Source organism: Methylophilus sp. QUAN (genome assembly GCF_015354445.1).
In the GTDB taxonomy this organism is placed as follows: Bacteria; Pseudomonadota; Gammaproteobacteria; order Burkholderiales; family Methylophilaceae; genus Methylophilus.
Genome location: NZ_JADKYT010000001.1, coordinates 1201238 through 1255720 on the forward strand (window position 1 = coordinate 1201238; position 54483 = coordinate 1255720).

The following is a 54483-nucleotide window of genomic DNA, read 5'->3' on the forward strand; positions in this document are numbered from 1 at the left end:
ACCTCGCGCAAGCGCGTGAGGCCAGCGGCTTTGCCATGGCCATTCTCGACCTGGGTTTGCCAGACGGGCAGGGCGAGCAGTTTATCCCGCAGCTGCGTGCTTATTCGGATGTGCCTATCCTGGTGTTATCTGCCCGCCAGGATGAACTGGATAAAGTGCATTGCCTGAACCTGGGCGCAGATGACTACCTGATGAAACCATTTGGCTTGCAGGAGCTGTTGGCGAGGATACAGGTGGCCTTGCGGCGCACGGCCATGATGCAGATGCGTGATCACGTTTATCAGCATCAGTCATTAGTGATTAACCGTGCCAGCGGCCTGGTGACCAAACATGGAGAGCAGTTGCATTTGAGCCCCATAGAGCATGCCTTGCTGATGTTGCTGGCCAGCAAACCCGGCACCATTTTTACCCATAGCCAATTGCTGGCCCAAGTGTGGGGGCCGGATTATATCGACGACACACATTACCTGCGTATCCATATTGGCCGTTTACGCGCCAAGCTGGAAGATCAGCCCTCTGCACCGCAAACCTTACTCACCGAACTCGGCATCGGCTACCGCCTCGCCTAGCCCTTAAATATTTGTTTATGCGATTGATATATCCTTAGCCGCACACTGCCTCCATCAATCAACCACAAGGGGATGTGATGGACAATCTTTCCATACGAAAAAGCAGTTTGGCAGCACTGGCACTGGGGGCGATAGGCGTCGTTTACGGCGATATCGGCACCAGCCCGCTCTATACCGTACAAGTCATTTTCAGCGAGAGCACCGGCGTGCCGCTCAACCAGGCCAATATTCTGGGCGCGATCTCGTCTATTTTCTGGCTGCTGATGTTTGTGGTGACGTTTAAATATGTGCTGCTGGTGTTACGCGCGCACAACAAAGGCGAAGGCGGTGTGATGGCCTTGCTGTCACTGGCGGTGTCCAGTTTGCGGCCGCAAGATAAGCGCACTGGTGGTTTGTTATTACTGGGCGTGCTCGGCGCTGCCTTGTTTTATGGTGATAGCGTGCTCACGCCCGCCATTTCCGTGCTGTCCGCGGTCGAAGGCCTACAAGTGGCTTCTCCTGCACTGGCCGCGCAGATTCTGCCGATTACGATCGGTATCCTGATCAGCCTGTTCTGGTTTCAGCGGCATGGCACACATGCCGTTGGCCGATTTTTTGGCCCGATTGTGATCGTCTGGTTTCTGGCGCTGGCGGCGATAGGCGTGTGGCAAATTGCACAAGCGCCACAAGTGTTGCAGGCACTCAATCCGCAATACGCCTGGCAGTTCTTACAGGCGCGTGGTGCTGGTGTATTTATCGCCATCGGTGCGATATTGCTGGCGGTGACCGGCGCCGAGGCGCTGTATGCCGACATGGGCCACTTTGGCCGCCGCGCGATACAGCTGGCCTGGCTGGGGCTGGTATTCCCCTGTTTGGCATTAAATTACCTGGGGCAGGGCGCGTTGCTGCTGCAACATCCTGAGGCGGTCAGCAATCCGTTCTATTTATCGTTCCCGCAACCTTTGCTCATCCCTGCCGTGATTCTGGCCACACTGGCGACCATTATTGCTTCGCAAGCGGTGATTTCCGGCGCATTCTCCATGACGCGCCAGGCAATTCAATTAGGCTTTTTGCCGCGCATGCGCATTATCCATACCTCTGCCAGCGAGTCCGGCCAGATTTATATCCCAGCTGTGAATTGGGCGTTGTTGCTGGCAGTGATCATCGTCTGTCTGGCGTTCCAAAGCTCGTCGGCGCTGGCGTCTGCCTATGGGATTGCCGTCACCGGCACCATGTTCATCACGACTGTTTTGCTGTTTGTTGTCATGCGTCATCGCTGGCAGTTTCCGGCCTGGTTGGCCTGGCTGGTGACCGGCGCCTTGGGCGTGGTGGATGCCGTATTATTTAGCTCAGCCTCCATGAAGTTTTTGCAGGGTGGCTGGTTTCCGATTGCGTTGAGCATACTGCTGATTGTGCTGATGACCACCTGGAAAAAAGGCCGCTATACACTGCTGAATAGCATGGCTGAGACAGATCCCAAACTGGCGCCATTGCTCGCTACGCTTGCCAGCAGCACACTGCCACAGGTGCAGAGAACGGCGGTCTATATGGTATCTAACCTCGACACAGTGCCACAGGCCTTGATGCATAACCTCAAGCATAACCAGGTGCTACATCAGCGTAACTTATTTGTGAATGTGTCGTTTGAAGACGTGCCATTTATGAATACCGCTGAACGTGTCACTACCAAACGCCTGGCCGATGGTTTTTGGCAAGTGCAATTGCGCTACGGTTTTATGCAGCATGCCGATATTCCGCAAGCCTTGTTGCAACTGGATTTGGATGGGCAAAAACTGGATCCGTTTACCAACTCCTACTTCCTGAGCCGCGATATCATCGTGCCAGATGTCGGTGGCGCCATGCCACGCTGGCGTGATCAGTTGTTTTCCGTGATGTCACGCAATGCCAGCAGTGCGGTAGAGTACTTTAATATTCCGGCTAATAGCGTCATTGAACTGGGCAGCCGGGTGCAACTATAACCCTGTCTTCGCTGCAAAATAAAACCCGCCTATATGCGGGTTTTATTTTTGGATAAGGTTTTATGATCGGTCTAGGTTTTTTAATCAAGCCCAGTTTTCTAACCAGGCATGATGACTAGTAGTCGTGTGTACCAGTTCTGGCCGGTTGATAGCTTGCCGTGCCGTATGATGAGCCGCCTGCCGTATCAAGCAAACGATACTGGCTGACAGTGCTTTGCAACGTTTCTGCCTGGTTCAGCAGCGACATCGCCGCAGCGGCCGCTTCTTCAACCAGCGCTGCATTCTGTTGCGTCACTTCGTCCATCTGTGACACTGCCAGGTTGATTTGCTCAATGCCGCTACTTTGTTCAACAGAGGCGACGGTAATTTCACCAATCAGTTGTGAAAACTTGCTGATCACGCTGACAAGTTCTTCCATTGTGCCACTGGCCTGCTCCACAAACTGTGAGCCGTTGGCCACTTTTTCGGCAGAGTCGTTAATCAACACCTTGATTTCCTTGGCCGCGCTGGCAGAGCGTTGTGCTAGGTTGCGCACTTCGCTAGCAACCACGGCAAAGCCACGGCCTTGTTCACCAGCACGTGCCGCTTCCACCGCAGCATTCAATGCCAGAATGTTAGTCTGGAAGGCAATACCGTCAATCACCGAAATAATCTCTTCAATACGTGCCGAGCTTTCAGTAATTTCACTCATGGTCGCCACTACTTTGCCAAACACTTCACCGCCTTTGGTGGCAATGTCGTTGGCCTGGTCGGTCATGCCATGCGCCAGTTTGGCATTTTCGGCATTGTTTTTCACATTGGTCGCAATTTGCTCCATGCTGGAAGCGGTTTCTTCCAGTGAGCTGGCCTGCTCTTCGGTACGCTCAGACAAGTGGTTATTGCCCAGTGATATTTCTGAAGCGGCCGAATTAATCGTTTCGCCAGCGACTTGTATCGCCGACAAAATGCCGTTCATGGTATCGACAATTTCGTTAACACCTTCACACAGCTGCTTGATTTCGCCTTGCTTGTTATTGGTGGCTATGCGCTGAGTCAGGTCATGTGCCTTGGTGGCGGCAACCACATCTGCCGTCTCGTGCACCGCCTGCTTCATGGCCAGTGCTTCAGCCACTTTAGCGCTGATGTCTGTGGCATATTTCACCACTTTAAACGGCTTGCCTTCGTCATTAAAAATCGGGTTGTAGCTAGCTTGCAGCCAGATTTCCTTGCCGCCTTTGCCAACGCGCTGGTATTGACCTTCATCTGCGTCGCCACGGCCTAATTTATCCCAAAACTGTTTGTATTCGGCACTACTCTTATAAGCGCTTTCTACAAACATTGAGTGATGTTGGCCGATGATTTCCTGCTTGCTGTAACCAGTGACCGCCGCAAAGTTATCGTTGACGGCAGTGACTTTGCCGGTGAGGTCAAATTCAATCACGCCCATCACTTTGCTAATGGCGCTGATCTGGCCTGCAAAGTCAGCGTTCCTGAGTTTTTCGGCGGTGATGTCGGTAGCATATTTCACTACTTTGAACGGTTTGCCTTCGTCATCAAAAATAGGGTTATAGCTGGCTTGCAACCAGATTTCCTTGCTCGCCTTGCCTACGCGCTTGTACTGACCTTCGTCAGGTTCACCACGGCCCAATTTATCCCAAAATTTCTTGTAGTCAGGGCTGTTTTTATAAGCGGTTTCGACAAACATTGAGTGGTGTTGGCCGATGATTTCCTGCTTGCTATAACCAGTGACCGCCGCAAAGTTATCATTGACGTCGGTGATCTTGCCCGTGAGGTCAAATTCAATCACGCCCATCACTTTGCTAATGGCGCTGATCTGCCCTGCAAAATCCGCATTTCTGCGCTTTTCAGAGGTAATGTCGGTGGCATATTTGACGATTTTGAACGGTTTGCCCTCATCATCAAAAATAGGGTTGTAGCTGGCTTGTAACCAGATTTCCCGGCCACCTTTACCGACACGTTTATACTGTCCTTCATCCGCGATGCCCTGGCCCAGTTTCTCCCAAAACTGTTTATAGGCCGGGCTGTTCTTATAAGAGGCTTCGACAAACATCTGGTGATGCTGGCCGATGATTTCCTGCTTGCTGTAACCAGTGACCGCCGCAAAGTTGTCATTGACGTCGGTGATCTTGCCCGTGAGGTCAAATTCAATCACGCCCATCACTTTGCTAATGGCGCTGATTTGCCCGGCAGAGTCTGCATTTCTGCGTTTGTCAGCCGTGATATCGGTCGCATATTTCACAATTTTGAATGCTTTACCGTTGGCATCAAAAATCGGGTTGTAGCTGGCTTGTAGCCAGATTTCCTTGCCGCCTTTGCCTACGCGTTTGTATTGGCCTTCGTCAGGTTCGCCGCGGCCCAGTTTGGCCCAAAAGTCTTTGTATGCTGCGCTTTGCTTATGTGCCGCATCGACAAACATGCTGTGGTGCTGGCCAACGATTTCCTGTTTGCTATAACCGGTGACAGCTGCGAAGTTGTCATTGACTGAAATAATCTTGCCCGTGAGGTCAAACTCAATCACGCCCATGACTTTGCTAATGGCCTGTATTTGCCCAAGCAGGTCGGTTTGAGGCTGAGATTGTGCTGGTGAAGCGGTTTTCTTGAATGTATTCAGTAGTGCCAGGCGCATGGTTTTTCTCCGGGTACTGCAACAATTAAATAGGTATCGCGACAATGATATTCCTGCATTAAACCAACATTGTCGCCAATATAATTGATGAAAGAAAACAGTGTTTTAGGGCCATTTCTTGAATAAGCGACCTTGATCAACCTTTTATTACGAAGATGGTTGATTACAACCAGTGCATCGGCAATAAAAAACCCGCCAATGGCGGGTTTTTTATAAATGAGATGACCTAGTGGTCGCTGCCATGCCCGGCAATTTTATCCATCCAGGCAAACAACACACCGGTGATGATAAACGTCAGGTGGATACCCACCAGCCACGCCATTTGCTCGGTGCTGAACGAAGCCGTGCCTGAGCTCTGGTGCACAAAGGCTTTCAGCAGGTCGATGGCAGAAATCGCGACGATAGAACCAATCAGCTTGAGCTTCAGGCCAGAGTAATCCACTTTACCCATCCACTCCGGGCGGTCTTCGCTATCCGCCGTGTCGATGCGCGACACAAAGTTTTCATAGCCACTGAAAATCACCATAATCAGCAAATTACCAACCAGGGTGATATCTACCAGCGCGAGCAATGAAAGCACGGTTTCCTGCTCTGAGAAACTCGCCAAATGCGCAGCAATATGAATAAACTCCTGACCAAATTTCACCAGCAGAATCACCAGTCCGCCAACCAGCCCTAGATACATAGGTGCCATTAGCCAACGGCTTTTAAAAATTAAACCTTCTAAAATTTTTTCTAAATAATGACCCATATCAATTCCCATTTAATACAACTTTTATTGCCTATACCAAACCCAAATAAATATTCGAGCGGGATGAAGTGCAAGGCACCCGGAGCGCAGAAACCGCAATGTACACAAAGTACATGAGGATTTAGAGCACCGCGTAACGCCGCAATTCGCCCGCGCAGTTATTTATTTTTAGAACTGTGTGAGCATGTCGCGCACAGCTTGCTCATCAATCCCTTTGCCAATAATCACAATCCGGCTAATCGGTTCTTCTTCGTCCCACCCCTCAAGCAGCGTAGGCGGGTAGGGTGTGAAATGCACCGCGTGTATCGCCAGTGGCGCAGGCGCGTCTTCCACGTGCAAAATACCTTTTAAACGCAGCAATTTTTCACCGTGCGTCTGGCACAGTTTAAGAATCACACCTTTAAAGTCCGACCACGTCATCGGCTTGGGCAAGTAGACGGTAAATGTGTTCACATCATCATGCGCAGGCGCTTTGGGCAAAGTGCCTTTCTTGCCCGCGCTAAAACCGCTGGCAGGCGCTCGCAACCAGCGCTGCGGATTAGCCTGCTTGCTGGCAAAGTCAAACAGCCCGACGTCAATAATCTGCATCGGGTCGATGTCGCCATGCGACACAAACTGCTGCGTTGCATTCGGGTTAATCTCACTCAGCTTGGCCTGCAATGCTTCAATTTGCTCAGGTGTGGCCGTGTCAGACTTGGTAATCAGCAACACATCTGCGACGGCAGCTTGCTTAAGCGCCTCTTTCTGCTCTGCAATCTGATGCAAGCCGTAAGCCGCATCAATCGTCACTACCACCGCATCTAGGCGATACACCGATTCAATCACCGGCTCATTCATCAGGTTGGCTAAAATCGGGCCAGGGTCGGCCATGCCGGTGGTTTCAATCACCAGGCGGTTAAACTCAGGCACTGCCTGCAAACTGCGCTTAAAAAACAAATCGCGCATGGTGTCTGCCAGCTCATTTTTGAGCGAGCAGCACAAACAGCCAGAGCTCAACAACACCGTGTTGTCGGCAATATGCTCGCTCTCAATCGTTTGCGAAATCTGGCTATTAGCAAAAATCTGGTCCAAGCCTGCTTCACCGAGTTCGTTAATGATCACGGCAGTGTCTTTCATTGCCGGGTTATGTAGCAGCTTGTTGAGCAGGGTAGTTTTGCCGCTGCCCAAAAAACCTGTGAGCAGCGTGACGGGGATACGTTTATCCATAACAATTCTAATAAAACGAGTGTGGCGGTATTTTAACGCGGATGATTGTAGGGAGTGCTAAGTGTTTCGACTTATATGGAGGTGCAGGAGCAAATCGCAAGGGATTGGGAAATTATTGTCTTCTATTAGATTGGTACTCGACGAATGGCGCGAGCTCTGGCTTTGACGTCTTGCAGCATTTTTTTGCGCCATTCAATATCGGCAAGAAGTAAAGATACCTTCTCATCTGTTAATAATCTTCTGTAGTTATTTAATGTCGTTATCTTCGTCAGTTCTTTACGTATTGCTTTTAAATGTCTGATCCGAATTCCATGAGGGTCATTTGAGAACGACTCCAATGCTTTTTCGATAAGATCGGCAGGAATCTCTCGGCATGCAAGGATTTCCAAAGCAACGTCAGCTAGTGGGGCAGGTGGAAACAATCTCTCTCCTCCAGAAAACATCTCAAGAAAGTATTCGCCGATATGTCTTTCATGATTAAACTGCATCAGTTTGACATCGGGCCAACCATCAAAAGCATGGCACAACGGAAGCTCAGTAACCCAAGCACATTGTTCTGTTGGCCTTGGTAAAGCCTGAGGGCCTAATGGAAAGTAATTACTAATTTCTAAGGGGTGTACTCGATAGATGATTCCCGTTCCTGAGGTGACTGGTTGCCAGCCACTCTTAGTTTCGTAGCAAGTAGCGAAAAATGCGCTTACATTGAAGTCATCTGTAAGATCAAGATATCCAGTTGGTATGCCATAGTGCTGTGCAAGTGCAATTCGATCAAGTTCTAGTTTTTGATTGGCAGCATGGGGTGTAATTGGGTGATGATCAAGCTCTCGGGAGAACCACCGCGACTGAGCAAGTCTAAGTACAATTTTAGCTTGATCAGAAATAGTATATTTCCATAATTCCCCTGTATCTTGAGAGCTCATTCCCCTAGAGATAGAAGGCAACATCGGCACGTAGCGTTTATTTTGCCCACGATACAAACTTTGAACAGCAAACGGGATTGCTCCTCCGTAATCTCCTTCGGAATACCAATACCAGCTTTCTTCTCGTCTAGACCGATGATCAACAAAGTCTTTCGAAATTTGAAGAAGTATTGATGCAGGTACTATTTGCATAGATGTTTTGGTGATGTTTTGGGGTCAGAGTAAAAGTTAAATCCCTCTATCTCTCCAGCCAATTTTCAACCTTAAGGCTGCGAATACGACTAAATTCCCGCAGATTGTCCGATACCAGCGTTAGGTTCAAAGTATGAGCCTGTGCGGCGATCAATAAGTCATTCATACCTATCGTTTGACCTGCGGCTTCCAGTTCGGCTCGGATGCTTCCATACTCGGCATCCGCTGGGATTTCTAGCGGTAGTACCGGGATGGTTGCAAGGAGGTTCTCGACTTTTTGTGTGAGTTTGGGTGATTGTTTTTTTGTACAACCATAGCGCAACTCTGCGGCGACGATGATGCTGGTAAATATATCCTTGGTGTCGATTTGCTCAATATGACGGGCGGCTGCTCCTGAGGGGTTGCGGATCAGGTCACTGATGATGTTGGTGTCCAGCAGGTAGCCACTCAAAATATGTCCTCTGGCTTGGTATGCATATCGTCAATAGTTGGGAATTGATCTTCTGGTGCTAGTGGTGGTTCTTTACGCCATTCGGCCAGTAGATCGGCGAGGTTGGTGGGTCGCAGTACCGGTTCAATAATCAGCTTGTCGCCTTCACGGTGAATCAGAACGCGATCACCCGGTAGCTCAAACTCAACCGGAATGCGCACAGCCTGGCTGCGGTTGTTACGAAACAGCTTTACTTCTTTATGAGGTGAGGTTTTGGATAAACTAGGCATGGCATAGGCTCCTTTTGCATATACAAGTAGTATATGCAAAATTATGAGCGCGTCAATCTTTTCAACTTTCCTGTTTTATTGATTAGGTTGTGGGCCTATCAATCCCCACGTCGAGTACTGATAGCAGCATCACCAAGTGTTTATCTAATTGTTTACGCGATTCAGCAGGTAATAAATCGAGTATGGCTTGCTCATTGGCAATATGGGCTTCCACGGCTTGATTGATCAGGTTTAGCCCCGCGTCGGTCAGTTGCACCAGCATGCTGCGCAGGTCTTCATTACTTTGCACGCGCTCTACCAGCCCCACCTTTTCCAGCCGTTGTAGCCTGTGCGTCATGGTGCCTGAAGTGACCATTAAAGAAGAATAGAGCGCAGTAGGGGCCAGGCTGTAAGGGTGGCCCGCTCGCCTTAAGGTCGCTAGCACATCAAATTCCCAACTGGTCATGCCAAAGCGTTCAAAGGTCTCATCTAGCTTGCGCCTGAGCAGCATTTCGCAGCGCGCGAGGCGGCCAATCAAGCCCATGGGGCTTGGGTCGAGGTCGGGGCGTTCGCGTCGCCATTGGTTCATGATGTGGTCGACGGCATCTTCTTTTTTGCTCATGTTTGCTCCTGCATTTATCTTGACTTCAAGATAAATTAACCGTAGTCTGAATATATCTTGAACTCAAGATATATGTGATATTAACCTACTGTGGGAGACGTGTGTGATGAAAGCAGGGCGATGGTGGCTGATGGTTGCAATTCTGTTAGTCGCCGTCAATTTACGCCCGGCGATGGCGGCACTTGGCCCGTTGCTGGATTTGATTCAGCAAGGCACTGGCCTGGGTGCGACAGGCGCCGGTTTGCTGACCACATTGCCTGTATTTTTGATGGGCGTGGGCGCGTTGTTGTCGCAGTCTTTACGTCAAAAACTGGGTGAGGTGAACGGTATTACCTTAGGGGTAATATTGATTATGCTGGCTTGTGCCGCTCGCGGTTATTGGGATTCTGCGTTGGCGATGTTAGCCAGTGCTGCAGTGGTTGGGGTGGGGGTTGCGCTGGTGCAGGCATTATTGCCCGGCTTGATCAAAGGGCACTTTGGGGCGTCCACGGGCCGTATGATGGGTTTGTATACTACCGGCATTATGGGCGGGGCTGCTGTGGCCGCCGCAAGTGCCGCCCGGCTGAATGAAACACTGGGTTGGCAGCACACATTGGCCTGGTGGGCGTTGCCAGCAGTGTTGGCATTGATTGTCTGGATCACTGCTACGGCACCGCGTAAACGGCCAGCAGTCATTCAAACGCAGCAGGCACACATGCAGTTTTGGCGCTATAGCAGGGCCTGGGCGCTGATGCTGTTTTTCGGCATTGGTACCGGCGTATATACACTGATTCTTGCCTGGTTGCCACCGTTCTATGTAGAGCTCGGCCAGAGCCGCCAGTTAGCCGGAGATATATTGGCGGGTTTGACATTAACCGAGGTGATTGCGGGAGTGATTGTTTCAGCCATGGTGAGTAAATATCATGATCGCCGCCCATTGCTCTTTACCGCCTTGGGTTGCACGCTGGCCGGGTTGGCGGTGATGATAGTGGCACCTATCAGCATGGCATTCGCGGCCATGGTGTTGCTAGGCTTGGGTGTTGGGGCGTTATTTCCGCTGTCATTGATTTTGGCGATGGATCATTTGGATGATCCCAGGTTTTCTGGCGACCTGGCGGCTTTTGTGCAAGGTGGCGGTTATATGATCGCCAGTTTAATGCCATTTTTGGCGGGTTGGGTGAAGCGCGAATTTACGCACTTGTCGTGGGCATGGATGGGCGTATTTTTGGCCGTGTTTCTTATCACTTTGCTTGCTGCACGATTCTCCCCGGCAAGTTATCACAAGGCATTTGCTGGCTAATGCGTTGCGGCTCACACTGGATTAGCGGCTGTTTATAAATGCTTCAAACGCGTGTGCAGGCAGCGGCTTAGAGAACAAATATCCTTGTACTTCATCACAGCCGGATTCACGCAAATGCTTGAGCATGGCTTCATCTTCTACGCCTTCGGCGATCACTTCTAAATTCAAGGTATGTGCCATCTGCACAATGGCGCGCACAATGGCGGCGTCGTTGGGGTCGGTGTTGATATCACGCACAAACGATTGGTCGATTTTGAGGCGGTCGATATTGAATCGTTTGAGGTAGGCGAGGCTGGAGTAGCCGGTGCCAAAGTCGTCGATGGCGAGTTTCACACCTAGTTGTTTCAGCACATCGAGTTGGGCAAGCAGGTGGTCTATGTCTTCGAGCAAAATAGACTCAGTGAGTTCGAGTTCTAGCAGGCGTGGTTCAAGGCCGGTTCTTTCCAGGGCTTTGATAATCACTTTATCAAGGTTGCCGCGGCGGAATTGCACGGCCGAGACGTTGACGGCAATGCTGAGCGGTGGCAGGCCGTTCTTTTGCCATTCCATGGCCTGGCGGCAGGCTTCTTCTATCACCCACTCACCAATCTCGACAATCAGGCCGGTCTGCTCGGCAATGGCGATAAATTGTGCCGGGGGTTGCATGCCGTTGTGCGGATGACGCCAGCGGATCAGCGCTTCGGCGCCAATGACTTGCGCGCTGCTGAGGTTGATTTGCGGCTGGTAATGTAGCTCAAACTGGTGGTGGGCGAGGGCTTCGCGCAGGCCGTAGGCGATGTTGAGGTAGTGCAGGCTGTCAGTATTCAGTTTCTCAGTAAAGAAACGGGCCGTGTTACGGCCTTCTTCTTTGGCTTGCGACATGGCTTTACGCGCGCGGCCAAACAGCTTTTCAAAGTCGTTGCCATCGGTGGGGTAGACGGCGACACCGACTGAGCAGGAGGTGGAAATATTGTTACCGGCAAAGGCAAATGGTGATGAGATTTCGTTGAGCAGCGTATCTACAATATAGCTGATGGACTCATCATCGTGCATATGATTGAGCAGGATGATGAATTCATCGCCGCCGTGGCGGCAGATGCTGTCAGTCTCGCGCAAACAGGCTTTAAGGCGCTCGGCAAAAAGTCTCAGCAGCTTATCGCCCGAGGCATAGCCCAGTGAGTCATTGAGAAACTTGAAGTTATCCAGGTTGAGCGCGAGTACGCCAATGTTGCTATTGGCCGTAGCCGCCATGGAAATGGCGTTTTCCAGCCTGTCGCGGAACAGGGTAATGTCTGGCAGGCCGGTCAGGGCGTCATGTGAGGATAAATACTGAATCTCTTTTTGTGCCGACTTAAGGTCACTGATATCACTGAAGGTGCCTACGTAATGCGTGACTTCTCCGGCGGTATTTTTGACTTCAGTGATCGAGAGCCACTCGGGGAACACTTCGCCGTTTTTGCGCCGGTTCCAGATTTCACCGCGCCAATGGCCAAAGTTGGTGACGCTCTCCCACAGGTTGCGGTAGAAACCTGCATCGTGCAGGCCGGAGGAAAGGACTTTAGGCGTTTTGCCCTTAATGTCATCCAGGGTAAAGCCTTGCATCTTGGTAAATGCCGGATTCACAGACAAAATCACCTGGCGTACATCGGTCACCATAATGCCTTGCTCGCTGCCTTCGAACACTTTTTCGAATTGACGCAGGCTCTCTTGTGATTTATTGCGGTTGAGCACGATCCCTATGATGGCTGAGCCGATTTCTAGCAGCATGCGGTGAAACTGGCCGGGCTCACGGTGCTCAAAGCTGGAGAGGGCGAAGGTACCAATGACCTTGTTTTCGGCGGAGAAAATCGGGATAGACCAGCAGGACCTGACGTCAAACTCATAGGCCAGGTGGCGGATATCTTGCCAGCGTTCGTCGGTAAAGGTATTGCTGACATATTGCACTTTTTGCTGGTAAATCACGTTGCCGCAAGAGCCGCCCCCTGGGCTGGGGCGCAAACCGTTAATTTTGTGGATTTGTGCCAGGGTAAGGCTGGGTGCGGCGTAGACGTTGAGAAATTCGTTATTGTCATCCATCAGCATGACAGAGCTGAAGGCATTGGTGAGCAGGTTTTCGGCCAGGCGGCAGATTTGGTTGATCACTTCCATGTGATCTGCGCCGCGTGCGACTGACTCCAGGATGGCGCGTTGTAAGGTGAGCAGCTGGTTTTGCTCCGCAATAGACAGCGGCCCGCTGTCTATTGGGTTGACATGTTGAACCGATGAAGCATTAGGGTGTGCGCTCAAAGGAGTATCCAGTCTTTTATAGAATGGTTTGTTTGCTAATTAGTGTTCCCTTTTTGTCAATTGATGTCAATAGGTTTGATGTTAGCGGGTCTGGTTTTCCAGTTGCGGCATCACCCATTTGCGGAACATCAGTGGCGTAATCATAGTGGTCACCACGCCCATCAGCACCAGCACCGAGAACAGATCCTGGCCAATAAAGCCGCGGTCGTAGGCGATGCTGGCAATAACCAGTTCCATGACGCCACGGCCATTGAGGATAAAGCCTATGCCCAGTGAGTCGCTTTTAGAGAGGCCGATGAGGCGGCCACCCAGCCAGCCAGCGAGGATTTTGGTCACGATAGACACGGCGAGCACGACCGCGACAAACCAGAATGAGTCGATGACTTGCATTTTGAACTCCAGGCCAAGGTAGGCAAAAAATACCGGTGCCAAAAATCCACCTGTAATTGAGCTCAGGGTTAACTCGAGCTCTTTGTAGCGAGCGGGCAGGAAGAACTTGCGGTCTATGAGCAAGGCCCCAAAAAAAGCGCCAATGACAAAGTGGAAGCCCAGCGCCGCACTGACCGAGCCGAATATCAGTACCAGCAGCAATAGCAGGCCGAAGAGGGCTTCGTTGCCTATCAATTCCACCAGTTTTTCTGACCACTGGTCTATGCTGATGCCTTTTTCAATGACTTTTTTAATCAGCAAGCTGACGCTGACAATGAGTACAATCAGCAGGATCAGCTTCCAGCTGGCATGGAAAATAGCACCGCCCACGGCCTGGTAGGATTTTTGTTCTGGCAGGTTAAGAATCACGCCCAACACCAGCAGGGCAGCAATATCATTAAAAATAGCGGTAGCGACCGAGTAGCGCGCGATGTTGGAGTCCAGTAATTTAAAGCTCTGCAAGATGCTGACGGTGACTGGCAGTGCCGTAATCGACACGCACAAGCCGAGAAAAATCGTGCGGCTGACATCGAGGCCAAAGCCTATGCCCACCAGGATGCCACCGGTGAGTGGTAGTAAAAATCCTAGCAGGGCAATGACCACGCCTTTGCCGCGCATGGAATCGATCACTTCCTTGAAGTTCATCTCCAGACCTGCAGAAAGCACGATCAAAAACACGGCGAACTCAGAGATGCCTGATAGCGCCGGGGTTGGCGCAATCAGGTTGAGAATGCTGGGGCCCAGAATCACCCCGGCCAGCATTTCACCAATAATCGCCGGTTGGTTAAAGCGGCTGAATACCTGGCCTAGCAGGCGGGCGGTGACGATGAGGATAAGCAGGGTAGTCAATAAAGGCATGATTCTCTCTTTGTTTTGTTACCAGACAGCCGCCAGCGTTGGATGGTTCTGCATGTGGGGACGCACAATAAAAATACATTCATGAATGTATAATTATTTAGAGTGTAAATCATTTATACAGGCAATGGCACGCCTGGTTTGTAAAAAAAACAGGTGATTCAACGCTGAGGAAGGTAAAGTAGAGTGGCGCTGTCAGCCTTAGTTGGCGAGCACTTGTATCATTTCTTTGCGGTTTTTGCGCGAACGTTTGTTGGCGTACATGCGTTTGTCGGCAATGCGCATCAGTTCTTCGGTATTGCTGGCTTCATGGGCAAAGACGACGCCCATGCTGGCGCCAGCGCTGACAAACCCTTCTTTCTGCATTTGCAGATGTGTGTATTCAAGCTGATGCTGGCACCACTCCACATCATCCTCATGGCACACGATGGCAAATTCATCGCCACCCAGGCGATATAACTGGCCGTGGATATCCAGTTTTTTGGAGAGGATCTGGCTGAAGCTTTTTAATAAATGATCGCCGGCCTCGTGGCCGAAATGGTCGTTCACATACTTAAGGTTATCCATGTCTAGAAACATCAAGCAACCATGCTCTGGAAACTGTAGCATTTGGTTCTCAAGCGCGTGCCGGTTCGGCATCTCCGTGAGCCTGTCTGTCATGGCTAATGAGCGTGTGCTTTGCAGTTCAGCCAGCATGTGCTCTTTTTCTTTATGCAACCGGTTAATCTGGAAAGCAACCAGTAGTGAGAGCATGATGGCTTCCACCGCAACGGCGATCAGGCCGAGTTGTTCTATAGTCCAGGCGTTGGAAGTCAGGCGTTCTGCCGTGATGGATAATCCCCCCAGTACACCAAAAACGGTGATGGCAATCAGGTAGAGTTGGGCAATGCGGTGTTTTTTCAAACTGAGCCTGATGCCACAGATCAGGCCAAATGTCAGGAAAATGGCCACGCCAAATCTATCCATTTCCAGCATCCAGTTAGGGAAGATCATGGCTGTGACCAGCAGGGCCAGCAGTGCGGTGCGGGCTAGCAGGGACAGATGGTAAAGCTTGGGATGGTGCAACGGGTTGATGCCCAGCAAGTGGCAGACAAAGCTGACATAAGCCAGGTTGGAGAACAGAATAGGCAAGCTGGTGAGGTAGAACCAATGCCATTCAAACAACTGTTTAAAGGCACCCAGCGCCGCACTTTGGAAAACCAGGTTGCCGAGGATAAACAGGGCGTACATACGCTCGGTCGCATGGCCGGGGGCGGCGCCTATTGCTGCATAATAGGTGAAGATACCTAATAGCACACCGAGCAGCAACAGGCTGGTCGCGCTGGTGAAGTTGACCTGCTGCTGGTAGCTGGCCAGTTCAGAGACAAACACTTCAGGTTGTGCCAGATAATAAGGAGATTGCAGCCAGGTGATCAACCGGTAAGTACCAGGCGTCAGGTGAATAATACGGCCATGCCTGAGCATGAAAGGATCGCTTTCCGGACTGCTTAAACCACCTTTGATAATGCTGGTTTGTTGGTTGCTGTCGGTGATTTCATGTTGAAAATGCGCGATGGTCGAGGTGTTTTTGAAGTCAATCACATACTGGTTTGCATGTGAAATCCTCAACACGCTTTGGCAGACGAATTTACCGCCTTGCAGCGGAATGCTGGCAACAATCACCCCTTTGCTGTTCATGCAGGTCGTGCCAAGCAGGGTCGGCGCGGCTGCTGAGGCCTGCGGCATCAGGGAAACCCATAACGCAATCAGCATCCAGAATAAGAAACGTTGCAAGCCTATTGTCCAGTAAAGTATCAAATCTCGACGCAGTGTACATGAAACATTCCGTAGGGCGGACGTGAGTAAGCATTAAATAAGGCAAAGAATTACTAACTAACGTGTGGCAAATAGCCAATAAAAAACCCGCATAAATGCGGGTTGCAGGCAGGCTAAAAATGCTTATTTATCTTCGACAGCGGCTTTCGCTGCGTCTGCCGTTTCTGCGGCTTGCTGCTCAGCGGCAGCCGCTGCTTCCTTCGCTGCCTTGACTGCGTCGGCTGCGGCATCTTTGGCTTCGCTGGCCGCTGTGTCGGCATGTTCTTGTGCAGATTCAATGGCTTGTTCAATCTGTGGCTCTTTGTCACTGCAAGCCACCAACAGCGTGCTGCTCAAGGTAGCAATCAGTAATAAACGAATGAATGATGACATAGTCGTGTCCTTTATAAGATGAGTGGTTGGCTATTGTGATGTGAGATGTTTAATCTGGGATACGCAAGACCTGGCCAGGATAGATTTTGTCTGGATGGTTGAGCATAGGGCGATTGGCCTCAAAAATTTTCATATAGCTATTGGCATTACCATACATTTCTTTGGCGACTTTAGACAAGGTATCCCCTTTCACCACCGTGTAAAACCTGGCTTCAGGTGCTGGGCTAGGCACATGCAGCTGGTCTTGCACCGCTTCAACGCCTGCGACATTGCCGCAGCACAGCAGGATTTTTTCTTTATTTTCTTGCGTATCAATATTGCCTTGTACGATCACGGTGCCACTGGCGCCATCAAACTTCACATCATAGCCGGTGGTCGGTAAATTGTTTTTGGCAATATAGCTTTGAATGGCTTTGGCCGCGGCCGCGTTAGCCGCGTCAACGTTTACCGGGGTAGGTGCCTTGCTTGCTGTTTCCTGCGCAGCTTTGGCTTCTCCGGCGCCAAACAGTTTTTCACCTGCTTCTTTGATAAAAGAAAATAATCCCATCACTTGCTCCTGACTTGTTATTTTATGAAAAGAAATTTCATCATAGCAAATTGGCGCCGCGGTCACTACCCGTTGAGCTTAAAAATGTCGTTGCTAGGGCAAAGTTTGTAACTGGCTGGCAATTTGGTCACTCAGCAGGTCCAGATCCTGGCCCAAGGCACGTACCAAGGCTGGATAACCGTTTTCAGCCAACGGTGTGCTGAACTTGAATGCCCGGCTGGGGCCTGCCACCTGATTGGCGCTGATAAGTTGCCATTGCCCGCTGAGGACTGCATAACCGCGCATCTGCCCGTGAAACTGCTCTATGGTCAGGTGCAGGGTGTTGGCGGCGGGCAAGCCAGGTTGCGGGTCAACCACAAGGGTATTTCCTAATCGGCTGGCGAGGCGTGCGCGCAGGCCGCGTCGTAACTCCTGCGACAGGTTGTCTACCCAAAGATGGTCACGTGCTGGCTGCATGGTGATATCGTCGGTCTGGATGATGATGCGGTCTGTATCCAGGTAATCGGCCAACTGGAGACGGCCAAGTGCGAGGGTGCGCGTCAGTGTGGGCGTTTGCGTGGTGGCAGGCTGCGGCGTTGTTACTTCCGGCAGGCTGTAACGTTCGGTTTTCACTGGCGGGTTTGATTTGAAGCAGCCGCTTAAGCTGAGTCCCAGCAATACCGCCAGCCCCAATCGTAATTGTATTTTTTTTGTCATCAGTCGCGTTCCTTACGGGGCTGCCGGCGCCATTGGCACTGGGTCGTTAGCTGGTTTGCGGTCAAACAGGATGGCATTTGGCTGCTCATTCAAGGTGCGCGCCAGCGGCTGGATATCACGCAAGGCTTTATCCAGGCGTTGCAGGGTGGTGGTGAGTTCCTGATACGCAGGCGATTCTGGCGACAAGCCTTTCAATGTCGTGCGCAGGTCCTGCATGGTCTGGTTGATATTGGCAGGCATCTGCTGCAAGTCAGGCTGGCTGAGCAGTTGGTTCACTTGCTGGCTCAGGGCACGGATTTCCTGCATGGTTTTTTCAGACTGCTGCAGGTTTTTATCCAGGCCGGACAAGACCGGTTCGACTTTCAAACCATTGAGTTTATCCAGCAGGTCAGACAGTTTTTGTTCAATCTGGGCCAGGTTAGTCGAGGTGGTTGGCATCACTGGCAAGCCTTCAAAGCGCTCGCGCTTGTAAGCCTTAGGGCCGTGTCCGTCCATATTGAGGTCAACAAATACCGAGCCCGTAATCAGGTTGCCGGATTTAAGGGTGGCATGCAGGCCACGCTGCAACATCTGCGCGATGCGGGTTTTCCATTCTTCCAGGTCAGCCTTGTCATTATCGGCCAGGCGGCCAGGTTCCAGGTGGATCAACACCGGGATGGCGTAACGGAAGTCTTTTTTACGTTCTGGCGAGTTAAATTTCCACGGCACATTCATCACCGTGCCCACACGCAAGCCGCGGAATTCTACCGGCGCGCCTTTGGATAGGCCGCGTACGGTGTCATCTACCAGTAGTACATATTCCAGGTATTGGTCGTAGGTTTGCTGGCGTGCCGCCTCTTCATTGGCAAACAGTTCAAAGGTGGCCTCGGAGCGCACCGGTTTGCCCATCGGCCTGTCATCGATATGGCCGAAACTGACGCCACCTGCGATGAGGGACTCCACGGTTGGAATATTGGCCTTAAAGCCTTCGGAATCCAGTTTGACATCAATGCCCACGGTGGTCCAAAAGCGTGTGTTGTCGGTGACCAGCACATCGTAAGGATGTTCGACAAAGAGTTCATGTTGCATCTGGCGTTGCTTGGGGTCAAACGTGGCACTGACCACACGGCCTACGCGCAAGCCCTGATAACTCACCGGATCACCTACGCGCAAAGAGTTTCCGACTTTGCCGATCAGGTTGACGTGCACACCCTGGGCACCATTGAGTGAAATCGGCGGTTGATCCAGCACGGTGAACTGGTCGGTCTCTTCCTGGCTTTTGCCCGGTTGGAGTTGAATATAAGACCCGGAAATCACCGTATTCAGGCCGCTGATGCCTTCTAGCCCGATGCGTGGTTTGACCACCCACAACTGGGTGTCTTTGACCAGCATGGGCTGTGCTTTAGGCGTAATGCGCGCCAGCACTTCAATATGGGTGAGGTCTTCTGACAGCGTGACTTGTTCGACCAGGCCGATATCTACGCTATGCACCTTGATTTTGGTTTTGCCTGCCTCTATGCCCTCGGCATTGGTGAGTGACAGGGTGATTTGCTTGCCCGCCTTGGTGTAGTTGTCGTAAATGAGCCACAAGCCGATGAGCAGGGCGACGATAGGGACGATCCAGATGGGTGACAGCCGTGCCTGTTTGCTGACTTTGGCCAGCAGCTGGGTATTTTCTTGGGAATTCTCTTGATTATTCTCGGTCATGCGTGTTTCCTTGGGTGTCCCAGAGCAGGCGCGGGTCAAACGCCATGGCAGCCAGCATGGTGGTAATCACCACCGCGCAAAAAGCGAGTGCGGCCGGGCCAGGCAATACTGACATCAGGTTGCCTGATTGTATCAAGGCCACCATGATGGCGACGACAAATACATCGACCATGGACCAGCGGCCTATGAGTTCTGTCAGGCGGTAAAGCCTGGTTTTTTGCTGTGCACTGAGTGGGCCTGGATGTTGTGCCAGGCAGGTGAGTAAGACCAGTATGAGCATTTTAATAATCGGCACCAGTACGCTGGCGACAAAAATGACCACCGCAATCGGCTCTGAGCCATGTTGCCATAGCTCCAGCATGCCGCCAATAATGGTGGACGAGTGTGTCTGTCCCAATGAAGTGGTGATCATCATCGGGTAAGCATTGGCGGGGATGTAGAGCACTGCGGCGGTGATTAATAATGCCCAGGTAAACTCCAGGCTGTTGGGCTTGCGCATATGCAGGGTGCTGCCACAGCGGTTACATGCATAAGTCGTTGCTGTCGTAGAGGCGGGGAGGGTGTTGATTAAGCCGCAAGTAGTGCAACCGGTGGCATGTTGCTGTGCCGCATTGCTGCCGCAATGAATGCTGGTATCCGGCGGCGGCTCACCAGCCAGCCGGTACCATAACCAGTCAATATCGACTGAGCGCGTGGTCATCAGCAACAGCAGCGCAAACACGCAATAGGCCCAGAACGAAGCGCCAAGCTGCACTTCGCCAATGTCGGTCAACTTCACAAGGCTGACCAGCGCGGCCACCATAAACACATCGGCCATCATCCATGGGTGCAGGCGCGAAAACAGGCGCGCAATGACATCGCTGTAAGCGCGTGGCACCCTGCGCAGGACATTGGCCTGCATGAGGATCACCCCAATCAAATATAAGGCTGGCAAGACAAACGCAGTACAACTGACAATGAGTGCCACCAGCGGTTGATGCACATCAACCAAGGTGACGGCGGTCTGCGGCAGTTCAATCTGCGTATCCAGCCCGTTGGTGTCCATGCTGATAAATGGGAAGGCCACGGCGATGAGTAAAGTTAGTAATGCGCTTATGGCCAGCGCAATACTACGCTGTACCGGATGCAAATGGCGCCTGGCCAACACATGCCCGCAGCGTGGGCAACTGGCGTGCTCACCCGGGCGCAGCACGGGGATCGCACTCACCATGTCGCAGGCGCGACAGGCGCGTAATCTGCGCCATTTTGTATGTTGCTGGGTTGTCATGCCGATGGTCAAAGGTCGTTAATGATGGCTGCCTAGGTTAACGGGAGTCACTGTCATGGTAAACGGATTAGATTTGAACGAGCAAGAAAAATTCCGGCTTGCTGATGGCTGAGCTATCTGATTATTCGGCCGTACGCCTGTCAGGCATGAAAGCCTGCCATATACATCAATGCCTTAATCAACAGGCTGGCTAGGGCCAAGGCTGCGATGCTGACCAGCCAGATCCCGAAAAACCAACCCAGGCGTTTAAGCGCATGTTTTTGAGCGTGCGTCATTAATGGTAAGCCTCACCTTTATGCACTTTGCCGCGAAATACATAATAGCCCCAGGCGGTGTAGGCCAGAATAATCGGAATAATGATCACGGCGCCAATCAGCGCAAATTGCTGGCTTTGCGGCGGTGCGGCCGCGGCCTGTATGCTCATTTCTGGCGGGATAATATTCGGCCAGATGCTGATGCCTAGACCCGCATAACCGAGTAAAACCAGGCCTAGTGTATAAAGAAACGGGCTGGTTTCGGCCTTGGCCTTGAGTGCGCTTTGCAATTTGTAAAAGAAAAATATCACCAGCAATGGCACGGGCGATAGCCATAGCAGGTTGGGCATGGTAAACCAGCGCTCAGCGATGCGGCTATCCATCCATGGTGTCCACAGGCTGATGACGCCAATAATCACCAGCAATAGCAAAGAGATACGCTGGGATAACCTGATGCAAACCGCCTGCAGCTCGCCTGTGGTTTTAAAAATCAGCCAGGTGCTGCCCAGCAAAGCATACGTTACCAATAAGCCCAGGCCGGTAAAAACCGAAAACGGTGAAATCCAGTCCAGTGCACCGCCTGCGTAGGTCTGATTGACCATTTTAATGCCTTGCAAGTAAGCGCCCAGCGTCATGCCCTGGAAAAAAGTCGCTGCGATTGAGCCGCATAAGAACGCTTTGTCCCAAAAGTGTCTTTCCGTGTCTTTGGCTCTAAACCTGAACTCGAAGGCCACGCCGCGAAAAATCAATGCCATCAGCATCAACAGCAAGGGTAAGGAGAGGGCGCTTAAAATCACCGCATAAGCCAGTGGGAAAGCGGCCAGCAAGCCTGCACCGCCCAGCACCAGCCAGGTTTCGTTGCCGTCCCATACCGGGGCGACGGTATTCATCATCAGGTCACGGTCGTCTTTTTCTTTAAAGAAAAGATAGAGGATACCTATGCCCAGATCAAAGCCATCCATGATGATGTACATCATGATGCCGAACAGGATAATGATGGCCCACACCAGTGATAAGTCCATTTACTTTTCCTTTCCGGTCGCGGGGGATTGGGCATCAGGATGAAACTCTGGCGCCAGCGCAAAGGCATTCACGTCGTCCGGGTTCACCGAGATGGCATCCCCTTGCAGCGCTTCATCCGTTTTTGGCCCGATATTCACCAGCCGCAAGACATACAGCGTGCCCATGCCAAACACGGCCAGGTAAATAATGACGAACAAAGCCAAGGTCAGCCCGACTTCACTGGCGGTATGCGGTGTCACGGCATCTGCCGTGCGTAACACGCCATACACCACCCAGGGCTGGCGGCCGATTTCTGTGGTAAACCAGCCCGCCAGAATCGCAATCACCCCGGCAGGGCCCATGGCGGTGGCAAATGTGAGGAAAGGCTTATGTTGGTATAGCTGTTTTTTGTAACGTAACCATAATGAGGTGGCGGCCAGCAACATCATCAGCATGCCCAAACCAACCATGATGCGGAAGGTCCAGAAAATAATGGTGGCGTTAGGCCTGTCTTGCGGCGAAAAGTCTTTGAGTGCCGGGATCTGCGCAGTGAGCGAGTGGCGTAAAATCAAACTGCCTAACACGGGGATTTCTAAGGCAAAGTGATTCTTTTCCTGCGCCATGTCCGGCCAGGCTAATAGTATTAACGGTGTGGCTTCATCGCCTTTATTCTCCCAGTGCGCTTCAATGGCAGCAATTTTTGCTGGCTGGTGTTTCAGGGTGTTTAAACCATGCATGTCGCCCACCACCACTTGCAATGGCGCCAGCAGCAAAATCAACCATAATCCCATAGAGAGCATTTTGCGGACGCTGGCATTGTCTTTGCCACGCAGTAATTGCCAGGCGCCAGAGGCAACCACAAACAATGCCGTTGCCAGGTAAGCACCTATGACCATATGCACCAGCCGGTAGGGGAAAGAAGGGTTAAAGATGATCTTGAACCAGTCAACAGGAATCACTTTGCCATCGACCAATGTGAAGCCCTGTGGCGTATGCATCCAGCTGTTCGAGGCCAATATCCAGGTTGCCGAGACCAGCGTACCAATGGCCACCATCACGGTGGCTGCAAAGTGCAATGTGGGGCCAACCTTGTTCCAGCCAAACAACATCACGCCCAGAAATCCTGCTTCAAGAAAAAAGGCCGTCAGCACTTCATAAGCCAGCAATGGCCCGGTGACGCTGCCCGCGACGCTTGAAAACCCTGACCAGTTGGTGCCGAACTGATAGGCCATGACCAGGCCAGACACCACGCCCATGCCAAAACAGAGAGAAAATAGCTTCACCCAAAAATGATATAAGTCGAGATAAACCGTATTTTTGGTTTTTAACCAGCTTGCCTCCAGCACCGCCAGGTAACTGGCCAGGCCGATGGTGATCGCCGGAAACACAATATGAAACGAAATGGTGAACCCAAACTGGATTCTGGCCAAGGTCAATGCCAAATCAGACATACATATCCTTTTACATCACTGGCAATATTCGCATAGGCGTGACGTCACGTGCTTGCACTCACTTGCGTGGAAATTACTCGCCAGGAAATATTAACTCGCCGAGGAATATTATCAGCGTTGACTCGTATTGCTGGCAATAAGTTTTACGGGCGAGCTGGCTATTCCTGTGAATGATGCAAAATGCGGCCTAATCACGCTGCTTAAAAATGAATTGATTTCGTATAAAAACGCAATATAATGAACTTTAAGTCTATTAAATATTAATTTATTGATGTCTAAAAAAACAAATTCACTAGCGAGTGCTAACCCGGATGTGCTAAAGGCATTAGAAACGCTAGGCTTGCGCCTGCGTGCCAACCGCGTGGCTTTGGGCTGGACAGTGAAGGAGATGTCAACCCGCTTGCTCTGTTCACAGAATACTTACCGGGCGATTGAGACTGGCAAGCCTAGCGCGAGTGTGGGCATTATTGCCAATGCACTGTGGCTGTTTGGCCAATTGGACAGTCTGGAGGCTGTTGCGCCTGTCTCCGTGAGTGCTAGTGCGTCTATTCGCGCCAGAAAAAAACCTGGCGTAACCGATGCCGCATTCATTTCAGAGGACGAGCGTGATTTCTAATCGCACCATTTATATAGGCCTGGCTGCCAGGTTCGATACCGATGTCAGGCCCGCGGCGATTTTGAAACTGGCGCGCAGAGGCGTGATTGAGTCCAGCCAATTGGCTTATGGCACCGGATTTTTGGCGGCGCCTGATGCCTTTGCACTAAATCCACTACATCTACCGCTTAAAAATGAAGTCGTCAGCGTAGCCGAGCGTCGCGTGCGTGACGGTGGCGCGTTACCTTTGACTTTGTCTGACGCGTTGCCGGATGCCTGGGGGCGCAAAGTGCTGGAGTCCCAGCAGGGCCGTACCTTGGATGATATTGATGTATTGCTACTCACCAACGCCAATCGCGTTGGCGCAATGACTTTCGCCGAGACCTTGCCAATTCAACTGCAAGCAGCCGACAGTGAACTGTTTTCACTTGATGAAATGGCTGAGGCGGTCAAGCGACTAGAGGTCGCCATGGAGATACCGTTGCACCTGCGTCGACTGCTCAATAAAGGTGGCAGCCTGGGTGGGGCCAGGCCCAAAGCGGATTTCATTCACGATAATAAAAGGTGGATTGCGAAATTCCCGGCAAGCAGCGATGACCACGATGTAGAGTTGCTTGAGGCCGCCGTGCTAGCGTTAGCCGGACTGTGTGGCATAGACGTCTCACCGCACACACTGGCGTCCATACATCGCGGGCATGCCTTGTTGGTGCAGCGTTTTGACCGGGCTGGCACGGTGGATGACGAAACACGCATACATTACCTTTCGGCATCTGCGTTACTTAATGTCCCCTACAATTCAAATGGCGGCAGTTATATTGAATTCGCGCAGGTGATCAGGCAGATTTCGGCCAACCCCGAGCACGATTTAAATCAGTTGTACCGCAGAATGGTATTCAACCTCATCATCGACAATACCGATGATCACGTCAAAAATCATGGCATGCTGCATGTCAAAGGCAATCAATATCAACTATCACCCGCGTTTGACGTCGTCATGCAACTGACGAACGTGCATTACCAGGCGCTGGCTATTTTTCCCGGCAACAATCTTTCCAAGCTCAGCTTGGCCATACGTGCGGCTTCACATTTCGGTATTAACGAAAATATTGCCAAAGCAATCATTGACGATATTGAAGATAAAACGCGTCAACAGTTATTGCCTATTGTTGAAAGGTTAGGCGGCAGTGATATGCTGATGAAAAGAGTGCAGCAGTGTTTGGATCGGCAGATGGCTTTTATTCACGCGGAGTAGCTTGCGTGAAGCTGGGGTAAAGGTGGTCTTTTTAGAAAACCATTATTCAGTACGGCGAATAAAGCAAAAGGCCTTGCATTTCTGCAAGGCCTTTTTAATTTGGCTCCTCAACCTGGGCTCGAACCAGGGACCTACGGATTAACAGTCCGCACCGAGAATCCTTGTTATATATAGCTTTGATTACCTTTTTTGCTTCGCAATTATGACAAATAAGGCCAATTAAAACCGCTTAGACACTGGCTCTGCGAAGCAATTGCGAAGCAAAAAAGAGCCACAGGACGCTTTAAAAATAGTCCGGTGGCAAGATGGTATTACCTAAGGTGTTTTAAGAGGCGCGGGATATGATTGCGCTGCGGATTTTAGTGCTTGGAAGGGTGGGGGATACCTGTTGCCCACTTACTGACCTGACATATATCTCTGTTGTTTCAGGATCTGTATGCCCCAGTAGAGCCTGTGCGCGTTTGATATCCTCTTTCTCAAAGATATCGGTGGCTGATTTGGCCCGAAGGTCCCGGAACTGAAAGTTACGCAACACGGTCGCCATTTTTGGGTATTTGGTGATTACCTTTTTCCGAATCTTCCTGAAGCGCTGCGCGATTGCATCCTGTGTAATGCGTTTCCCTTTTTCATCACAAATCAAAGCCAGGCTGTAGACTGGATTTTTTCTTTTTCTTTCCAGTATCCGATCAATCACAATTTTTAAATCAGCCTCAACTCGCAAACGTAGTTTAGCCTTGGTCTTATTCTGCACAATATTCAAAAAACCGTCTTTTATGGCGGTTTCATCCATTTTGAAAACATCGGCAGGCCGTTGCCCTGATAAATATGCGATATCCATGGCGTCCCTCACTGGGTCGCATGCCATTTCGTATACGGCCAGATAGACATCATCATCGACGTAAACATCCCTGGCTTTCAGTTCAAACTTAGGTACACCCTCGCAAGGGTTGGGCTTATTGGTCAGACCTTTGCGCCTGGCATAATTCCAGGCGATAGATATCACCGAATGCTCATAATTTGCCCGGCGTTTTGATTCAGCGCCTCGCCATTCCATAAACTCTTGTATATGGCTGGCTTCGATGGTTTCTAATACTGCAGGCGGATCGTTGAAAAACTCAAGAATTTTAGGCTCACAGGCTTTATAGTCATCGCGGGTGCGCTCTGCCAGGTCCAGATACTTTCGAGATTTAAAGTAAGCCGTCAACGCATCTTTTAAAGTCAATACTGCAACATTCTCAGTATTAGTCTGTTTTGCATCGGCATACTTTTTGATCGCCTCATAATAATCATCGCCAAGCGATATCTCTTTGCGCTTATCGGTGCCAGTCTCAAGGTAATAATAGGTCTTTCCGCTGCGCTGCTTACGCTTGCGCATTCCCTTGGGGAGATTTAAGTTAACGGTAGGTATCCGAGCCATATCCATATTTTAATGTTATTAATTTTTAGGCATCAAGCGACGCGGTTCGCACGGAATTGCGCTGCGCATTCATCGCGCAGGGTTTGATAGTCCAGGTCGTATTTTTTCGCCAAGCCTTCGATGGCATCGGCCATCTGGTCAGTGGTGTACATACTCAGGATGTACCTAGCCACGCAACCGTAGCAATTGCCATCGGTTACCAGGCTAGATTTTTCACAAAACTCGCAAGCCATTATTGCGCTGCGCTCAACACGTTTGGCCGCCACGCAGCTTGTTTTATCGGCTGCGATTTTTCGTAGACTGAGCGCGGTACCAGTGGCCGGCCGAGTCTGCTTGTTGTGAATGGAATACTCATGCTGCGCAACACCTCGCACTGCAGCTGGTATTTGTTTTTATTGCCAGTACCGCGGCGAATCTCAGTGATTCGCTCGATATCGGAATCAGGCAAAAATGTGCTTACCTCTTCCATTATCAGCTCCTAAAAAGGTACGTCAAATTCACCGCAAGAATCATCGCCACTTACAACTGGCCAGCGTGCAGTAAATGACTCCTTTGCAATGCCGATATTTTTATTTTTATCATGTGCGGCGATGGGTGCATTCCTTCTGCACTCAAATAAGTTGTGACCATTTAATTCTTTTGAGTAAATACAAACTGAACATGTGTCATTAATCATGCTCTAATCCTCATCCGTTTTTAAAAATACCAGCCAATGCGTCAAACCCTTGCGGCCAGATAAATGCCCTAATAATGGCTGTCTGTCTGTCTGTCAGCCGGAGTACTTCGCTGACTTTTACTTGTGTTTCATTCCACTTAAATATCAACACGCCATCGTTTTTTAGGACGCGAAAACATTCGCTAAAGCCCTGTTTAATATCTTCCCGCCAGTTTTCAGAAAGTCGACCATACTTAGCAGCAAGCCAACTCTTAGGGCCAGCATGAATCAGGTGTGGCGGGTCAAACGTAACAAGGCTAAATGTGCAGTCATCAAACGGAATATTTCTGAAATCCATTTGAATATCAGGATCAATGATTAATGTCCGCTTGCCAGTCTTATTGCCTTTACTGTTGTCGGTTACCTCCAGAACTTCGCGGCGGCAATCGCCAAAAATCACTCGACTGTCCTGCTTATTTGCATAAAACATACGTGACCCGCAGCATGGATCTAGCGCTAATTCATTCATGCCAACTCCTCCGGCTCCTGCAATACCAACTGCAACCTGCCTACAAGTAGCTTTTCATGTTGGCTGAGTGGCTTGATCAATTCGGCGACTGTTCCCTCATAAAAGCTCATGCCATCAATCTGTGCGTATGCCTCGATAGTGCAGGCGCACTCAAAGCAGTACCAGGCACGTGTCACGTTGTTGTAGTAGTTGGCAGAGTTAGGCATCTGGCATGCGGTGCGATTGCAGTTTTGGCCTTGCTTGCCTTTGCCATCAGTGATTTGATAAGTCATGATTTGGCCTCTTCTAAAAACATAGGCAACTCAAATGCCTCATTGCGAACTGTGATAATTGCCTCTTCGCTGTAACCCCAAATATTGTCTTTCCATGTTTTAAAGTTAAGGTTAGGTAACCCTATAACAGCACGTGGTAGTAATTGACCTTTGGTTACATAGTCACGTAACCACTCGACAAGGCCTTTGAGGGTTCCACCATGGCTAAACCCGCTCCATCGTCCACAACCAAATCCAGTGTTGTGCGTGTAAATTGCTTTTTCGGTGTAGTCATCAATGAAGTAAACACGACCATTGCGAAGCTCCAGTCGCGCAAATCTTTGCTTAGATTGACTGTAAAAAAAACATCTCCCATGGCTGCCTATGATTTGAATTAGTTTGTTTGCATGCTCAAGCCTTTCTAATTTTCTACTCATGCCAAACCCTCCTGTGACAGTGACAACGCTACTGCCACCGGCCGCACCCATATTGGCGTTGCAGAAAGCACGAATGTCTCACCGCTCCAGGCCAGAAGCAGCGTAGTGCCCATGACTTCGGCAATGGCTTTGCCTGCTTTAGGTGGGACGGCGTTGCCGATGCGTTCACGCCATGCCTGGTCGCTCAGGCCTTCAAGCTCCAGAAACTCCTCCGGTTCGATGATGGATTGCAGCGCGGCCAGCTCTAGCGTGGTAAATGGTCTGTGCCAGGTGTCATCCAGTGCGCGGATCACACACACCATTTTTTCATCCACCGCCGGTAGTCTTGGGTCAGCCACGGACCAGCGACCGTTATCGTGGCCTGCCGCTGCACTCACGGCGCCGCAGTGTTCATCAAATGGCACTACACCATAATGGCCATTAGTCAGGTAATTGTCGCCTTTGCTGCGTTGATTTGTCGGCCGTGGGTCAGCCACGGCATAGGCGCCATTAGCATTTCCTGCAATCACGGCATGCGAAGTCTGCTCAAATTCTGCTGTGTGGTATTTTCCGTGCAGCTTTGCAGGATCCTCTCCACCACGTGGGTCAGCCACCGCAAACGCACCGCGACCAGTTGTGCTGGCTGCAATCACTGTATTGGCGTTTTTATCAAACGACGTGATGATGTACTTACCTTTGCCGCCAAAGCCTGTATGTGATCTAGGATCTGCGACGGAATATGTACCACCTCCCGGGGCCGATTGCGCGCTGACTGTACCGATGTGTTTATCAAAGGGCAAAACACCGTATTGGCTATATTCGTGGCCTTGATAGCGTGGGTCTGCAATTGAAAATGCGCCATTGCTTGGCATGCTGCGCCCGGCCACCGTTCCGGTGTGGTCTTCCCACTTGTTTACGCCCAAATAGCCGTGGTGAAACTCTGGCACAATCAGGTAATCGCGCAACACGCCATCCTCTACCGCCAGCTTATTCAGGCTGCGCCAGTCGCTGCCAGCCTCAACAAACGCTAGGCGCACCCATGTTTTCCATTGCAGGTTAGGGATGCGGTGCATTGGGCCGCCAGCTATATCGCCAGGAATAGGCATGCGGCCAAGTATCGTTCCCACTGATTGCAGGCTCTTTTTTTGTGGCTCGTATAAAAACGGAGGCACCTTTTCTGTTTGGCGTGCAACCAGTAAAAAGCGCTTACGGCTTTGTGCCAGGCCGCCCAGCTCACCACAATCGTGTGTAGTTTCTGCCACTGCATAGCCATACTGGCGCAACATGCTGGTGATCTGGTCCAGCAAGTGTCGCCCCCGGGTGGCAATGCGTGGCACGTTTTCAAACACAATCAGCTCAGGCAAGTCATCAGCCCAAGCCTCAAGCATCAGCCACACCCCGCGCAGGGTCAGGCGGTTAAGCGCCTGGTATTTGTCGCTTTTAGATTTGGTCTCATTCAGCAAGCCAGAGAACCCCTTGCAAGGCGCACTCAAAAAGATAATGTGCGGCCGCTGGTTACCCGCTGCGCGCTTGATATCGGCAGTTGTGGCCTCGCGCCAATGGCTATCCGGTTCACGGCCGTGAAAGGCAATATATTGGTCACGGTCAAACAGGTCCATGACAGTGCCATCCACACCAGTCAGGCGCTTAAAGTCCTTAATCGCGGCCGGGTCTACATCAATCCCGCCCAGGCATTCAAACTCGCCGACTAGGTTCCCCACCCGGGCACTGGCCTGGTTAAAGCCCTTGGCCCCGGCACCAAGGCCACAAAACATATGAAAGTGACGGATGGTTTTTTTAATTACTTTTGAGTTATTCATGATTGCCAACTTCCTTGACTGTAACTTTTGTATTATTGATTCGTTCATGAGTACTTGCCTGGAAGGGTTCGCTCTCCTTGGCTAATAATTCGAATCTAAGAGCCGCTTCTCTGAGAGTTTTTGCAGCGTTCTGGCATGCCTCTCTAGGGGACTTTGATCTATCTAAATCAATAGATATACCGTCATCTAAATCAATAATTGCTTGTGCAGACGATCCATTCAGTATTGCAAGTGAAATAAACAGTTTCATTTGAGGTCTCCAATTTCTATTTTTTCGAAGCTGATCACCCACACCCATGGGTTTTCGTCGACTAAGGCTTGCCCGTTAATGCTGGCAAACAGGTTTAAAAAATCTTGGCGGGGAACCCCTGGTTTTGAATGCACTTGAGAGCCATCAATTGCCCGGATGCAAGTTGCTGGGTAAAGTAATTTCTCCCCGGGATAAATCTTTAAATAAACCCCTTCCAGCACTGCATCGCCGTCAGTGATATCCAGCAATCTCTCAATGCGGATTTTTCTGATCTCCAGCCACAGGCGACAGGCGTATTTCGGCAGGTGTATGTTGGGCTTCCAGGTGCGACGGATGCCATCGCCTGAGTGCTCAAGGTTTACGCCAAGCGGGTCGTCGAGAAAATCAGCCATGTAGAAAAAATGGCAGTCTTCAGTCATTGGGCCATACGGAAAATTGCTGTGCTGGAAGTTTTCGCGCACCCAGAGTAAATCCCCGGGTTTACCGTATGGGCAATGCGGAAAACCGGTTTGAATAGAGCCATCACGGCTTCTAAACACGCGGCCGTCAAAATCCCAATAATCAGGTTTTTTGTTGAAGTACTCCAACCCATTCAGGCGACGTGTTTGCAGCTTCATTTCTGCCAGTACGGCATTGACCATGTATGGCTTGAAGAGCAGCGGGGTCTGTTTCTTTTCGGTTAGGGTAGCCATCATGCCGCCGCCTGTTCTGCCATTGGTTGCATATAAATCTGGATGCGAACCGCTCTGGCGATTTTTTCCCACTCTTTAAATGGGTGCTGATCGTAGTAGTCGCGTTGCAGCTTGTAGGCATGACGTGCAACGGTGACCAGGTCTTTTGATATCAGCTGGTTTGCATCGAGCGCGCGGCGGATGAGTTCAAACGGTGTATGCGTATCAATAGGCAGGCTCAGCTTGAGCGCGGCGTGTTTCCACATCATGATCCAGCCCTCAAGCGATGGCGTGACCTGGCAGCTCTCACCATTCACGCCCATAAATACCGGGATCCCATCAACTGCCAATAGCTCGCCGTTTTCGATGGATGTGAGAATGCGGTCAATGCCGTCAAAGGTTCGCCATTTTGTAAGATGGCGTGGCTCCTCAAGGGTGATCTCGATATAACCCTCTGTCAGTCGATAAGTATTAATGTTAGTCATTTGGTGGTCTCCAAAAATGTGTTAATAAAAAATCATTCCCCCGCACGTCGCCAGGCAACGCGCCAGTGATAACTAGTTGTGAATTTCAGCCAGATAAACCGAAAAGGCCGTTTTAGTTTTTTAATCAGGCGGTTCATGGTGCGTTCCACCCACCTAGTGGCAATACCAGCGGCCGTGTCACCTCAAGCAAGTGGTAGAGAGACACCACGCCATTGATGAGCAAGCCTAAAAGCGTAATCGCCGCCACTACATACATAATCCCGGTGAAAAGGCTGATATCGTTTTCATCCAGCGTGACCTCTATGCGTTCCTTAAGGCTCAACAGTGGCCGCATCAAGTTGCGTTTAAATCTACGTTTCGATAGCAGCATTCCGTCAGTGACTTCTGCCTCGGCGAATAGTCCGTTTTCATCACACATCACTCTTTCTCCTGTTCTTGCCACCAGAATGGTTTTTGTGTCTCCGCAGAGTTGGTGGCTGGTTTCTGCGATGGGGTAGGGGTGAGGCTCAGGCCACGCTTCATGATGGTGATCAGGTCGCGGCGCATATCCACGTACAGTGATTCCCATGAGCGGTTTTTGTAGGCGGTGGCAGAGCGGTCTGGAAACGTATCTTTAAGCCATTGTTTCCGCTGTGCCGGGGTAGCTTGGTTCCACTTTTCCTGCCAGCAGGTATCAAATGACTCATCACGGATAAACGGGTGGTCGTGCACGCTTTTGGCGACTGCATGGGTCTGGTTATGCATGTTTCACCACCTTCAAAGCTGGCTTAACCGATAAGGATGAAAACAGCGGCAAGTCGCAATTGCCTCTGGCAATCAACTCGGCAGATATCCCGTGGCGTGAAATGACATCGAGCGCACGTGGCTGGCCGTTGACCTGGTAGTTAACAACATAGTGACGCATGGGCTTAGGCATGATCGTTCTCCGTTGTGGGGTGGGTTAAAAGCCTTTGGCTTTCAAAGTCTGAATCGCGGCATCAAGTCTGTCGGTGGCTTGTACGGCTGCATCGATGTTGCTTTCCTTGTTGCCAAAGAAATCACCGTTGCCAATACATTCGATCAGTTGCTCGCCAGCGTTAACCAGCTCGCATACTTCATGCGCGGTGGCTTTACCGGCGCCGCGTGGGGCATAAACCATGCCGACCAGTTGGAGTTGTTCATCAACATGGGTTTTAATGGCGATCTCACTTTCCTTTGACGTCCGCATGTGCTTGCTTGGAGGGGTAGTCAGGAACTGCGTAACACCTACTGTTTTACTCATCACGATCTCCTTTGTTTGGTTTTTTAAACACCCAGCACTTGATGGTTTCGCTCATGCTTTGAGAAACGGCTTCAACAGGTGAAAGCTGCTTGTTATGGCGATCACGGATAAGGCTGTTCACGTTCTTGATGATCACGAACTTGCGACGGCGGCTGGTTTTGAGGTGGCGCTTGAGGTCTTCAAGCATGGGGATTTGCTGCTTTTTCTCGCTGGCCACTTGAATAAAGTGGTTTAGGTTGATGGCGATTAGATCATCATCACGGCTGTGGTTAAGGCGTGGCTCGGAATCACTGCCATTGAGGTAGTCATAGATTTCCCAGAATTTCTCAACCACTTCATGGTCGGCATTGATGGCGCGCTGGCGATCTGTTGCCATGTCGACAATTTCATTCTCTGCCGCTTCCAGGTATTCAGGTTCTATCTTGTCCAGCACTAAAGGCAGGCAGCGGACCAGGGAAATGATCTGCGCATGGTTTTTGATAATGCGCAGGTTTTTAATATCAGGGATTGCAGCCAGTATGTTTTCGATTTCTTCCAGGCCATCATTGAATTGGTCCATGACGGCCTTTTCTTTGAGAGTGGCACGCGGTAAAAATCCTGAGCACTCATCCATGGCAAAGCGCTCCAGCTTCTCGGCGGCTTGCTTGGTATGCTGTGTGTGGCTGGCAACATAAAAGTGCATGTGCACAATCCGCTGCAGCACGGCATCAGAGGCGTTTACGGCATCGTTCTGGCTGATCACAATAGCGCCACGGAAGGGTGGCTCATAGGTATCGTTGCCGCTGTTTTTCACACCACGGCTGCGCACGCTGCGGCCGTTGTAGGCGGTTTTTAGTTCGTCCCAGTCAAAACCCTTGGCGTGTGCCTTGTCGTCACCGCGCTCAGACTCAATGAGCACCACTGGCATGTTGCTGGTTTGGCTAAAGTTACGGGCACGTGCAGCCAGGGTAGACTTTGAAGGGTCAAAGCCTTCATAGTCTGCGCGCCCCATGAGCTTCCACAAAAACTCCACCAGGGTGGATTTACCTGCGCCCGGGTCGCCGATGATCTCTAAAAACGGAAACGACTTGTGTTTGGAGCGAATCTGTTCGGCAAACAAGGTGCCCATCCAGAATGCAAGCGCCACAATGCCCTTGGCGCCGTAGCTTTTCCAAAGCAGCTGCACCCAGTCTTGCTTAAAGTCTTCAGCGTTGGTGTTGATGGTGAGCGGTGTCGATTGGCTCAGGGTTTTAATAGAGAGCTTGCCAAGGTCAAAGAAATCCTCCTCGTTAAGCTCATAACTGCGGCCATCTTTCACGGCCATGTCGGTGTAAATATAGGCGCCGTGTTCTTTCACATAGCCCACAAAGTCAATAGTCTCTACCGTTTTGATGCCGTAGAGCATGTCTTGCATGATGTGGTCCAGGTGTTGCGTAGAGCCGCTAAATACCGCGCCTGGGGCAATGGATAACAACCGCTTTTTAAACTCGCTGGCGCCTGCTACCTGCGCACCGGTGAAGGTGTTTTTAATAGACCTGCCGTCATGCGGAAAATCTATACGGAAGTAGTACCAGCTTTCATCGGTGAGGATGTTCTGTTGAAAGTAGAGGGCAGTGGGGTAGCAGTCAGCCAGCGTGAGCACCATGGATGACTCTTTCATCGCGGCCTCGATCTGCTCCTCCTCCTCATGGATAGTGCCCTCATCGCGGATTTTTTCTAATGCCCTGGAGTACTTGTCCATATCCAGCTCAAACCAGTGCAGCTTGTTATTAAACTGAAGGTGGAATTTTTTGTGACGCTTCCTGCGCCACATCAGCAAAGCCTTTTCTGAGGCTGTTTTTGCCAGCAGTAAATCACCGTTGTAGCGGTACAGCTCGAAATCCTTGGTGCTTAATCTGTCGCGTTGATGGGCGTCGTTCCAGTCGAGCTTGCTGTTGTTGCCAAAGTCAATTAGCGCTGCAGTTGATTGCCAGCCATCTTCAATGGATTGCGCCACATGCTTTTTAGTAAAGCGGCGACCAGTGCGGTCACCATCTAGCGCCCAAACCAGTGCCGGGCGGTCAATGCCTTGTTGATTACAATGGTCAGCCAGTGCGGCCAGTGCCTGAGCAGGGTAATTATGGCTTGTGAGCGCACTCACGGCCGTGATGTTGTGATGCATAAGGGCAATGCAGTCAAACACTCCCTCAACAATCCATATTTCTTTGGCTTGTGCCAACTTGGCACCTGGTGCCTCCCACCACATGCCGCCGTATTGGCCCCTAAAGTTTGCTTTTTGCCGACCGAAACGTTCAGGGCGATCTATGAGGCGTTCCCAAAAAATGCCGTCAGCCAAATCAAAGCGAACGGTGGCAGAGCCTATGCCTCTGTCACGATCCCAGAAATACTCTTGTCTATACCAACCCTTGACCATTTCAGGCTTAAAGCCACGGCCGTCACGCATGTATGCATCAGCGGCTGCATTTGGGTTTTCAGGGGTTGCTTTATAGTTTTCTGACCAGTCGTTAAACAGGTCAGAATAAATATCCTTAATGTGGTATTCAGCCCCGCAGTTGTTCAGCCTGCCGCAACGCAACACCCATGGATGCTCAGCATTGGTGTAGAGCTCTTTGTGGTTGCAGCTTGGGCAGCGGCCCTGGCGCAAAAACTTGGCCTTGCCATCGAGCTTAAAGCCGTAGTCGCTGGTCAGTCTGCTTGTAACTTTGTTGTGTAATTGCGGGTTCATGTGTTTTTTTCAGGCAAAAAAAGTCCTTTGCGCGGTAAACCGAGCATTTTTTATAAGGGGGTGGTTAAGTGATTTTTTTAGCCGGTTGGCATAAGAACCCTCTGTCGTTCAAAGGGCGGGATATTCACCTCGGGGTTAGGGGTGAATGACTCCCTAATCGTCGAGATAATGGTCTCTACGGACCTGTATTCATAACTGCAATCAATGTTTGAGCATTGATAGTATTTTTCGCGGGTCTCAAGCGAGATGACCTTGGATGTCCGAATGCGGCAATGCGAGCCACAATGGGGGCAAGGGTTAGATTTTCTAATTCCCATTTTTTGCCTCAACTGTATTTAATTTAAACTCGATCACTGCCTGGGCACGCTTGAGCGCTTCCATGGCTTCTGACACTTCTTTATGAGCCAGCTGCAAATCTTCTTTTGTATCGCTGGTAATCAGCTTGGCAACACTGTTTGCTGCTTCGGCGGTCTCTTTCAAAATGTCGTGCAATAACTCAAGAGTGCTATGTGCTTGATGTTGACCATTAGCACTTCGTGAAACAACACCAATGCTGTGCAGCATGGCATTGGCCGTACTCACTCGCAGGGCTACTGGCATAGCTGACAATATGCTGACCGCAAAATTAACCGGCAGCAGGTTGTTGTCTTTAGCTACATCATCAAGCCAGCGGTAAATGCGGTCTGCATTCACCTTTTGGCGCTTAAAGGCGTCTGTTGTTTTTGGCTCAAATACAATACCGGTCACCTGGTCAAAGTCATTGGCCTCATGTGCCTCAACAATGTTCTGGCAAACCGTTTCACGGCTCCAGCCATTTTCCTTGCGCCATGCCTCTACTGCATCACGCACGATGGCGATAGTGGTTTTGTGCGACATGTTCTGCATGATGTTCTGGCTGCTCATAGATATATTGCAACCAATGGGGATAAAAAAAGCTGGCTTGGTCGGGAGGAGAAACCGAACCAGCGAGGAGAGCGGCCAATGGCTAACACGCTCTGAGAGGTTGCTTTAATGGAGAACAATGGAATCATGCCTGCTCTCCAGTCGTATCACGAATACCGCGCAGGTAAGCAGCTGTTGCATGCCTGTTTAATGACACGCCTTCACGTGCAGCCATTTCCTCTGCTTTTTCGCGTATATCACGCGGTAAACGCAAAGCAATTGGCTTTTCGGAGACACCACGATCTGCAATTTTTGTGCGGCGATTATTCATGAGTGATAAAGTTATAAAGTGTTACAGGTTTAGCGAATAATAGGCAATATATTTCCTTATGTCAACATCAATTAAGCAATTTATTGCACATTTTATCGCGGAGCGTAAACGGCTGGGGTTAACACAGGCTGCCGCCGCTGAAAAATGTGGGGTAAGTTTGAAAATGTGGGGTAATTACGAGCGCGGCGAGCACGTCCCCACTGGAGAGGTGTTGCTTAAATTCATGGAAGCCGGGGCCAATGTGCCCCAATTGTTTGTTTTTAACCAGGCAAACCAGGTGAATAAGCAATATATTGCCGATTCAAATATCACTGATCTGATGCAAGCTTATGAACTGGCTGACGATACAGAAAAGGCTGCATTAACAACGCTAGCCAACCTGATAATAAAAAACTCAAAAAAATAATCGGAGAGTAGTGCATGGCTGCATTTCTATTCTTGGTCACGGTTGTGATCTGTTTAATCCCATTCTTTAAACCAGATGTTCTTACTGCTAACCCTCAGAGGGTCATGACTAAAAAGGCATGGATTGCAGGAGCTGTGTCACTCTATTTTTTAGCCATTGTTGCCATGGCAATATTTCATCAAGAGACCACTTTGCCTCCAGGAACAGTAGGGGATCGGATTCAGTTCGTTGTGAGGGATGTTGAGTCTGTTGTGGATCTAGGTGAGACACTTCAAATTACATATTCCAGAAAGTCTATTTATGACGGTAAAGACTGGGTATATGGGTTTGCAGATGATGCAAAAAAAATTATTGAGCGTTTTCCCGAGTTGGCAAATGGAAAAAAATATAAAAAGTTAGCTTTTTTGGTCCAAGTGCCAACAACCGATAATCTAGGCCATGAAGGCTCAGTCAATGGTATGAAGGTATTTTATGACATGGAAATATTCAAAGGGGCCAACTTTAATAATATGGTGACATATGATTATTTAGAGTTGCCGGAAGAGATCATATTTAAACGGTTTGGGCGTGAGAACGCATTGGAATACTGTAAAAGTAACCTCGATGTTAATAAAAAATTCTGCGCTAAAGCGCTATTAAAATGAAAGCTAGATGATGGCTGAGAGTAATCTCGACGCGGTAAAAAGTGTATTGGGTAAACCTGTGGATCTTGGGTTTTCTGATAACGCTTTAAAAGTCAGGCGAAATTTACTTGTATTCGGATGTATTACCGGCTTTATATCTTTCACTGGAATCACGGTAAACACATCATCTTCAGTAGTCGGTTTATATTTTAATGGGCTCACAGAAGAGCACGTTATGATCGCTTTACTGATAACCAATTTGTATCATTTGGTTCATTTTGTCTGGTATGTCGTCGATGGTTATTCTGAATGGCGGCTTAGATTGACAGGCACGCGTGTGGCACATAAAACCATAGCCATTTTAGCGGATGAGAATGGTGACTACCCTGATGACCCAAGACAATCAACTTTATATCACTGGTGGCTATCGAGTGTTAATCAGATGGGGGACATTAAAGAGAGACTCATGGATGTCTCAAATAAATTTGTAAGCCTTCAAACTGAAATCCACGATTCAAAACCAGATAGTAATTACTTGGGTAGTGTTCAAGTCCAGCTATCTTCAATCGCTTCAAATCTTCACAGCTTAAATGCTCAGCTAAAATCTACCTCAGATGTGGTTCGTAAGGCGCGTGTGCCGATATCTTTAGAGAGATTCGATAATTGGTACAAGTTTTTTTTGTATAGTCAGAGCCTGAGATGGATTCTGATTGATTGCCTGGTGCCATTGTTAATTGGGATTTATGCCGTTATTTGGTTAATAAAATCACTATGGTTTTGTCATTAAAGTGTGATGATTTCAGTGGCCTTGATCTCATAATCACACTTTGTGACCAACCCTTGATCGCTAAAGTTATGCGTGGCGCGGATGATGATCCAGCCCGTATTATCAATTTTTGGCTTAAAGCCGCTGACTGTGATTGGCAACTCTGGCATTAACTCAGGGTCACCCTCAGCCATAGTAAAGCTAAACTCTGCCATGCCACGTTTGATACGCCGCCATTCTGCACGTGCAGCCCTGGCTGCGTTTTGTTGTGAAGCATATACATGGCGCAGTGTTTTTACGCTGTCACCGGTGGCGGTGATGGTATCCACTGAGTTTTGGCGCTGATCGTCACGAATGGCCAGCGCCTGTGCGCTTTTAATTTTCTTGTCTACCTCAGCCTTGCCATACTCAACCGTGCCGCTCACTTTGAGAACCGGATCCTTATAATTGGCTTTCACACCGATTAGCCCAGCTGAGAGAGAGGCGATCTTTGATATGCGCGCCCACTCCTTGCGTGCTGCATGCTGTGCCTTTCCACGCGATTTATAAGTGGTGCCAAGGGTTTTGTATTGGCCGAGGGGTTTTTCTGGCTCGTAGGGCTTTATTGCGGGCACTTTTTGTGCCGTCTTTTCTGTTTCATCATTCCACAGTACTTCGCCTTTTTTATTGCCATGCAGGTCGTGATACATGGCTTTAACGCCTGTGTAGGTGTTGCTATCTGCAATGTTAAATGTGTGGTAGTCACCATCTTTGCGGGTGAGTGTTTTGCCTGTGAATGGCTTGCCGCTGGCAGTGGTGGCCGCGCTGCGCGGAATAAAAAGCAACTTCTTATCTTTAACTGCAGCAATGGCATCAAACTCTACCGCCAGCCTGGTTAAAAAGCTGGCGTTGCTTTCGTTGGTCTGGTCCATATGTTCAATAGACTCATTGGCGAGCACGTCTGATATCTTGGGCTCCAGGTCGCACTCGGTGGCAATGGTATAAACAATATGGTGCACCGTGGTGTTATGCCAGGAGCGCTCTATATTGGTTTTCATGCCGGTGGTAAAGTCTACACTGTTTGCGCGTATGGTGAGCACATCGGGCGCGCCACGGTGGCTACATTCATCGACCGTGTATTTGCCCTTGTAAACCATTTGCCCGGCACCTTTTAACCAAAGCTCAACAATGACACCGCGCTCAGGGATATCGAGCTTACCGGCGCTGTCATCAAGCTCTATCACCAGGTTATCGGCAAAGATGCCACGGTTTTCAGTGAGGGTGCCATTCATAAGCAGGCCCTTGATCATGGTGGTGATCTCAATGCCATCTACAACCAGTCGGTAATCAGGCTTAAACATCAGAGCATCGCCAGTAATTCAGGGGTGTACACGCCCAGCACTTCTGGCAGGCTATCATCAGCGCGTTTGAGCTTGATGCTAAAGTCAATTGCCCGGGGCTTGCCATTGGGATAAAACTCAGTGCCGCGCTCGGTAACCTCCTCAATGACATACATGCCGAGGCTGATACCATTGCCTTGAATAAACGGCCAGGCTTTGCCGCCTTCGGCCATATAGCGGATCATGGCAAGGCTGAGTTGCCCGCCTGTGATTTCGGGCCGTAAGGATCCTGCAATATTCAATATATCCTCCCCGGCGCCTAAAAACTGCACCGATGGGCGACGGCCGATGCGGCTATTGGTTGGATACCGCCAGTTGGTTGTTCGATCAAGGCTTTGATAGGGCAGTGTTTGTATGCCAAACACAAATAAACCCAATACGGCCATGGCTGAGGTCATGTTTACTCCCTGTCTCTCATACTTGAGCGAGCGGTGGCGGCCTCATTCCTGCGCATGCGCTCAATCACACGCTCTACTTCTACCGCAACATCTTTCGGGTTTTGACCTGGTGCCTGATGGATATGAATGTGCACCTCGCCAATGCTTTGCGCTGGCATGGCTGCACCACGTGCAATAGGTGTACGGCTATCAAACTGCACATTGCCAGCCAGTGCTGGCATGGCAACGGCCATGCCGCCAGCGAGTGCCGTGACACGCTTGGCGATCTGGCTGACCTTGCTGTAAATCGTGCCCTGGTTGGTATCTAACCCGCCAGCCATGCCCATGAGGGTGAATTTACCAATCTCGGCAAATACGCGGCTTGGTGACTTAATGCCAAGCGCATTGCGCACGGTGCTTGATATGCCCTCTGCGATTTTCTTGAGCTTGCTATATAGGCCACCCGTGACGGCATCCAGACCGATTTCAATGCCGTGCAGGATATCCATGCCCAGCCCGGACCAATTGGTGGTTTTAAAGAAATTGACGATCTTGTCCCAGTGATTGTAAATATAGGCAGCGGCGGCACCCGCTGCCATGCCAGCCAACACAAAGGGGCCAAAGGCCACTGCGGCTGCTGCCAGGCTGGGCAGCAGGGCAGGGAATAGAATCGAAAGCAGGGCTATGCCATACCTGAATACGGCCAGCGGCCCTAACACGGCAGCAATGCCAAGGAATAAGCCACCAAGGGCGGTGGTAAAGATAGCAATCCAGGCAGCAGACTTCACAATAAACGCGGTCAGCTTTGGATGCTCTTTCATCCAGTCACGCACGGCGCCCAGAATATCTCGGATGCTGCCAAATACATCGACCAGGGCGGGTTTAAAGATGCTGCCCAAGTCAGTAGATGTGTTCTGTAATTCATTCTGCATCAGCTGGTATTGCGCTGTCAGGTTTTGCAGCCTTGCTGAAGATTCACGCTCCATGGAATCCTTGGCCTGTACATCTTGCACCAGCTGCAGCTGGCGACGGTATTCCTGAATATTGTTGGCCAGCTTGGCGACATCGTCCCCATACTCTTTGCCAAACAAGCGTGTGGTTGCCTCCAATTGCTGGTTTTTTGGCAGTTTGTTAAGTGCATCCAGCACCTTGAGGATAGTGCCGGTGGCATTTCCAGCCATGCTTTTTTGAATCTCTGCACCATTCATCTTGATCATGGCTAGACCTTCATTGAATTTCTTGGTCTGCATATTGGCAATGCCCAGTTCACGGATCACTGCGTTAGTCGCTGTGGCCGCAATTTCTCGCGTGGATCCACTACTGAGGAAAGTACTGCCAAGCGCAGCGGCTTCTTTGTAGCTCATGCTGACTGTAGCAGTAGTACCAGCAATACGATTTAGCACGTCGACAATATCATCCCCCTTGGATAATGCGTTGTCATCGAGGTAGTTGATGGTATCGCCCAGCGTTTTAATGCTCTGAATCGGGATTTTGTAAAGCTGTGCCGTTTTGGCAATCTGGTCACCGGCCGTTTCCACACTCATCTGCATAGCATCTGCCATTTTTGCAGTGGTTTCGGCATAAGTGAGGAGGTCAGCTTTACCCTGAATGCCCATGCGTGCACCAGCCTCCACAATCGCGGCGATATCGTTAGCCGCCATGGGTAGGCGTTCACTCATGGCCTTGATCGCGTCGGCCATTTCATAATAAACATTGGTGAGCTTGCCGTTTTTGTCCCGGGCACCGTCTACCTGCTTGGCAACGCCTAACATGGCGTCTTCAAAGCTGGCGTATTGCTTGATTGAGGCGATCAGTGGCGCACCCATCACGCCGCCAGCGACGGTAAGTGAGGTCCCCGCATTGAGTGCTTTGTCTCGCATGGCCATGGTTTTGTCATAGTCAGCGCGTGCGGCATTCAGTTGCCGCATTTTTTCATTAATACGGGTGAGCTCCTGGTATTGTTTGTGCAGGCTGAGGTTGGTCTGGTTAACAGATTCATTCAGGTGTTGCTGATAGCTAGCCATGGCCTGGCTGCCGTTGACGCTGGATCCCGCAATTTTCTTTTGCGTGGCCTCCAGGTTTCTTAAGTTGTTTTGTAGCTGCTTGATTTCGGCACTGGTGTTTTTGCTCTCAGTGCGCATGAACTTAAGCGGGCCGGTGACCCGCTCAATGGCTTGAAAAAGAACCTCAAGTTTTAATTTATCCATCTACCTGGCTCCTAACCCTTGCCCGTTCACGCCAGGCCATTAATTCGTCAATTTCCATCACGTCCATAATCTCTGGCCCCCAATGAAAAATCGTGGCGATATCGGCCATGGCGTCGTCAACTATTGCAGGGAGTTTTGCACTTCCTTCGGCAATAAAAAACTTGCAATCGCCGCCCCAATCTTGAGCAGGTCAGCAGGTTCCAGCGCCTCGGCTTCCTGAATGGTGATGATTGGCTCTGAGACCCGTGGGGTGACCTTCATAATGGCATCAGTATTCATTTGCAGCAGGTCAGCCAGGTTAATGCCACGCAGCGCGCCGGACTTTGGCTTGCGTATTTCAATGAAAGCAATCTTGCTATCACCACGAGTGATCGGTTCATCTAATGTGACGGCTTGGGTATTCATAGTGGTCTCCTAAAGTTAAAAAAACCGGACATGTTGATGCCCGGTTTGTCGATAAAACTCGATTACAGGCCCATGGCTGTTTTTTGAGCGGCCAACAGGTCAACGCCGTTGACGATCTCGATCATGTTCACAAAGTCGAGCTCGATGATCGTTTTATTGTTGACCGTCAGCTTGTAATAGGTGCAGGTCATTTTGATTTTAGTCGTTGACTTGTCACCGGCTTTGGCAGTGCCCCAGTCGATCTCTGAGTAACGGCCGCGATATACAACCTCAACCGCGTCATAGCCGCCAGTGGTCTCATTTTGGTAGGCGCCAGCAAAGCGAAACATGACGGCATCATGCTTGGTGGCGGCGTACTTTTTCACGGAATCGAGTACAAAGCCGCCCAGGGTGATTTCTGACTCTAATTTTTCGTTACCCATATCAATAGGGATAGGGCCAGACATACCGCCTGCGCGCCAGTCTTCGAGCTTGCGGGTGAGTTTTGGCAGGGCGATTTCATCGACCTCACCTTGCCAGCTCACACCGTCTGCAAAGACATTAAAGTTTTTGAGTACTGAAGGCAGCATGTTTGCTCTCCTGAATGCTTAATATCGGGTTAACCGTTCATACGGGCTGCAAAGTCAGCCAGGTAACGGTCGGTAATGCGCTGGCGGAACATCATGTTTTCCAGCGGTGGCACAGGGGTGTAGTCGTAGTCGAGATACAACTTGCCAGCCTTGAGCGTCTCTTTACTGTTGACGGTATCGTCGTACCAGGCAGAGCCATCAATGATGTAGCCCAGGGAGCGCAGCTCACGGAACTTGGCATTAAGACCTTCAATGATGTCTCGTGCCAGGGATGGGTTAAGCGGCAAATCAACCGCCCACATATGCGCCTCAGCCATGGTGTCCGCCAGCACTTGCGCAGTGCGGGTGTAGTTTTCAAAGGCAAACAGTGGATCAGCTGAGCAAGTGCGGGATCCCCAAAAGCGGAAGCCATCCTCACGAATGAGGGTAGTGACGTCATTCTCATTGAGGTATCCAGCATCGGTAGCAGGGTTTTGCAGGTCCCAAGTGACATCATGGCTAATGCCTTCAACGCCGTTGACTGGGATATTTGATAAGGTTTTATGCCAGCCAATTTCCTCATCGAGCTTGGCGCGCAGGCCGGCCGCACGTGCAGTTGCCCATAAGGTTTCATACAAGGCAGTTTCAGCGTTAAAGCCTCTAAAGTCTGGCCACATGACCATGGCCTCACGTGCGCCAAAGTTCTCACGGTAAGTATTGGCCTCTTCTTTGGTATCCGCACCAGCTGCTGACAAGTAAGTAAAGCCGCGCAAGGCTTGCGCAATAGTGATCAGCTCGTTTGCCACTGGCAGGCTATCCAGACCAGGAGCCACCAGAATGCGTGGCTTAACGCCTAACTGTGTTTTAGCAGCCAGTAATGATTTAAGCCCGGTGTAAGCGCCGTTTGTGTAAGAGCCAATGACATTGGCGGTGGTCTCGTTCTCAGTGGAACCCTCGGCAACGCGGGTGGCGACAATGACCGGGTTGGTTTGGTCGGCAATGGCATCAAACACACGTGCACCGGTGCCCAGCTCGCCCGCCTTGCCCGCCGCTTCACGTACTGAGGTGATCAGTTTAGGGGTGTTGAGTGGAAAATATGCTGCATCAGCATCGCTGGCCGTGAACGCCAGGCCGATAATGGCCGTTGCAATGGTGCGAATGGGGCGGGTGCCTTCGTTGATCTCTTCAACGCGGACACCGTGGTGGTAGTCTTGGGCCATGCCGAATCTCCTTTAGTGATGAAAAGGATGGTGGCACAAGTCACTAAAGGAGGCGGTGTGGGGCGGTTGTATTGGGGTTTGGATACAACTATTCTAATAGTTTTTGAGTGAATGAAAAACCCGCCGAAGCGGGCTAAAAATTGGTTTGCTTACCTGTGATTAATCAAACCCATTGAAGCATTGTATTTTCGCATTTCATCATACGCACGATCACCATAGTGCAGGTACTGCCCACCGGCAGCAGGGGTATCAGAGAAGTAATGCTCAGCAAACACGTACATGGGGTTTGTTACAAAGTTGATATTCAAAGTTGTAACGCTGCCATTTAATTGGTTTGCACGAATAGCAGTCGGGGCATCTTCAGAGTTTCGTTGAATCAAACGCATAGTATCGCCATCAACATGTTGGAATTGACCGCGCAAGATACCCGCGCTCAAACCCATACCTGGAATTACAAAATATGCGCCTTCATCCTCAAACGTGAAGGTGTTTGCGCCGGATACATCCATTGTCGTGATGGCCGGGAATGAACCTGTTGCGGCGGCAACTGTAATCGTAGCTGTGCCGGTGTTAATTACGCGTGCGCGTGGTGGAATCTTAGGTGCAAGCGTCTGCGGGTGCGCGCAAACTGCGGCTGCCGGGTCAGAAAACCCGTTCATGCCTTTAACCAAACCCTTACGAATCGCCCCATTAATGATAGCAAGGATTTTCGGGTTTCGATTTGGAGGAGAGTTCGCAAGCGTCGTCATGAAGTCCGTAGACGTAAAGCTCGGCGTAATAGTGCTTGGGAACCAGCGCTTGATTTTTGGACACTGAGCCTTAATCCAATCGAACTCAGCTTGGTATTCAGCCAAACACGTTGTTTCACCCTGCCAGTTACTAGACAAAGTTAAAGAGTTGTATCCATAACCATAGTCGACATCGGTACACATTCTTGCCAATTTAGCGCGACCAGCAAAGCATTTCTCTTTCTGGCCTACAAATGCAGTTACACCAAAGTTTGATACTGCCTCACCGGCATAACCGAGATTACTTACGCCAACATAGTAAGGGCCGTACATATTTGAGCCTTCGCCAAACATTGGCTTGTCAGTATGGTCTAGCCATAGACCAGACTCATTTTGACCGCCCTGGCGTTTACTATCACCCATTGATGCGACCGTGCGTTTAGTTGTTACCGCATAAAGATTATGCAGTCGAATTCCTACATCTTGAGCGGCGTTGGTTGTTGGGAAGTCAGCAACAACATTCGGAATTGGACTAGCGGTATTGGCCACCCAAGTAACCCACTGCGCATCTGTGATGGGCACTGATGCAAGCATCAAATCCTTACCCTGATTCCCAGCACTAGCCATCATAAACTGACCAGCCAGGCTGCCGTCAGTGTGGCTGGTTTGTCGAGCGCAAATCTTATACATGAACTCGGTTTCGTCAGGGGCATAAACATTACCTAAGTCGAACTCCATCGTGCCAATGTCGCCGAAGTATGCGCGCGCAGAGTTTGCTGATAAAGCATTGGCTGTTGCAATGACCTCACCATCAACATCAAGCGTGTCAACAGGATAGCCGCGATATGCTACGCCTTTGTAAATCAGCGTAACATACCAGTCTGCAAACCCATTCGTAGCTTGTGATAGGCCTTGCACAACCTCACCGACACCAGTAATCATCGCCAGGGTGCCCCTGAATTTATTGCCACCAGTTTCGGAGACAACTGAGTGTTGGCCAAAGACTACGGGACGCCCACCCATTGACTTGAGCAATGCGCTTGTTGCTGTGCATGGCCCCCAATACGGTTTTGTCACATCACTTTCAGTTGATACATTTTTAAACTGATTGAAAGGAGAATTAAACATGCTCATGATTACTCCTTGTACGCTTTTGCAGTTGCGCGGCGGGACTGAGGGACGATTTTATATACCGTTCCAGGCATATATGGCGTGACTTTGACAAGCGTATTGGCGTTATGAATCACTGCACTGACTTTGTCTATCCCAGCTGATGAACACAAGTAAAATTTGCTCGTTCCTGGTAGCTTTGCAGCGAGGGCGATTTGCCCGTGATCAACGGTGACATAAAAGTCATCTGTGGGGGTAAATTCACCACTGGCGGCGACTGCATTATTAATTGATGCAAGTTCTGTGACGGCCATAACAACGCTCCTTATTTGATTTAGTGGATTGTGGCACCAGTCCAATAGGGGCGTTGTTATACGCCGTTGTATTTAATAATGAATACAACTATTTCAATATTGATGTCAATGGATAGTTTGATACCAGTAACTCAGTGACTGCCTTTGTTTCTTTGCTGGAGATGCTGTATTTTGTTTTGACCTCCCGGATCTCATAGCCTGCAAATAATGCTCTTATCTCTGGCACGTTGTTGATGCTTACCAGCCATTTGGCTTTTGTTGTTGCCAGCGTGTCTCGCAGGTTCATGAAGTCATCTTTACTAAAAATGCCCTTGCCGTAGTCGTTTTCGCAATCCCAATAGGGCGGGTCAACATAAAAGAACACTTCATCGCCATCGTAGCGTTTAATCAACTGCTCATAGTTGAGGTTTTCAATGGTGACACGTGCCAGCCGTAAGTGTGTCTCGCTGAGTTCCTCTTCCAGCCTGGTGAAATTTAAGCGGGGTTTGGTTGAGTTTGAAACGCCAAAGCTCTGCCCCACAACTTTTGCGCCAAAGGCATTGCGGACCAGGTAGTAGAAGCGGGCAGCGCGCTGGATATCGGTTAAAGTGTCATCAGCCACTCGCTGCAGCCGGTCCCATTCATCACGGGCAATCAGCATCCATTTAAAATAGCGGACAAATTCCTCCAGGTGATTTTGTATCACGCGATAAAGCGTGACCAGGTCACCATTGATATCGTTGATGACCTCGACGTGGCTTGGCTCTTTTCTAAACAATACCCAGGCAGCCCCGGCAAATACTTCGGCATAACATTTGTGTGGTGGAATCAGCGGGATAATGGTGCTGGTGAGCTTTGACTTGCCGCCCACCCAGCCGAGAGGAGATTTTCTAGTGTGTTTACTGAACATATTGAGTGCCTTATTAAAGGCGCTCATGACGCTCGTGGGTGATTAATTATTTTTGCGGTGCATTTTCGACCTGGTTGATTTCCCCGCAGCGGGGACACTTGATACTCAGGCTTATTGCCACACCTTCAGCTAATTTCTTGTTGCAATGAGTACAGCGAATATCGTGTTTTTTTTCCTTTGTGTTGGTCATACGGCCATCCTATAATCGGCCCTGCCGCTAGTGGCGCAGGGTCTTCGGTTGATCCGTAGTACTGTTACGGTGAGACGGGTGATCTGGCGGTTGCCGCCGTCAGGTCACTCGCCCTGTTTTTAAGGGTTAAAACCTCCTAAAATTTCGTGAGGCCTTTCTGCAGATAGTAGTCCTGCTGTAACCAGAGAGTTCAAACCTTCTATTGTTCTTTGATCTGTAAGGTCTACAAAACTAGCTGCGAGCATTTTGTCGTACCAAAGTTTAACCTCTGAGTTACTCATGGTCGCTGAGACAACATTTAATTGTTCAACTTGTGTAAATTTCTCAAGAAATTCTAGCGGGGTATAAACTCCTAAACCATTGGTTGGACTCTGTGGCACAGCAACTGGATGATTATTCTCATCAGGTTCAATAACACTTCCTGATGCTTGAAGGTTGATTAATTCATTGTGATAGTCATCTGATATCTCAACTCCACCATTATCATCATGTTGAAAGAGATAACGACCAAATTCTTGTTGAAAAAGTGCAAACATAAATATTCCCTTAATCTAATATTGCTCGATAGTGAACTACTGCACTTGCAACTGAGCAGTGGCCATTGAATCCAGATCCACTGGGAGTATCAAACCATGCAGAAATTGAAGTTGTTCCGGTTGATAGAGGGGTTAACTGCAGATTTCGTAAGTTACTAGCACCAAGTGGGAAGGTCACGATACTTGGTGCACCAGGTGTAGCAGAGGAAACAAATGTTCCATTAACCTCAATCCGACCACTTGGTAATCTTTGCCAACCATTATTTGCAAGCTGAGCGCCAAATAATTGCGGCATATATTTCAACGCACCGGGGCAGTTCTCAAGTGTCCAACCTATTGAAATTCTTCTAAATGTTAGGAAGTCAATGTTTGCGCTTACAACAGAGCCATTACTATTATCAGGGCGAATAATTACATCGGAACCTGCTGCAGAAATTGTTACCCCAAATCCATTTGGATTAAAGTAACAAAGAGCGCCGTTAGGAATGCCTGAAGCTGGCGGTAGAGTTAAGGTGATACCTGCTGCTGTTGTTGTAAATATATAGCCAACGGCATCCGCTGTTAATGATAAGTTTCCTGATGCAATTACTTGACCTCTTAGGTTTCCAAGCGCTCTTTGAACAAATTCAGTTGTTGCTATTTCAGTATCGGATGCGAACTGAGGTGGTGTTGGGGCTTTGGGTGTTCCCGTAAATATTGGTGAATTCTTCGGAGCCTTAGCATCTAATAAAGACAGAATTGTTGCAGAAAAATTGGGATCATCGCCCAAAGCTGCAGCAAGTTCGTTCAGTGTGTCGAGTGCAGCCGGAGAGGAGTCAACCAGCTCAGAAATTGCATTGCCAATGCGTGAATCAATCGCAGTTAATAGTTGCGTGGTCTCGTTGTCTACAACGGTTACACTTTCTGCAGTGCACACCTCTGACAGCATTAACCGTAACCAGTTTGTACGCGCCGCCAGTTGCTTGCCTGGTAGATTATCCAGGCCGTCTTCGCCGCCTTCGACCACATCATCAGTTTCAAATCTGTAAACCTCTGTAGACCAGTTATTACTTTCTGTCACGCCAGCCATAGTTTTTCCTTAGCTAATAGTTGTGTTGACTACGCCCCGGGTATAGGTACCGTTGCGTTTAAATTTTCCGTTGTGTCGGAGTGATGCCTGGCTAAAATCAATGGCGGTTAACCAGATAGCCTTGCGCTTTACGCTCTCTAAAGTGCGCTTCATCAAATAGGCCTGGTCAATGGTGACCGGCCGCTTGAGTGTCACCCTGAAATATGGCCAGCCAGCCAGCCCCATGCGTTTATGCATGCCGTTGCGTTTGATACTGCCATCGTGTCTGTTGGCATGCAGGCGTTCAATAATCTCAGCATCCGGTTGCCCAAGCGCTGCCAGTGCTGCCAGTACGCCTCCCGGGGTGCCTTTGTGGCGGTGAATTTCACGCGCAGCTTTAATGGCGCTGCGCTTGCGGCCTTCTGACCAAGTGTTGTCCCATTCGTCTACGCTCAATGCCCAAGCCAGGTATGGCAACAGGTTTACTGGGCATGTATCCGCGTTCCAGATACTTAACAGGGTAGGGGTGTTGCTAAAGTCGTAAGCGACATTAGCCAGCGCCTTTTCAAGCGGTGTGCTTGAGTTTGGCAGCTGGTTACTCATGCCTCTACCCCTGCAACACTCACGGTGATGCCTGTGCAAAATGGGGCTTGCGTGTCATCGCAATAGATATTTGCCGCTGGCTCAAGGATGCTGATGCGTTTAATGGTGCTGGCGTATGACACACCCTTGATGGCGCTTTCATCGATATCGCCGCCAATGCGGTGCATGGAGTTAGCAAATAAGGCCAACTTACTTTCAGCATTGTTGATCGCCAGCTCGGCTGCGGCACCCGGATATAACACCAGCTCGACGTTCAGCTGGTAAGGCACAATGGTGGCCGAGTGGACATTCACCTCATCACAAAGCGGCCGGATCATTTTGTCATTGAGCGCTTCTGCAACCGTGTCAATGAGTTCTGCGCTTGCTGACCCGTCACCGGTGCGCGAAATGATGTATACATCTACTTGGCCAGCTGCCACGGTGCTCGATGGTTTGGCATCTTTCACCTGACCACTGGCACTGAGTGCGTGATAAATATAGGCGCCATCTGGACCCGCAGTGCTGTAACCCTCTGGTTGCAGGCTCAGGCGGTAACGATATTCGTCGTTTGTCTCATAAATATCCTCCGTGGGCGGGATTGCGTCAGGATCACCAGCCGTGACCAGTAGGCGCTGCTCACCGTTGTAGTAGGTAATGCCGATATGGTCCAGATTGTTACCTGTAGCCGTTGCCAGCAATAATTCGCGCACCTCCTGGTTGTAGCGGTTGCGCAGTAGCATTTCCTGATAGGCGCCGTCTTGCAGGATTTTTACCGATGGCTCACTCTCCAGCTCGATCACGGCCGCAAGCTCTGGATAGTCAGCAATGAAGCGCGCTTTTTTCTCAGCCAGGATGGCTTCAAAGTCTACCGTCTCAATAATTGAGGGGGTGGGCAACAAATTAAAATCGACAGCGTTTGCCATAGGTTAGACCTTGAGTGATAGCGGCAGGTTATAGAGCACCTTGCCAGATTGATCGACACGCATGCTGTCAATTTCAATGATTGACTCGCCGCTTAAATCAAAGGCGTGATTGACCTGTGTGATCACGATACGTGGCTCCCATCGTGTAAGGGCCAGCACAGCGCCAGCCATCATACGCAGGCGGGTGACTTCATTGTTTGGGTGGTCAACCAGGTCAGGGATGATTGAGCCATAACTCCGGCGCTTGGTGCGGGTGCCAATGCGGGTGCCAATGATATCGCCGCAGGACTGATGGATATGCTCTGCATCAGTGATGCGCTTACCAGTGAGGCGGTTCATGCCGGTGTAGGTGGTCATAATGGACCTCCGGTGCCTGGGTGCGCGTGGGTGTGTAGCACAATGCCGTTACTGGAGAGTACGCCACCTGCGTGGATCAGGTTGCCGGTGATGGTGATGCTGTAGTCAGACAGTCCTGCATAACCGGTCATGCCGTTTTTATATGTGAGCATGCCTTCAACCTCAACAGCACCAGTGTTTTTCACCAGAGGGGTATCGAAGGTGATTTTTTCGCTAGCCTGAACTAGCAAGGTTTTAATGCCGCTAATCACCATGGCGCCTGTGGCGTGGTTGTACATCATGGCTGCGCCATCAGGATATTGGCGCATATGCACATTAGGGTTTGCGCTTGGTGCGTCAAACTCATCGCAGTACATGCTGGGCATGACAATGCCGTTTTCAATCACGCCGCTGGGTGACAGGATCATGACTTGCTCGCCAACACTTGGAGGATCCCACTCTTTTGTTGTCCCAGCGCGCCCAGCACGCCAGCGTAACCAATTTGTGAGCAGGTTGCCGGTTTTGACACGCACACGCCTGGCCGCATAGTCGATTTGTTCAATCGACCCGAAGCGGATCAGGTTTTCTACCATGCGGGAGAGTTCGGCAACATTCATGCGCCTGAGTATAGTCAAAAGCTTTTTAGCTTTGTTTTTGGCTGGTTGTATTTCAACTATCGGCGATATGCTTGATGACAATATCGCGGATCATTTCTATGTTGTCGGCATTAAAGCCCAATGTTTTACGTTCTGGATATTTTGCCGTGAGGTCGCGGTCTCTAAACACTTTGTCGCGCAGGCCGTAATAGTGAACCTTCATGATTTTTTGCACCTGGTCTTTAAAGGCGACGGTCGCTTTATCGGGGGTGGCCTCAGTTTTTAACCACTTGGCCAGCCGCACCTTGCTGAACATGGTGCGACGGATACGGCCCTGTTTCGCGCGTAGTTTGCGTGGCTCAAAACGGGTGCCATCCGGGTTGAGCTGTGCCGATATCTGCTTTTGGTTGGCAGCGCGCAGCTGCTTGGCAACTTCACGCGCCAGTTTACGGCGCTGTGATGATTCCAGGCTTTGAATGATGGCAGAGAATTGTGCCTCTAATTTGCTGAAGTCGTTCACGGGGTGACTAGTTCATTATTTGCCCGCAGCTCCCATGGGCTTGGCCCTGTGAGGTCTGACAACTCAGGCTCTGGCACGTGTTCCATATCGAAATTGTCGCCGTTTTTGACTATTTTAACGGCCTCTGAGAGTGGCATTTTTATACTGATGTCATAGGTTTTATTGTTAATGGGCTCGCACTCAAAAATAATGCGGTTCTCTGATTTATCAGGGTTCTGCATGAGGTCCGGCTGGTTGGTGGCAACCCAACGCAACAGCGGCAATACAATCGTGTCCGGGTGGCCCTCATAATCAATGACCAGAATATTCAGCTCGTAGCGGTATTCAAAACTCAGGCTGCTCAGCCGGGCAACAATGTTGCCATTTTCAATAAACACCTTGAGCTTGTCTGGGTGTTTTTTAAACTGTGCAACATTCTCTGTCAGTTGCTCGCGTAGAGAGGTAGCTTTATCCATAGTGGCCTTTACCAGCGGTATTCGGCACCCACGCCGATAAAGTAGTCTTGTTGGCCGGAGCCGGTGATTGGTTGATCAATAGAAGCGATGGCACCGACATGCAAATTTTTTATTTGCAGCATATCCTGCCGCAGCTGCAGCCGGGCGACCTGCTGACCATTTTTTAACCCAGCATACAGGCCTATGCCGCCGCGTGTATCCGTGGCAATCCATGGAAGTGGCTCAGTGGTGACGTAGGTGGTACTTTCACCCGTATCGGCATCAATCACCGTGGTGACGGTTTTGGGGTGATCGTCTTTTGAATCGATGCGGGTGCCTGCTATGACCTGTTTACTGTCATCTTTGACCACCGTGGCAGGCAGTTTTAACTGTTGCTTGGTGGTAGCCCCGCCAGAATACACTTTGACCGGGCTGGTTAATGCCAGGTCAATCAATGGCGTATTGATCAGCACCGGTGCCGGGGTGGCCTCAACGGTTTCGCCCTCACTTTGCGGGACAGGGTGACGGCCAAAAACCAGCCAGACCACAGCCGCTATGCACAGCAATACAATGATCTCAAGCGAGATTCTCTTTAGCATTTGCATATTCATAGGCCAGCTTTTGATCATAGAAGTTTTCTTTATAGGCGGGGCCGTTGTAGATTTTGGCGAACTCTGCCCATTTTTTTGATTTAAGGGCAGCATGTAGCTTGGTGTCAGCCTCTATAAAGCGGATAAAGGCATTTAGCTGCTTACCTTCACACACTTTCATGGACTCTACAAACTCAAAAACAGACTCGAACCCTGCCTGTCCCCAGTTAAAGCCCATGATCTGATAGGCGCCCCATGAACAGGACTCCATGGCGCAGCTAACATCAATCTGGCTGGCTAAGCCTAAACGCGTGTATTCACTGGCGCCGCCAATATAACCACCCCTAGCTTTATTGATGATGGCTGGATAGCTTTTCATCAGGGAGACAGCATCCTTGCCAATGCGGTCAAGCTGCTTATACATGATGTGACGCTCATACAGAATCTTGGGGCGTCCATCTTTTAAAAAGCCGGTGCCGGTGCTCTCAACCTTATGCACGGCAATGATGCTGGCGGCATCGACTTTAAGTTGTGCGGCCGCATTGTTGATGTCGTCCATGTTGAGCAGCTTGATGATCTCTTTTTTGTCTCCCTTGATAGCGATCATCGTTTTGGGGCCAGCAATACCATCTGCAATCAGGTTGTGCTGCTTTTGTACTTTGATAACCGCCTGATAGGTCTTTTCATCAAAATGGCCAGTCATGGGCACGCCTAGCAGTTTTTGCAGGCCGCTGACCTCGTAGCCGATGGATCCGTTTTTAAGCATGTTTACCCCC

At 50.2% G+C, this 54483-nt stretch carries 67 protein-coding genes (2 of these 67 only partly in view); 8 read left to right on the top strand and 59 right to left on the bottom strand.

Features of this window, described 5'->3' with window-relative positions:
- Window positions 1-569, top strand: partial view of a winged helix-turn-helix domain-containing protein gene (locus tag INP79_RS05885; protein WP_194753310.1) — the 3' portion only. The gene continues 106 nt to the left of window position 1, outside the view; 569 of the gene's 675 nt are visible here — the last part of the coding sequence; its start codon lies off the left edge, out of view; it ends in the stop codon at window positions 567-569.
- Between the two features lie 77 nt (window positions 570-646).
- The gene (locus INP79_RS05890; RefSeq protein WP_194753311.1) at window positions 647-2527 is read left to right on the top strand and encodes a potassium transporter Kup; all 1881 of its coding nucleotides are present in this window, start codon (window positions 647-649) and stop codon (window positions 2525-2527) included.
- A gap of 115 nt (window positions 2528-2642) precedes the next feature.
- On the opposite strand, the gene INP79_RS05895 is transcribed toward INP79_RS05890, so the two are convergent.
- From INP79_RS05895 to INP79_RS05925, 7 genes are all read right to left on the bottom strand, one after another.
- Complete coding sequence (locus tag INP79_RS05895) at window positions 2643-5153, bottom strand: methyl-accepting chemotaxis protein (protein WP_194753312.1); 2511 nt, start codon at window positions 5151-5153, stop codon at window positions 2643-2645.
- Window positions 5154-5379: 226 nt separating this feature from the next.
- Window positions 5380-5916: a TIGR00645 family protein gene (locus tag INP79_RS05900; protein WP_370583233.1), complete on the bottom strand. Its 537-nt coding sequence runs from the start codon at window positions 5914-5916 to the stop codon at window positions 5380-5382.
- 156 nt (window positions 5917-6072) lie between these two features.
- A complete protein-coding gene (locus tag INP79_RS05905; protein WP_194753314.1) occupies window positions 6073-7110 on the bottom strand; it encodes a GTP-binding protein in 1038 nt (345 codons plus the stop codon).
- A gap of 125 nt (window positions 7111-7235) precedes the next feature.
- Window positions 7236-8222 carry an FRG domain-containing protein gene (locus INP79_RS05910; protein WP_194753315.1) on the bottom strand — a complete coding sequence of 329 codons (987 nt, stop codon included), beginning with the start codon at window positions 8220-8222 and terminating at the stop codon, window positions 7236-7238.
- A 46-nt stretch (window positions 8223-8268) separates the two neighbouring features.
- Complete coding sequence (locus INP79_RS05915; RefSeq protein ID WP_194753316.1) at window positions 8269-8673, bottom strand: type II toxin-antitoxin system VapC family toxin; 405 nt, start codon at window positions 8671-8673, stop codon at window positions 8269-8271.
- Window positions 8670-8942, bottom strand: coding sequence for an antitoxin (locus INP79_RS05920; protein ID WP_194753317.1), 273 nt, complete (start codon window positions 8940-8942; stop codon window positions 8670-8672). The genes INP79_RS05915 and INP79_RS05920 overlap by 4 nt, the downstream gene beginning before the upstream one ends.
- Before the next feature lie 82 nt (window positions 8943-9024).
- Complete coding sequence (locus tag INP79_RS05925; protein ID WP_194753318.1) at window positions 9025-9543, bottom strand: MarR family winged helix-turn-helix transcriptional regulator; 519 nt, start codon at window positions 9541-9543, stop codon at window positions 9025-9027.
- 106 nt (window positions 9544-9649) lie between these two features.
- Here INP79_RS05925 and INP79_RS05930 point away from each other — a divergent pair, with 106 nt between their 5' ends.
- Window positions 9650-10822 carry an MFS transporter gene (locus tag INP79_RS05930; RefSeq protein ID WP_228519730.1) on the top strand — a complete coding sequence of 391 codons (1173 nt, stop codon included), beginning with the start codon at window positions 9650-9652 and terminating at the stop codon, window positions 10820-10822.
- Window positions 10823-10843: 21 nt separating this feature from the next.
- Here INP79_RS05930 and INP79_RS05935 read toward each other — a convergent pair whose 3' ends face one another.
- The 11 genes from INP79_RS05935 to INP79_RS05985 form a co-directional block, all read right to left on the bottom strand.
- Complete coding sequence (locus INP79_RS05935; RefSeq protein WP_228519731.1) at window positions 10844-13087, bottom strand: EAL domain-containing protein; 2244 nt, start codon at window positions 13085-13087, stop codon at window positions 10844-10846.
- An 81-nt stretch (window positions 13088-13168) separates the two neighbouring features.
- Window positions 13169-14374: a cation:proton antiporter gene (locus tag INP79_RS05940; RefSeq protein ID WP_194753319.1), complete on the bottom strand. Its 1206-nt coding sequence runs from the start codon at window positions 14372-14374 to the stop codon at window positions 13169-13171.
- 198 nt (window positions 14375-14572) lie between these two features.
- On the bottom strand, window positions 14573-16144 hold the full coding sequence (locus tag INP79_RS05945) for a diguanylate cyclase (protein ID WP_228519732.1): 1572 nt from the start codon (window positions 16142-16144) through the stop codon (window positions 14573-14575).
- Window positions 16145-16309: 165 nt separating this feature from the next.
- The gene (locus tag INP79_RS05950; RefSeq protein ID WP_194753320.1) at window positions 16310-16558 is read right to left on the bottom strand and encodes a hypothetical protein; all 249 of its coding nucleotides are present in this window, start codon (window positions 16556-16558) and stop codon (window positions 16310-16312) included.
- A gap of 49 nt (window positions 16559-16607) precedes the next feature.
- On the bottom strand, window positions 16608-17105 hold the full coding sequence (gene lysM, locus INP79_RS05955) for a peptidoglycan-binding protein LysM (protein WP_194753321.1): 498 nt from the start codon (window positions 17103-17105) through the stop codon (window positions 16608-16610).
- Window positions 17106-17198: 93 nt separating this feature from the next.
- Window positions 17199-17801 carry a membrane integrity-associated transporter subunit PqiC gene (locus tag INP79_RS05960; protein ID WP_228519733.1) on the bottom strand — a complete coding sequence of 201 codons (603 nt, stop codon included), beginning with the start codon at window positions 17799-17801 and terminating at the stop codon, window positions 17199-17201.
- 12 nt (window positions 17802-17813) lie between these two features.
- Complete coding sequence (gene pqiB / locus INP79_RS05965; protein WP_194753322.1) at window positions 17814-19487, bottom strand: intermembrane transport protein PqiB; 1674 nt, start codon at window positions 19485-19487, stop codon at window positions 17814-17816.
- Window positions 19474-20754, bottom strand: a complete 1281-nt coding sequence (locus INP79_RS05970) for a paraquat-inducible protein A (protein ID WP_194753323.1) — start codon at window positions 20752-20754, stop codon at window positions 19474-19476. Before INP79_RS05970 ends, pqiB begins: the two co-directional genes overlap by 14 nt.
- A 140-nt stretch (window positions 20755-20894) precedes the next feature.
- Window positions 20895-21029 (bottom strand): DUF2474 family protein, encoded by a 135-nt coding sequence (locus INP79_RS05975; RefSeq protein ID WP_194753324.1) that lies wholly within the window; start codon window positions 21027-21029, stop codon window positions 20895-20897.
- Window positions 21029-22030, bottom strand: coding sequence for a cytochrome d ubiquinol oxidase subunit II (gene cydB / locus INP79_RS05980; RefSeq protein WP_194753325.1), 1002 nt, complete (start codon window positions 22028-22030; stop codon window positions 21029-21031). Before cydB ends, INP79_RS05975 begins: the two co-directional genes overlap by 1 nt.
- On the bottom strand, window positions 22031-23461 hold the full coding sequence (locus INP79_RS05985) for a cytochrome ubiquinol oxidase subunit I (protein WP_194753326.1): 1431 nt from the start codon (window positions 23459-23461) through the stop codon (window positions 22031-22033).
- Window positions 23462-23732: 271 nt separating this feature from the next.
- On the opposite strand from INP79_RS05985, the gene INP79_RS05990 reads away from it, so the two are divergent.
- The gene (locus INP79_RS05990; RefSeq protein ID WP_194753327.1) at window positions 23733-24077 is read left to right on the top strand and encodes a helix-turn-helix domain-containing protein; all 345 of its coding nucleotides are present in this window, start codon (window positions 23733-23735) and stop codon (window positions 24075-24077) included.
- A complete protein-coding gene (locus INP79_RS05995) occupies window positions 24067-25308 on the top strand; it encodes a HipA domain-containing protein (RefSeq protein ID WP_194753328.1) in 1242 nt (413 codons plus the stop codon). Before INP79_RS05990 ends, INP79_RS05995 begins: the two co-directional genes overlap by 11 nt.
- A gap of 325 nt (window positions 25309-25633) precedes the next feature.
- On the opposite strand, the gene INP79_RS06000 is transcribed toward INP79_RS05995, so the two are convergent.
- From INP79_RS06000 to INP79_RS06090, 19 genes are all read right to left on the bottom strand, one after another.
- Window positions 25634-26731 carry a tyrosine-type recombinase/integrase gene (locus tag INP79_RS06000; RefSeq protein ID WP_194753329.1) on the bottom strand — a complete coding sequence of 366 codons (1098 nt, stop codon included), beginning with the start codon at window positions 26729-26731 and terminating at the stop codon, window positions 25634-25636.
- A gap of 26 nt (window positions 26732-26757) precedes the next feature.
- Window positions 26758-26958, bottom strand: coding sequence for a hypothetical protein (locus INP79_RS06005; RefSeq protein WP_194753330.1), 201 nt, complete (start codon window positions 26956-26958; stop codon window positions 26758-26760).
- Entirely contained in the window at window positions 26958-27194 is a 237-nt protein-coding gene (locus INP79_RS06010) for a DUF4224 domain-containing protein (RefSeq protein ID WP_194753331.1), read from the bottom strand. The genes INP79_RS06005 and INP79_RS06010 overlap by 1 nt, the downstream gene beginning before the upstream one ends.
- A 9-nt stretch (window positions 27195-27203) precedes the next feature.
- Window positions 27204-27401 (bottom strand): hypothetical protein, encoded by a 198-nt coding sequence (locus INP79_RS06015; RefSeq protein WP_194753332.1) that lies wholly within the window; start codon window positions 27399-27401, stop codon window positions 27204-27206.
- 10 nt (window positions 27402-27411) lie between these two features.
- Complete coding sequence (locus tag INP79_RS06020; protein WP_228519735.1) at window positions 27412-27909, bottom strand: class I SAM-dependent methyltransferase; 498 nt, start codon at window positions 27907-27909, stop codon at window positions 27412-27414.
- A complete protein-coding gene (locus tag INP79_RS06025) occupies window positions 27906-28181 on the bottom strand; it encodes a hypothetical protein (protein WP_194753333.1) in 276 nt (91 codons plus the stop codon). The genes INP79_RS06020 and INP79_RS06025 overlap by 4 nt, the downstream gene beginning before the upstream one ends.
- Window positions 28178-28597: a hypothetical protein gene (locus tag INP79_RS06030; protein ID WP_194753334.1), complete on the bottom strand. Its 420-nt coding sequence runs from the start codon at window positions 28595-28597 to the stop codon at window positions 28178-28180. The genes INP79_RS06025 and INP79_RS06030 overlap by 4 nt, the downstream gene beginning before the upstream one ends.
- Window positions 28594-30396 carry a DNA cytosine methyltransferase gene (locus INP79_RS06035; RefSeq protein ID WP_194753335.1) on the bottom strand — a complete coding sequence of 601 codons (1803 nt, stop codon included), beginning with the start codon at window positions 30394-30396 and terminating at the stop codon, window positions 28594-28596. The genes INP79_RS06030 and INP79_RS06035 overlap by 4 nt, the downstream gene beginning before the upstream one ends.
- Entirely contained in the window at window positions 30389-30646 is a 258-nt protein-coding gene (locus INP79_RS06040; protein ID WP_194753336.1) for a hypothetical protein, read from the bottom strand. Before INP79_RS06040 ends, INP79_RS06035 begins: the two co-directional genes overlap by 8 nt.
- A complete protein-coding gene (locus INP79_RS06045; protein WP_194753337.1) occupies window positions 30643-31341 on the bottom strand; it encodes a mitochondrial large ribosomal subunit protein bL28m in 699 nt (232 codons plus the stop codon). The genes INP79_RS06040 and INP79_RS06045 overlap by 4 nt, the downstream gene beginning before the upstream one ends.
- Window positions 31338-31802: a hypothetical protein gene (locus INP79_RS06050; RefSeq protein WP_194753338.1), complete on the bottom strand. Its 465-nt coding sequence runs from the start codon at window positions 31800-31802 to the stop codon at window positions 31338-31340. Before INP79_RS06050 ends, INP79_RS06045 begins: the two co-directional genes overlap by 4 nt.
- A gap of 133 nt (window positions 31803-31935) precedes the next feature.
- On the bottom strand, window positions 31936-32220 hold the full coding sequence (locus INP79_RS06055) for a hypothetical protein (protein WP_194753339.1): 285 nt from the start codon (window positions 32218-32220) through the stop codon (window positions 31936-31938).
- Window positions 32220-32546 (bottom strand): hypothetical protein, encoded by a 327-nt coding sequence (locus INP79_RS06060; protein ID WP_194753340.1) that lies wholly within the window; start codon window positions 32544-32546, stop codon window positions 32220-32222. Before INP79_RS06060 ends, INP79_RS06055 begins: the two co-directional genes overlap by 1 nt.
- Window positions 32539-32718: a hypothetical protein gene (locus tag INP79_RS06065; RefSeq protein ID WP_194753341.1), complete on the bottom strand. Its 180-nt coding sequence runs from the start codon at window positions 32716-32718 to the stop codon at window positions 32539-32541. Before INP79_RS06065 ends, INP79_RS06060 begins: the two co-directional genes overlap by 8 nt.
- 24 nt (window positions 32719-32742) lie before the next feature.
- Window positions 32743-33063 (bottom strand): hypothetical protein, encoded by a 321-nt coding sequence (locus INP79_RS06070; protein ID WP_194753342.1) that lies wholly within the window; start codon window positions 33061-33063, stop codon window positions 32743-32745.
- A complete protein-coding gene (locus INP79_RS06075) occupies window positions 33056-35767 on the bottom strand; it encodes a toprim domain-containing protein (protein ID WP_194753343.1) in 2712 nt (903 codons plus the stop codon). Before INP79_RS06075 ends, INP79_RS06070 begins: the two co-directional genes overlap by 8 nt.
- A 77-nt stretch (window positions 35768-35844) precedes the next feature.
- The gene (locus tag INP79_RS15625) at window positions 35845-36084 is read right to left on the bottom strand and encodes an ogr/Delta-like zinc finger family protein (protein ID WP_194753344.1); all 240 of its coding nucleotides are present in this window, start codon (window positions 36082-36084) and stop codon (window positions 35845-35847) included.
- Window positions 36074-36670 (bottom strand): hypothetical protein, encoded by a 597-nt coding sequence (locus INP79_RS06085; RefSeq protein WP_194753345.1) that lies wholly within the window; start codon window positions 36668-36670, stop codon window positions 36074-36076. The genes INP79_RS15625 and INP79_RS06085 overlap by 11 nt, the downstream gene beginning before the upstream one ends.
- Window positions 36671-36794: 124 nt before the next feature.
- On the bottom strand, window positions 36795-36980 hold the full coding sequence (locus tag INP79_RS06090; RefSeq protein ID WP_194753346.1) for a toxin-antitoxin system HicB family antitoxin: 186 nt from the start codon (window positions 36978-36980) through the stop codon (window positions 36795-36797).
- Window positions 36981-37038: 58 nt separating this feature from the next.
- Here INP79_RS06090 and INP79_RS06095 point away from each other — a divergent pair, with 58 nt between their 5' ends.
- The 3 genes from INP79_RS06095 to INP79_RS06105 are packed head-to-tail and all read left to right on the top strand — an operon-like array spanning window position 37039 to window position 38796.
- Window positions 37039-37386 carry a helix-turn-helix transcriptional regulator gene (locus tag INP79_RS06095; protein ID WP_194753347.1) on the top strand — a complete coding sequence of 116 codons (348 nt, stop codon included), beginning with the start codon at window positions 37039-37041 and terminating at the stop codon, window positions 37384-37386.
- A gap of 14 nt (window positions 37387-37400) precedes the next feature.
- Window positions 37401-38030: a hypothetical protein gene (locus INP79_RS06100; protein WP_194753348.1), complete on the top strand. Its 630-nt coding sequence runs from the start codon at window positions 37401-37403 to the stop codon at window positions 38028-38030.
- 7 nt (window positions 38031-38037) lie between these two features.
- Entirely contained in the window at window positions 38038-38796 is a 759-nt protein-coding gene (locus tag INP79_RS06105; protein WP_194753349.1) for a hypothetical protein, read from the top strand.
- On the opposite strand, the gene INP79_RS06110 is transcribed toward INP79_RS06105, so the two are convergent.
- The 22 genes from INP79_RS06110 to INP79_RS06215 form a co-directional block, all read right to left on the bottom strand.
- Window positions 38793-40115, bottom strand: coding sequence for a contractile injection system protein, VgrG/Pvc8 family (locus INP79_RS06110; RefSeq protein WP_194753350.1), 1323 nt, complete (start codon window positions 40113-40115; stop codon window positions 38793-38795). The genes INP79_RS06105 and INP79_RS06110 overlap by 4 nt on opposite strands.
- Window positions 40115-40552 carry a phage tail protein gene (locus tag INP79_RS06115; RefSeq protein WP_228519736.1) on the bottom strand — a complete coding sequence of 146 codons (438 nt, stop codon included), beginning with the start codon at window positions 40550-40552 and terminating at the stop codon, window positions 40115-40117. The genes INP79_RS06110 and INP79_RS06115 overlap by 1 nt, the downstream gene beginning before the upstream one ends.
- A gap of 2 nt (window positions 40553-40554) precedes the next feature.
- Window positions 40555-42738, bottom strand: coding sequence for a phage tail tape measure protein (locus tag INP79_RS06120; protein ID WP_194753351.1), 2184 nt, complete (start codon window positions 42736-42738; stop codon window positions 40555-40557).
- Window positions 42731-42847 carry a GpE family phage tail protein gene (locus INP79_RS06125; protein WP_194753352.1) on the bottom strand — a complete coding sequence of 39 codons (117 nt, stop codon included), beginning with the start codon at window positions 42845-42847 and terminating at the stop codon, window positions 42731-42733. The genes INP79_RS06120 and INP79_RS06125 overlap by 8 nt, the downstream gene beginning before the upstream one ends.
- Before the next feature lie 11 nt (window positions 42848-42858).
- Window positions 42859-43143 carry a phage tail assembly protein gene (locus tag INP79_RS06130; protein ID WP_194753353.1) on the bottom strand — a complete coding sequence of 95 codons (285 nt, stop codon included), beginning with the start codon at window positions 43141-43143 and terminating at the stop codon, window positions 42859-42861.
- A gap of 62 nt (window positions 43144-43205) precedes the next feature.
- Window positions 43206-43712: a phage major tail tube protein gene (locus INP79_RS06135; RefSeq protein ID WP_194753354.1), complete on the bottom strand. Its 507-nt coding sequence runs from the start codon at window positions 43710-43712 to the stop codon at window positions 43206-43208.
- Between the two features lie 29 nt (window positions 43713-43741).
- Window positions 43742-44911 carry a phage tail sheath protein gene (locus tag INP79_RS06140; protein ID WP_194753355.1) on the bottom strand — a complete coding sequence of 390 codons (1170 nt, stop codon included), beginning with the start codon at window positions 44909-44911 and terminating at the stop codon, window positions 43742-43744.
- A gap of 149 nt (window positions 44912-45060) precedes the next feature.
- Window positions 45061-46773, bottom strand: a complete 1713-nt coding sequence (locus INP79_RS06145; protein ID WP_194753356.1) for a hypothetical protein — start codon at window positions 46771-46773, stop codon at window positions 45061-45063.
- 2 nt (window positions 46774-46775) lie between these two features.
- Window positions 46776-47063, bottom strand: coding sequence for a hypothetical protein (locus INP79_RS06150; RefSeq protein WP_194753357.1), 288 nt, complete (start codon window positions 47061-47063; stop codon window positions 46776-46778).
- A gap of 88 nt (window positions 47064-47151) precedes the next feature.
- A complete protein-coding gene (locus INP79_RS06155; RefSeq protein ID WP_228519737.1) occupies window positions 47152-47979 on the bottom strand; it encodes a DNA adenine methylase in 828 nt (275 codons plus the stop codon).
- Window positions 47980-47998: 19 nt separating this feature from the next.
- The gene (locus INP79_RS06160) at window positions 47999-48142 is read right to left on the bottom strand and encodes a Com family DNA-binding transcriptional regulator (protein WP_194753358.1); all 144 of its coding nucleotides are present in this window, start codon (window positions 48140-48142) and stop codon (window positions 47999-48001) included.
- A gap of 119 nt (window positions 48143-48261) precedes the next feature.
- Entirely contained in the window at window positions 48262-48678 is a 417-nt protein-coding gene (locus INP79_RS06165) for a hypothetical protein (RefSeq protein ID WP_194753359.1), read from the bottom strand.
- Window positions 48679-48688: 10 nt separating this feature from the next.
- Complete coding sequence (locus INP79_RS06170) at window positions 48689-49747, bottom strand: hypothetical protein (protein WP_194753360.1); 1059 nt, start codon at window positions 49745-49747, stop codon at window positions 48689-48691.
- 9 nt (window positions 49748-49756) lie between these two features.
- Entirely contained in the window at window positions 49757-50329 is a 573-nt protein-coding gene (locus tag INP79_RS06175) for a phage tail protein I (RefSeq protein ID WP_194753361.1), read from the bottom strand.
- Window positions 50326-51231: a baseplate J/gp47 family protein gene (locus tag INP79_RS06180; RefSeq protein WP_194753362.1), complete on the bottom strand. Its 906-nt coding sequence runs from the start codon at window positions 51229-51231 to the stop codon at window positions 50326-50328. The genes INP79_RS06175 and INP79_RS06180 overlap by 4 nt, the downstream gene beginning before the upstream one ends.
- A 3-nt stretch (window positions 51232-51234) precedes the next feature.
- A complete protein-coding gene (locus INP79_RS06185; protein ID WP_228519738.1) occupies window positions 51235-51588 on the bottom strand; it encodes a GPW/gp25 family protein in 354 nt (117 codons plus the stop codon).
- On the bottom strand, window positions 51585-52184 hold the full coding sequence (locus INP79_RS06190; protein ID WP_194753363.1) for a phage baseplate assembly protein V: 600 nt from the start codon (window positions 52182-52184) through the stop codon (window positions 51585-51587). Before INP79_RS06190 ends, INP79_RS06185 begins: the two co-directional genes overlap by 4 nt.
- Window positions 52185-52236: 52 nt before the next feature.
- Window positions 52237-52683 carry a phage virion morphogenesis protein gene (locus INP79_RS06195; protein ID WP_194753364.1) on the bottom strand — a complete coding sequence of 149 codons (447 nt, stop codon included), beginning with the start codon at window positions 52681-52683 and terminating at the stop codon, window positions 52237-52239.
- Window positions 52680-53138, bottom strand: a complete 459-nt coding sequence (locus tag INP79_RS06200) for a phage tail protein (RefSeq protein WP_194753365.1) — start codon at window positions 53136-53138, stop codon at window positions 52680-52682. The genes INP79_RS06195 and INP79_RS06200 overlap by 4 nt, the downstream gene beginning before the upstream one ends.
- Window positions 53139-53146: 8 nt before the next feature.
- Window positions 53147-53716 (bottom strand): hypothetical protein, encoded by a 570-nt coding sequence (locus INP79_RS06205; protein WP_194753366.1) that lies wholly within the window; start codon window positions 53714-53716, stop codon window positions 53147-53149.
- On the bottom strand, window positions 53694-54473 hold the full coding sequence (locus INP79_RS06210; RefSeq protein ID WP_228519739.1) for an N-acetylmuramidase family protein: 780 nt from the start codon (window positions 54471-54473) through the stop codon (window positions 53694-53696). The genes INP79_RS06205 and INP79_RS06210 overlap by 23 nt, the downstream gene beginning before the upstream one ends.
- Window positions 54466-54483, bottom strand: the final stretch of a protein-coding gene (locus INP79_RS06215) for a phage holin family protein (protein ID WP_194753368.1). It continues 369 nt past the right edge of the window; the window shows 18 of its 387 coding nt (coding positions 370-387); the start codon falls outside the window, past its right edge; it ends in the stop codon at window positions 54466-54468. The genes INP79_RS06210 and INP79_RS06215 overlap by 8 nt, the downstream gene beginning before the upstream one ends.

Coding starts and splice junctions, on each gene's coding strand:
- INP79_RS05890 (WP_194753311.1), top strand. CDS start 647: ATGGACAATCTTTCCATACGAAAAAGCAGTTTGGCAGCACTGGCACTG.
- INP79_RS05895 (WP_194753312.1), bottom strand. CDS start 5,153: ATGCGCCTGGCACTACTGAATACATTCAAGAAAACCGCTTCACCAGCA.
- INP79_RS05900 (WP_370583233.1), bottom strand. CDS start 5,916: ATGGGAATTGATATGGGTCATTATTTAGAAAAAATTTTAGAAGGTTTA.
- INP79_RS05905 (WP_194753314.1), bottom strand. CDS start 7,110: ATGGATAAACGTATCCCCGTCACGCTGCTCACAGGTTTTTTGGGCAGC.
- INP79_RS05910 (WP_194753315.1), bottom strand. CDS start 8,222: ATGCAAATAGTACCTGCATCAATACTTCTTCAAATTTCGAAAGACTTT.
- INP79_RS05920 (WP_194753317.1), bottom strand. CDS start 8,942: ATGCCTAGTTTATCCAAAACCTCACCTCATAAAGAAGTAAAGCTGTTT.
- INP79_RS05925 (WP_194753318.1), bottom strand. CDS start 9,543: ATGAGCAAAAAAGAAGATGCCGTCGACCACATCATGAACCAATGGCGA.
- INP79_RS05930 (WP_228519730.1), top strand. CDS start 9,650: ATGAAAGCAGGGCGATGGTGGCTGATGGTTGCAATTCTGTTAGTCGCC.
- INP79_RS05940 (WP_194753319.1), bottom strand. CDS start 14,374: ATGCCTTTATTGACTACCCTGCTTATCCTCATCGTCACCGCCCGCCTG.
- INP79_RS05950 (WP_194753320.1), bottom strand. CDS start 16,558: ATGTCATCATTCATTCGTTTATTACTGATTGCTACCTTGAGCAGCACG.
- lysM (WP_194753321.1), bottom strand. CDS start 17,105: ATGGGATTATTTTCTTTTATCAAAGAAGCAGGTGAAAAACTGTTTGGC.
- INP79_RS05960 (WP_228519733.1), bottom strand. CDS start 17,801: ATGACAAAAAAAATACAATTACGATTGGGGCTGGCGGTATTGCTGGGA.
- pqiB (WP_194753322.1), bottom strand. CDS start 19,487: ATGACCGAGAATAATCAAGAGAATTCCCAAGAAAATACCCAGCTGCTG.
- INP79_RS05970 (WP_194753323.1), bottom strand. CDS start 20,754: ATGACAACCCAGCAACATACAAAATGGCGCAGATTACGCGCCTGTCGC.
- INP79_RS05975 (WP_194753324.1), bottom strand. CDS start 21,029: ATGACGCACGCTCAAAAACATGCGCTTAAACGCCTGGGTTGGTTTTTC.
- cydB (WP_194753325.1), bottom strand. CDS start 22,030: ATGGACTTATCACTGGTGTGGGCCATCATTATCCTGTTCGGCATCATG.
- INP79_RS05985 (WP_194753326.1), bottom strand. CDS start 23,461: ATGTCTGATTTGGCATTGACCTTGGCCAGAATCCAGTTTGGGTTCACC.
- INP79_RS05990 (WP_194753327.1), top strand. CDS start 23,733: ATGTCTAAAAAAACAAATTCACTAGCGAGTGCTAACCCGGATGTGCTA.
- INP79_RS06000 (WP_194753329.1), bottom strand. CDS start 26,731: ATGGATATGGCTCGGATACCTACCGTTAACTTAAATCTCCCCAAGGGA.
- INP79_RS06005 (WP_194753330.1), bottom strand. CDS start 26,958: ATGGCTTGCGAGTTTTGTGAAAAATCTAGCCTGGTAACCGATGGCAAT.
- INP79_RS06010 (WP_194753331.1), bottom strand. CDS start 27,194: ATGGAAGAGGTAAGCACATTTTTGCCTGATTCCGATATCGAGCGAATC.
- INP79_RS06015 (WP_194753332.1), bottom strand. CDS start 27,401: ATGATTAATGACACATGTTCAGTTTGTATTTACTCAAAAGAATTAAAT.
- INP79_RS06020 (WP_228519735.1), bottom strand. CDS start 27,909: ATGAATGAATTAGCGCTAGATCCATGCTGCGGGTCACGTATGTTTTAT.
- INP79_RS06025 (WP_194753333.1), bottom strand. CDS start 28,181: ATGACTTATCAAATCACTGATGGCAAAGGCAAGCAAGGCCAAAACTGC.
- INP79_RS06030 (WP_194753334.1), bottom strand. CDS start 28,597: ATGAGTAGAAAATTAGAAAGGCTTGAGCATGCAAACAAACTAATTCAA.
- INP79_RS06035 (WP_194753335.1), bottom strand. CDS start 30,396: ATGAATAACTCAAAAGTAATTAAAAAAACCATCCGTCACTTTCATATG.
- INP79_RS06040 (WP_194753336.1), bottom strand. CDS start 30,646: ATGAAACTGTTTATTTCACTTGCAATACTGAATGGATCGTCTGCACAA.
- INP79_RS06045 (WP_194753337.1), bottom strand. CDS start 31,341: ATGATGGCTACCCTAACCGAAAAGAAACAGACCCCGCTGCTCTTCAAG.
- INP79_RS06050 (WP_194753338.1), bottom strand. CDS start 31,802: ATGACTAACATTAATACTTATCGACTGACAGAGGGTTATATCGAGATC.
- INP79_RS06055 (WP_194753339.1), bottom strand. CDS start 32,220: ATGTGTGATGAAAACGGACTATTCGCCGAGGCAGAAGTCACTGACGGA.
- INP79_RS06060 (WP_194753340.1), bottom strand. CDS start 32,546: ATGCATAACCAGACCCATGCAGTCGCCAAAAGCGTGCACGACCACCCG.
- INP79_RS06065 (WP_194753341.1), bottom strand. CDS start 32,718: ATGCCTAAGCCCATGCGTCACTATGTTGTTAACTACCAGGTCAACGGC.
- INP79_RS06070 (WP_194753342.1), bottom strand. CDS start 33,063: ATGAGTAAAACAGTAGGTGTTACGCAGTTCCTGACTACCCCTCCAAGC.
- INP79_RS06075 (WP_194753343.1), bottom strand. CDS start 35,767: ATGAACCCGCAATTACACAACAAAGTTACAAGCAGACTGACCAGCGAC.
- INP79_RS15625 (WP_194753344.1), bottom strand. CDS start 36,084: ATGGGAATTAGAAAATCTAACCCTTGCCCCCATTGTGGCTCGCATTGC.
- INP79_RS06085 (WP_194753345.1), bottom strand. CDS start 36,670: ATGAGCAGCCAGAACATCATGCAGAACATGTCGCACAAAACCACTATC.
- INP79_RS06090 (WP_194753346.1), bottom strand. CDS start 36,980: ATGAATAATCGCCGCACAAAAATTGCAGATCGTGGTGTCTCCGAAAAG.
- INP79_RS06095 (WP_194753347.1), top strand. CDS start 37,039: ATGTCAACATCAATTAAGCAATTTATTGCACATTTTATCGCGGAGCGT.
- INP79_RS06100 (WP_194753348.1), top strand. CDS start 37,401: ATGGCTGCATTTCTATTCTTGGTCACGGTTGTGATCTGTTTAATCCCA.
- INP79_RS06105 (WP_194753349.1), top strand. CDS start 38,038: ATGATGGCTGAGAGTAATCTCGACGCGGTAAAAAGTGTATTGGGTAAA.
- INP79_RS06110 (WP_194753350.1), bottom strand. CDS start 40,115: ATGTTTAAGCCTGATTACCGACTGGTTGTAGATGGCATTGAGATCACC.
- INP79_RS06115 (WP_228519736.1), bottom strand. CDS start 40,552: ATGACCTCAGCCATGGCCGTATTGGGTTTATTTGTGTTTGGCATACAA.
- INP79_RS06120 (WP_194753351.1), bottom strand. CDS start 42,738: ATGGATAAATTAAAACTTGAGGTTCTTTTTCAAGCCATTGAGCGGGTC.
- INP79_RS06125 (WP_194753352.1), bottom strand. CDS start 42,847: ATGGCCGATATCGCCACGATTTTTCATTGGGGGCCAGAGATTATGGAC.
- INP79_RS06130 (WP_194753353.1), bottom strand. CDS start 43,143: ATGAATACCCAAGCCGTCACATTAGATGAACCGATCACTCGTGGTGAT.
- INP79_RS06135 (WP_194753354.1), bottom strand. CDS start 43,712: ATGCTGCCTTCAGTACTCAAAAACTTTAATGTCTTTGCAGACGGTGTG.
- INP79_RS06140 (WP_194753355.1), bottom strand. CDS start 44,911: ATGGCCCAAGACTACCACCACGGTGTCCGCGTTGAAGAGATCAACGAA.
- INP79_RS06145 (WP_194753356.1), bottom strand. CDS start 46,773: ATGAGCATGTTTAATTCTCCTTTCAATCAGTTTAAAAATGTATCAACT.
- INP79_RS06150 (WP_194753357.1), bottom strand. CDS start 47,063: ATGGCCGTCACAGAACTTGCATCAATTAATAATGCAGTCGCCGCCAGT.
- INP79_RS06155 (WP_228519737.1), bottom strand. CDS start 47,979: ATGAGCGCCTTTAATAAGGCACTCAATATGTTCAGTAAACACACTAGA.
- INP79_RS06160 (WP_194753358.1), bottom strand. CDS start 48,142: ATGACCAACACAAAGGAAAAAAAACACGATATTCGCTGTACTCATTGC.
- INP79_RS06165 (WP_194753359.1), bottom strand. CDS start 48,678: ATGTTTGCACTTTTTCAACAAGAATTTGGTCGTTATCTCTTTCAACAT.
- INP79_RS06170 (WP_194753360.1), bottom strand. CDS start 49,747: ATGGCTGGCGTGACAGAAAGTAATAACTGGTCTACAGAGGTTTACAGA.
- INP79_RS06175 (WP_194753361.1), bottom strand. CDS start 50,329: ATGAGTAACCAGCTGCCAAACTCAAGCACACCGCTTGAAAAGGCGCTG.
- INP79_RS06180 (WP_194753362.1), bottom strand. CDS start 51,231: ATGGCAAACGCTGTCGATTTTAATTTGTTGCCCACCCCCTCAATTATT.
- INP79_RS06185 (WP_228519738.1), bottom strand. CDS start 51,588: ATGACCACCTACACCGGCATGAACCGCCTCACTGGTAAGCGCATCACT.
- INP79_RS06190 (WP_194753363.1), bottom strand. CDS start 52,184: ATGAATGTTGCCGAACTCTCCCGCATGGTAGAAAACCTGATCCGCTTC.
- INP79_RS06200 (WP_194753365.1), bottom strand. CDS start 53,138: ATGGATAAAGCTACCTCTCTACGCGAGCAACTGACAGAGAATGTTGCA.
- INP79_RS06205 (WP_194753366.1), bottom strand. CDS start 53,716: ATGCTAAAGAGAATCTCGCTTGAGATCATTGTATTGCTGTGCATAGCG.
- INP79_RS06210 (WP_228519739.1), bottom strand. CDS start 54,473: ATGCTTAAAAACGGATCCATCGGCTACGAGGTCAGCGGCCTGCAAAAA.